The 45,985-nt window shown below is 57.3% G+C and carries 40 protein-coding genes, 1 tRNA gene and 2 rRNA genes (2 of these 43 running past the window's edge); 29 read left to right on the top strand and 14 right to left on the bottom strand.

Annotated features, from left to right (window positions below; all coding sequences use genetic code 11):
- From ACR3EM_RS11285 to ACR3EM_RS11275, 3 genes are all read left to right on the top strand, one after another.
- Positions 1–2,711: ribosomal RNA gene (locus ACR3EM_RS11285) — 23S ribosomal RNA — on the top strand (it extends 135 nt beyond the left edge of the window).
- A 171-nt stretch (positions 2,712–2,882) separates the two neighbouring features.
- A 5S ribosomal RNA gene (gene rrf, locus ACR3EM_RS11280) occupies positions 2,883–2,997 on the top strand.
- Between the two features lie 130 nt (positions 2,998–3,127).
- A tRNA-Met gene (locus tag ACR3EM_RS11275) sits at positions 3,128–3,204 on the top strand.
- A 578-nt stretch (positions 3,205–3,782) separates the two neighbouring features.
- Here ACR3EM_RS11275 and ACR3EM_RS11270 read toward each other — a convergent pair.
- Positions 3,783–4,436, bottom strand: a complete 654-nt coding sequence (locus ACR3EM_RS11270; RefSeq protein ID WP_480470787.1) for a GntR family transcriptional regulator — start codon at positions 4,434–4,436, stop codon at positions 3,783–3,785.
- 141 nt (positions 4,437–4,577) lie between these two features.
- On the opposite strand from ACR3EM_RS11270, the gene ACR3EM_RS11265 reads away from it, so the two are divergent.
- The 12 genes from ACR3EM_RS11265 (at position 4,578) to ACR3EM_RS11210 (ending at position 18,721) form a co-directional block, all read left to right on the top strand.
- On the top strand, positions 4,578–5,726 hold the full coding sequence (locus ACR3EM_RS11265) for a Gfo/Idh/MocA family protein (RefSeq protein ID WP_480470786.1): 1,149 nt from the start codon (positions 4,578–4,580) through the stop codon (positions 5,724–5,726).
- A 97-nt stretch (positions 5,727–5,823) separates the two neighbouring features.
- Complete coding sequence (gene dctP, locus ACR3EM_RS11260) at positions 5,824–6,834, top strand: TRAP transporter substrate-binding protein DctP (protein ID WP_480470785.1); 1,011 nt, start codon at positions 5,824–5,826, stop codon at positions 6,832–6,834.
- Between the two features lie 30 nt (positions 6,835–6,864).
- Complete coding sequence (locus ACR3EM_RS11255; RefSeq protein ID WP_480470784.1) at positions 6,865–7,440, top strand: TRAP transporter small permease; 576 nt, start codon at positions 6,865–6,867, stop codon at positions 7,438–7,440.
- A complete protein-coding gene (locus ACR3EM_RS11250) occupies positions 7,437–8,732 on the top strand; it encodes a TRAP transporter large permease (protein ID WP_170328647.1) in 1,296 nt (431 codons plus the stop codon). Before ACR3EM_RS11255 ends, ACR3EM_RS11250 begins: the two co-directional genes overlap by 4 nt.
- The gene (locus ACR3EM_RS11245; protein ID WP_480470783.1) at positions 8,732–10,624 is read left to right on the top strand and encodes a bifunctional sugar phosphate isomerase/epimerase/4-hydroxyphenylpyruvate dioxygenase family protein; all 1,893 of its coding nucleotides are present in this window, start codon (positions 8,732–8,734) and stop codon (positions 10,622–10,624) included. Before ACR3EM_RS11250 ends, ACR3EM_RS11245 begins: the two co-directional genes overlap by 1 nt.
- A complete protein-coding gene (locus tag ACR3EM_RS11240; protein ID WP_480470782.1) occupies positions 10,621–11,457 on the top strand; it encodes a citryl-CoA lyase in 837 nt (278 codons plus the stop codon). The genes ACR3EM_RS11245 and ACR3EM_RS11240 overlap by 4 nt, the downstream gene beginning before the upstream one ends.
- Positions 11,447–12,634, top strand: coding sequence for a Gfo/Idh/MocA family protein (locus ACR3EM_RS11235; RefSeq protein ID WP_480470781.1), 1,188 nt, complete (start codon positions 11,447–11,449; stop codon positions 12,632–12,634). Before ACR3EM_RS11240 ends, ACR3EM_RS11235 begins: the two co-directional genes overlap by 11 nt.
- Positions 12,624–13,298: a hypothetical protein gene (locus tag ACR3EM_RS11230; RefSeq protein ID WP_480470780.1), complete on the top strand. Its 675-nt coding sequence runs from the start codon at positions 12,624–12,626 to the stop codon at positions 13,296–13,298. Before ACR3EM_RS11235 ends, ACR3EM_RS11230 begins: the two co-directional genes overlap by 11 nt.
- Positions 13,291–14,481, top strand: coding sequence for a Gfo/Idh/MocA family protein (locus tag ACR3EM_RS11225; RefSeq protein WP_480470779.1), 1,191 nt, complete (start codon positions 13,291–13,293; stop codon positions 14,479–14,481). Before ACR3EM_RS11230 ends, ACR3EM_RS11225 begins: the two co-directional genes overlap by 8 nt.
- A 154-nt stretch (positions 14,482–14,635) precedes the next feature.
- A complete protein-coding gene (locus ACR3EM_RS11220) occupies positions 14,636–15,550 on the top strand; it encodes a sugar phosphate isomerase/epimerase family protein (RefSeq protein WP_480470778.1) in 915 nt (304 codons plus the stop codon).
- Positions 15,531–16,940: an aldehyde dehydrogenase family protein gene (locus tag ACR3EM_RS11215; protein WP_480470777.1), complete on the top strand. Its 1,410-nt coding sequence runs from the start codon at positions 15,531–15,533 to the stop codon at positions 16,938–16,940. The genes ACR3EM_RS11220 and ACR3EM_RS11215 overlap by 20 nt, the downstream gene beginning before the upstream one ends.
- Complete coding sequence (locus tag ACR3EM_RS11210) at positions 16,940–18,721, top strand: thiamine pyrophosphate-binding protein (protein ID WP_480470776.1); 1,782 nt, start codon at positions 16,940–16,942, stop codon at positions 18,719–18,721. The genes ACR3EM_RS11215 and ACR3EM_RS11210 overlap by 1 nt, the downstream gene beginning before the upstream one ends.
- Before the next feature lie 1,114 nt (positions 18,722–19,835).
- Here ACR3EM_RS11210 and ACR3EM_RS11205 read toward each other — a convergent pair.
- On the bottom strand, positions 19,836–20,885 hold the full coding sequence (locus tag ACR3EM_RS11205; protein WP_480470775.1) for a LacI family DNA-binding transcriptional regulator: 1,050 nt from the start codon (positions 20,883–20,885) through the stop codon (positions 19,836–19,838).
- Between the two features lie 155 nt (positions 20,886–21,040).
- Between ACR3EM_RS11205 and ACR3EM_RS11200 the strand changes: the two genes are divergently transcribed.
- From ACR3EM_RS11200 to ACR3EM_RS11150, 11 genes are all read left to right on the top strand, one after another.
- Positions 21,041–21,232: a hypothetical protein gene (locus ACR3EM_RS11200; protein ID WP_480470774.1), complete on the top strand. Its 192-nt coding sequence runs from the start codon at positions 21,041–21,043 to the stop codon at positions 21,230–21,232.
- A 31-nt stretch (positions 21,233–21,263) separates the two neighbouring features.
- Entirely contained in the window at positions 21,264–22,409 is a 1,146-nt protein-coding gene (locus tag ACR3EM_RS11195) for a TRAP transporter substrate-binding protein (protein ID WP_480470773.1), read from the top strand.
- A gap of 107 nt (positions 22,410–22,516) precedes the next feature.
- Complete coding sequence (locus ACR3EM_RS11190; RefSeq protein ID WP_170694801.1) at positions 22,517–23,032, top strand: TRAP transporter small permease; 516 nt, start codon at positions 22,517–22,519, stop codon at positions 23,030–23,032.
- Positions 23,033–23,047: 15 nt separating this feature from the next.
- Positions 23,048–24,379 (top strand): TRAP transporter large permease, encoded by a 1,332-nt coding sequence (locus ACR3EM_RS11185; protein WP_480470772.1) that lies wholly within the window; start codon positions 23,048–23,050, stop codon positions 24,377–24,379.
- A gap of 36 nt (positions 24,380–24,415) precedes the next feature.
- A complete protein-coding gene (gene hisD, locus ACR3EM_RS11180) occupies positions 24,416–25,723 on the top strand; it encodes a histidinol dehydrogenase (RefSeq protein WP_480470771.1) in 1,308 nt (435 codons plus the stop codon).
- 8 nt (positions 25,724–25,731) lie between these two features.
- Positions 25,732–26,469, top strand: a complete 738-nt coding sequence (locus ACR3EM_RS11175; protein WP_480470770.1) for an SDR family NAD(P)-dependent oxidoreductase — start codon at positions 25,732–25,734, stop codon at positions 26,467–26,469.
- Positions 26,466–27,428, top strand: coding sequence for an alcohol dehydrogenase catalytic domain-containing protein (locus tag ACR3EM_RS11170; protein ID WP_480470769.1), 963 nt, complete (start codon positions 26,466–26,468; stop codon positions 27,426–27,428). Before ACR3EM_RS11175 ends, ACR3EM_RS11170 begins: the two co-directional genes overlap by 4 nt.
- A gap of 18 nt (positions 27,429–27,446) precedes the next feature.
- Positions 27,447–27,752, top strand: a complete 306-nt coding sequence (locus ACR3EM_RS11165; RefSeq protein ID WP_170392543.1) for a UxaA family hydrolase — start codon at positions 27,447–27,449, stop codon at positions 27,750–27,752.
- A gap of 12 nt (positions 27,753–27,764) precedes the next feature.
- On the top strand, positions 27,765–28,943 hold the full coding sequence (locus ACR3EM_RS11160) for a UxaA family hydrolase (RefSeq protein WP_480470768.1): 1,179 nt from the start codon (positions 27,765–27,767) through the stop codon (positions 28,941–28,943).
- Between the two features lie 60 nt (positions 28,944–29,003).
- On the top strand, positions 29,004–30,038 hold the full coding sequence (locus ACR3EM_RS11155; protein WP_480470767.1) for an Ldh family oxidoreductase: 1,035 nt from the start codon (positions 29,004–29,006) through the stop codon (positions 30,036–30,038).
- Positions 30,039–30,112: 74 nt separating this feature from the next.
- Positions 30,113–30,529 (top strand): universal stress protein, encoded by a 417-nt coding sequence (locus ACR3EM_RS11150; protein WP_480470766.1) that lies wholly within the window; start codon positions 30,113–30,115, stop codon positions 30,527–30,529.
- A gap of 46 nt (positions 30,530–30,575) precedes the next feature.
- Here the strand turns inward: ACR3EM_RS11150 and ACR3EM_RS11145 are convergent, their stop codons facing one another.
- From ACR3EM_RS11145 to ACR3EM_RS11135, 3 genes are read right to left on the bottom strand one after another with little or no spacing between them, the layout of a single operon-like run.
- A complete protein-coding gene (locus tag ACR3EM_RS11145) occupies positions 30,576–31,307 on the bottom strand; it encodes an amino acid ABC transporter ATP-binding protein (protein WP_480470765.1) in 732 nt (243 codons plus the stop codon).
- Positions 31,307–32,140: an amino acid ABC transporter permease gene (locus ACR3EM_RS11140; RefSeq protein ID WP_480470764.1), complete on the bottom strand. Its 834-nt coding sequence runs from the start codon at positions 32,138–32,140 to the stop codon at positions 31,307–31,309. The genes ACR3EM_RS11145 and ACR3EM_RS11140 overlap by 1 nt, the downstream gene beginning before the upstream one ends.
- Position 32,141: 1 nt before the next feature.
- Positions 32,142–32,957 (bottom strand): ABC transporter substrate-binding protein, encoded by an 816-nt coding sequence (locus tag ACR3EM_RS11135; protein WP_480470763.1) that lies wholly within the window; start codon positions 32,955–32,957, stop codon positions 32,142–32,144.
- Positions 32,958–33,256: 299 nt separating this feature from the next.
- Between ACR3EM_RS11135 and ACR3EM_RS11130 the strand changes: the two genes are divergently transcribed.
- Positions 33,257–35,665: an autotransporter domain-containing protein gene (locus ACR3EM_RS11130; RefSeq protein WP_480470762.1), complete on the top strand. Its 2,409-nt coding sequence runs from the start codon at positions 33,257–33,259 to the stop codon at positions 35,663–35,665.
- A gap of 98 nt (positions 35,666–35,763) precedes the next feature.
- Here the strand turns inward: ACR3EM_RS11130 and ACR3EM_RS11125 are convergent, their stop codons facing one another.
- Positions 35,764–37,155: an aminotransferase family protein gene (locus tag ACR3EM_RS11125; RefSeq protein WP_480470761.1), complete on the bottom strand. Its 1,392-nt coding sequence runs from the start codon at positions 37,153–37,155 to the stop codon at positions 35,764–35,766.
- Positions 37,156–37,374: 219 nt separating this feature from the next.
- Here ACR3EM_RS11125 and ACR3EM_RS11120 point away from each other — a divergent pair, with 219 nt between their 5' ends.
- Positions 37,375–39,003, top strand: coding sequence for an acyl-CoA synthetase (locus ACR3EM_RS11120; protein ID WP_480470760.1), 1,629 nt, complete (start codon positions 37,375–37,377; stop codon positions 39,001–39,003).
- On the opposite strand, the gene ACR3EM_RS11115 is transcribed toward ACR3EM_RS11120, so the two are convergent.
- The 6 genes from ACR3EM_RS11115 to ACR3EM_RS11090 all read right to left on the bottom strand — a co-directional run bounded on the left by ACR3EM_RS11115 (position 39,000) and on the right by ACR3EM_RS11090 (position 43,512).
- Positions 39,000–39,332: a DOPA 4,5-dioxygenase family protein gene (locus tag ACR3EM_RS11115; RefSeq protein WP_480470759.1), complete on the bottom strand. Its 333-nt coding sequence runs from the start codon at positions 39,330–39,332 to the stop codon at positions 39,000–39,002. The two genes, ACR3EM_RS11120 and ACR3EM_RS11115, sit on opposite strands and share 4 nt — an antisense overlap.
- A gap of 87 nt (positions 39,333–39,419) precedes the next feature.
- Positions 39,420–40,058 carry a maleylacetoacetate isomerase gene (gene maiA, locus ACR3EM_RS11110; protein ID WP_480470758.1) on the bottom strand — a complete coding sequence of 213 codons (639 nt, stop codon included), beginning with the start codon at positions 40,056–40,058 and terminating at the stop codon, positions 39,420–39,422.
- Positions 40,059–40,065: 7 nt separating this feature from the next.
- The gene (locus ACR3EM_RS11105) at positions 40,066–40,608 is read right to left on the bottom strand and encodes a VOC family protein (RefSeq protein ID WP_480470757.1); all 543 of its coding nucleotides are present in this window, start codon (positions 40,606–40,608) and stop codon (positions 40,066–40,068) included.
- 5 nt (positions 40,609–40,613) lie between these two features.
- Complete coding sequence (locus ACR3EM_RS11100; RefSeq protein ID WP_480470756.1) at positions 40,614–40,811, bottom strand: DUF2783 domain-containing protein; 198 nt, start codon at positions 40,809–40,811, stop codon at positions 40,614–40,616.
- A gap of 5 nt (positions 40,812–40,816) precedes the next feature.
- The gene (locus tag ACR3EM_RS11095; RefSeq protein ID WP_480470755.1) at positions 40,817–42,427 is read right to left on the bottom strand and encodes an FAD-dependent oxidoreductase; all 1,611 of its coding nucleotides are present in this window, start codon (positions 42,425–42,427) and stop codon (positions 40,817–40,819) included.
- 134 nt (positions 42,428–42,561) lie between these two features.
- Positions 42,562–43,512, bottom strand: a complete 951-nt coding sequence (locus ACR3EM_RS11090; RefSeq protein ID WP_480470754.1) for an MBL fold metallo-hydrolase — start codon at positions 43,510–43,512, stop codon at positions 42,562–42,564.
- Positions 43,513–43,564: 52 nt separating this feature from the next.
- Here ACR3EM_RS11090 and ACR3EM_RS11085 point away from each other — a divergent pair, with 52 nt between their 5' ends.
- Complete coding sequence (locus tag ACR3EM_RS11085) at positions 43,565–44,128, top strand: DUF2585 domain-containing protein (RefSeq protein WP_480470753.1); 564 nt, start codon at positions 43,565–43,567, stop codon at positions 44,126–44,128.
- 20 nt (positions 44,129–44,148) lie between these two features.
- Here ACR3EM_RS11085 and fahA read toward each other — a convergent pair whose 3' ends face one another.
- Together fahA and ACR3EM_RS11075 are read right to left on the bottom strand one after the other, a co-directional pair.
- Complete coding sequence (gene fahA / locus ACR3EM_RS11080) at positions 44,149–45,408, bottom strand: fumarylacetoacetase (RefSeq protein WP_480470752.1); 1,260 nt, start codon at positions 45,406–45,408, stop codon at positions 44,149–44,151.
- Positions 45,409–45,430: 22 nt separating this feature from the next.
- Positions 45,431–45,985, bottom strand: partial view of a LysE family translocator gene (locus tag ACR3EM_RS11075; protein ID WP_480470751.1) — the 3' portion only. 69 nt of this gene lie beyond the right edge of the window; only the last 555 of its 624 coding nucleotides appear in the window; its start codon lies beyond the right edge, outside the window; it ends in the stop codon at positions 45,431–45,433.

Genomic DNA, 45,985 nt, shown 5'->3' with positions numbered 1-45,985 from the left:
AAAGCTTCATATTGTTATCCCCTCACAACCTAGTTGTGAGTAGATACTCAATATGGGGTTTAAACAGGTACTTAAGACCTGAATACATAGGGTTTTAAGAGCAAACCCGGGGAACTGAAACATCTAAGTACCCGGAGGAAAGGAAATCAATTGATACTCCCCTAGTAGCGGCGAGCGAACGGGGACCAGCCGAGCCGGATAAGTGACTAGAACACGTTGGGAAGCGTGGCCATAGCGGGTGACAGCCCCGTATAGGAAGCTTTGACGGACGTATTAAGTAGGGCGGAACACGTGAAATTCTGTCTGAAGATCGGAGGACCACCTTCGAAGGCTAAGTACTCCTTGCTGACCGATAGCGAACCAGTACCGTGAGGGAAAGGTGAAAAGCACCCCGACGAGGGGAGTGAAACAGTACCTGAAACCGAACGCCTACAATCAGTCGGAGGCTCCTTGCGAGCTGACGGCGTACCTTTTGTATAATGGGTCATCGACTTGGTCTCACGAGCAAGCTTAAGCCGTTAGGTGTAGGCGTAGCGAAAGCGAGTCTTAATAGGGCGCATGAGTTCGTGGGATCAGACCCGAAACCGAGTGATCTAGGCATGGCCAGGTTGAAGGTAAGGTAACACTTACTGGAGGACCGAACCCACATCCGTTGAAAAGGATCGGGATGAGCTGTGCCTAGGGGTGAAAGGCCAATCAAACTCGGAGATAGCTGGTTCTCTGCGAAATCTATTTAGGTAGAGCGTCATCCGAATACCCCGGGGGGTAGAGCACTGGATGGGTAATGGGGCCCCACAGGCTTACTGATCCTAACCAAACTCCGAATACCCGGGAGTACTAGATGGCAGACACACTGCGGATGCTAACGTCCGTAGTGGAGAGGAAACAACCCTGACCTACGACTAAGGCCCCCAATTCATGGCTAAGTGGGAAAGCAGGTGGGACGACCAAAACAACCAGGAGGTTGGCTTAGAAGCAGCCATCCTTTAAAGATAGCGTAACAGCTCACTGGTCTAAATAAGTTGTCCTGCGGCGAAGATGTAACGGGGCTCAAGCCATGAGCCGAAGTCTAGGGATGCGTAAGCATCGGTAGCAGAGCGTAGTGTGACATAGTCTCATTCCTCCTTCATGCCTTCGGGCAGATTGGAGGAGAGAGGCTTTCGATGAAGCGGGCGCGTGAGCGATCCCGTGGAGAGATCACTAGTGAGAATGATGACATGAGTAGCGACAAAGAGTGTGAGAGACACTCTCGCCGAAAGTCCAAGGGTTCCTGCTTAAAGCTAATCTGAGCAGGGTAAGCCGGCCCCTAAGCCGAGGCCGAAAGGCGTAGGCGATGGGAACTAGGTTAATATTCCTAGGCCAGGAGGATGTGACGGATCACAGGTGTAGTTCAATCTTATCGGATTGATTGGGCTGCTGAGTGGTTCCTGGAAATAGCCCTCCATCAGACCGTACCCTAAACCGACACAGGTGGACTGGTAGAGCATACCAAGGCGCTTGAGAGAACGATGTTGAAGGAACTCGGCAAAATACCTCCGTAAGTTCGCGAGAAGGAGGCCCGGTTCCTAGGCAACTAGGGGCTGGGGGCACAAACCAGGGGGTGGCGACTGTTTATTAAAAACACAGGGCTCTGCGAAGTCGCAAGACGACGTATAGGGTCTGACGCCTGCCCGGTGCCTGAAGGTTAAAAGGAGAGGTGAGAGCCTTGAATTGAAGCCCAGGTAAACGGCGGCCGTAACTATAACGGTCCTAAGGTAGCGAAATTCCTTGTCGGGTAAGTTCCGACCTGCACGAATGGCGTAACGACTTCCCCGCTGTCTCCAACATCGACTCAGCGAAATTGAATTGCCTGTCAAGATGCAGGCTTCCCGCGGTTAGACGGAAAGACCCCGTGCACCTTTACTACAGCTTCGCACTGGCATCAGGATTGTGATGTGCAGGATAGGTGGTAGGCTTTGAAGCGGAAACGCAAGTATCCGTGGAGCCTCCCTTGAGATACCACCCTTCGCACTCTTGATGTCTAACCGCGGTCCGTTATCCGGATCCGGGACCCTGCGTGGCGGGTAGTTTGACTGGGGCGGTCGCCTCCTAAAGCGTAACGGAGGCGCGCGAAGGTTGGCTCAGAGCGGTCGGAAATCGCTCGTTGAGTGCAATGGCAGAAGCCAGCCTGACTGCAAGACTGACAAGTCGAGCAGAGTCGAAAGACGGCCATAGTGATCCGGTGGTCCCGAGTGGAAGGGCCATCGCTCAACGGATAAAAGGTACGCCGGGGATAACAGGCTGATACTGCCCAAGAGTCCATATCGACGGCAGTGTTTGGCACCTCGATGTCGGCTCATCTCATCCTGGGGCTGGAGCAGGTCCCAAGGGTACGGCTGTTCGCCGTTTAAAGAGGTACGTGAGCTGGGTTTAGAACGTCGTGAGACAGTTCGGTCCCTATCTGCCGTGGGTGTAGGAGACTTGAGAGGAGTTGCCCCTAGTACGAGAGGACCGGGGTGAACGATCCACTGGTGGACCAGTTGTCGTGCCAACGGCAGTGCTGGGTAGCTATGATCGGACAGGATAACCGCTGAAGGCATCTAAGCGGGAAGCCCCCCTCAAAACAAGGTCTCCCTGAGGGCCGTGGAAGACCACCACGTCAATAGGCCGGAGATGTAAGCGCAGTAATGCGTTCAGTTGACCGGTACTAATCGCCCGATAGGCTTGATTTGATCCAGTAACAGAAAGACAAATCACCAAAAGCATACACTGACCTTGAGTTGGACAACGTTGATCTGATTAACAACCGTGCGGTAACGCGCCTTTATCTGTGATAAAGACGCTGCCTGCCGCATGGTCGCTTTCTTGCACAGCAAGAAAGTCGACCGAGGGCTTTTCCTCGGTTTGGTGGTCATAGCGCAAGTGAAACACCCGGTCCCATCCCGAACCCGGAAGTTAAGCACTGCCGCGCCAATGGTACTTGGGCTTAAGCCCCGGGAGAGTAGGTCACCGCCAAACCTAGCAAAAGCCCACAAACAAACTTCTCTCTAAACGATCAGCAGAACACGACCCGGTCTCAACTAGCCAAATAGGCGGTAGACCAACGCAGGGCTTCAAGTAGCGTAAGCGATAGGCCAACGCAAAGTGTCGCGGGATGGAGCAGCCCGGTAGCTCGTCAGGCTCATAACCTGAAGGTCGTAGGTTCAAATCCTACTCCCGCAACCAACTTAATTTCCGAAGCGCCAATAGATGCTAAATCTGGGGCGCTTTCGTCGTTTTTGGGACCTTCGATGACTTCCATATTCCGAAGTATCGTAAGCGTTGCATCCGACCCCTGACAATTGACCTCCCGATTGCGAAGGCAACGTTCTATATTGGCGCAGTGCGCCAATACGGCGAACGACAATCGTCGATTTCGGTTTCTAGCTCTTGCGAAATGACCTGCGCGATAGCTTAAAAGGTTGAGTGCGAAATTGGGGTATGATCGTGTGCTTTCCTACTGCAACGACAGTGAGTTTCTAAATGCTGGATGGATACAAAACACAGCAGCATTTGCCAGGCGCTTTATGTTGGCGAGGAGCAATTCTGTTTGATAGTAAGCGTTGCATCTGACCCCTTAAATAGCCCCTGATCAGCCATTTGCTTCCATGGCATATTGCCAAAAACGAGAGGCGGCAGCATGGGGCAATTCCCACAATCATTCGAAGTCTATGGCTTCACCATCGAAGTGCATGCGGGCGAACGCCGCGTCAGGCCCCGCGTCGCTGATCCAGGTGATGGTGATAGGCAGAAACAACAGCGAGCTACATAGCCTCAAGCGTATGTGAGAGACCGTTTCGAATGTGATCTTTCAACAGCTTCTTAGCGGTGCTCGCGTCTCTGGCCAGCGCGGCGTCGAACATGCCCTTGTGCTCCTTGACCGCCTCTTCGCCGCGATAGGTCAGCACGAGCATCTGATACCGTAGGTATTTGTCGTAGATGATCGAGTGCAGAGACAGAAGGTTCTTGGAGTTGCAGGCTGCGATCATCGCCTGATGAAACTCCCAATCATACCGTTTCCAGGTCTCCTTTTCGGAATCATCTCCTCTGAGAAGCTGCTGTTCCATCAGGTGCAGTTTGTGGTGTGCGGCAACCAGATTGCCTTCCCAATCCGTGTCGCCGTTGGCAATGGACAACTCCAATGCGTGGCATTCCAACAGGACGCGCAACTCTGAAATCTCGGTCAGATCTTCTCGTGAAACCGGCGTGACCAGGAAACCCCGTTGCTCGGGAGCTTCGACAAATCCGTCGCTAGCGAGCCTGTTCAGCGTTTCACGAAGTGTCGAAAGGCTTGCCGAGTAGCGTTCCTTCAAGGCGTCCAGCTTCAGTTTGGAGCCGGGCTGCAGCTCCCCGAAGATGATGTCCCGCTTGATGCGCTGATACGTGCTTGCACCTATCGTGGACGGCTGTTTCGCCATGCGTTTCACCCGATATTCTCCGTTTCCTCGTTCAATTAACATTTTTTAGAGACATCAGCAATCCAAACTGCTGTATGGTAAAAATAAAAATATCATACATTATTGCGGAATCGCGAAAACCCCAATACGGTCGTGGCCAAGTTGGGCGATGCCGCTCAGTCGTATACATCGGGTTCGGGAATTCCAGACCCTCCGGAAGGAAGCAAAGTGTCTAAGAACTTTCGCATTGCCATTGTCGGCATTGGCCTTGTTGGACGCCGCCACGCAGATGCTATCCGAGCGTTGCGCCATGTTGATCTTGTCGCGGTCGTTGATCCCAGTGACGAAGGCCGTGCTTACGCCGTTGAGCACGGGGTCGCATGTTACGAGACCCTCGAAGAAATGTTTGCAAATCAAACTCCGGACGGAGCTGTGCTTGCGACGCCCACGACGCTTCATGTTGATCAGGGCCTAACCTGTGTTCGACATGACTGTCCCGTTCTTGTCGAAAAACCGATTGCCGTGGAAGCCGCCGCTGCACTGGAGCTTGTTCAAGCAGCGGAGAAGGCCAATGTGCCGCTGATGGTTGGACATCATCGTCGACACAATCCTCTGATCAGGTCGGCTAAGGAAGCCATTGTTGATGGGAAGATTGGAGATGTGCGCGCTGTCCATGCGAGTTGCTGGTTCTATAAGCCAGACGAGTATTTTGACGCTGCGCCTTGGCGGAAGAAACCCGGTGCAGGTCCCATCTCGGTCAATCTCGTCCATGATGTGGATCTGCTGCGGTACCTGGCCGGAGAAGTCGCGACCGTACAGGCTCAGTCGGCTGCATCGCAACGCGGTTATGACAACGAAGATGTTGCAGGTGCGCTTTTGACGTTCGAAAGCGGGGCGATTGGGACCATAAGTGTGTCCGACAGCATCGTTGCTCCATGGAGCTGGGAGATGACGTCTCAGGAATATCCAATCTATCCTTCAACCACCGAGAGTAGCTACATGATCGGTGGCTCTCATGGGTCGTTGTCTGTCCCCGATCTTCGGCTGTGGAGTTACCAGAGAGAGCAAAGGGATTGGTGGACGCCAATCTCATCAACTGCGCTGAAGAAGGGTGCCTCTGACCCCTTGGTCAATCAACTCAGGCACTTTGTTGAAGTAGCTCGGCACGAAGCAGAGCCGATTGTGTCTGGATGGGAAGGTTTCAGAACGCTTCAAGTTATTGAAGCTATTCAGAATTCCTGCAGAACAGGTGAAACGATCAGGATCGAAAACTTGCAAAAAACACCAAAGGTGAACATAACTGCAGTGTAAAATATCAGATATTTTGTAAAAAATCTTGCAAAATGTCCAAAATAGGTCAAAACTCAGAATCGGAAAAATGCATCATGATGTCTCAGGGAGGAGCAAAGTGATTACCAAACTTACCCGCCGGGCTGCTGTATCAGCCCTTGTTGCAACCGGTGTTCTGCTCAGCGCAACAAGTGGTGCGCTGGCGGAAGACAAAGTGCAACTTCGCCTCGCAACATCAGGATCGGAGACCGACCAGCGCTCGGTCGCTATGGCCGAGGTTTTCGCGCCCATGGTCGCTGATTTCGCAAGCTACGAGCCCAGCTATAATGGAACCATCTTCGCCCAAGGCACCGAGTTGGACGCCATCAGCCGGGGTAACCTGGAAATGTCGATCACCTCGGCGCAGGAACTGGCACAGTTCTTCCCCGAGTTTTCGATCTTTACCGCAGGCTATGTCCATCAGGACGCCGCGCATCAGGTGGCTGTCTTCAACGATCCCTTGATGGATGCCTTCAAGCAAAAGGCCGAAGAAGAATTGGGCGTCAAACTGCTGTCGGTCATGTATCTGGGCCGTCGTCAGGTGAACCTGCGCCAGCCCAAGGATGAACTGACCGTCAGCACTCCGGCTGATCTGGAGGGTGTGAACCTGCGGATGCCGGGCACAGATGCGTGGCAATTCCTTGGCAAAGCGCTGGGTGCCGCTCCGACACCAATGGCGTTCTCAGAGGTTTACACAGCTCTGTCGACCGGTGCCGTTGACGGTCAGGACAACCCGTTGCCGACTGTGGTCGATGCCAAATTCTACGAAGTGACCAATCAGATCGTCCTGACATCGCATCTTGTTGACCTGAACTATATCGCCATCGGCAAAGAGGTTTGGGACGGTCTGACACCGGAACAGCAAGCCAAGGTTCAGGAAGCTGCCGACGCAGCGGCTGAAGCTGGTCGTCAGAAGCAGCTTCAGAAAGAAGAGGACCTTGTCAGCTTCCTGAAAGAGCAGGGCATGGAGGTCTACGAGCCCGACCTCGCGGCGTTCCGCGATCAGGTACAGTCGATGTATCTGGAAAGCGAGTTCGCCGGGTCATGGCCGGACGGTGTTCTGGAGCAGATCAACGCTCTGGGCAACTAAGCTCATCTACACAAGGGAGGGAGAACCACAATGAAAGGCTTCATAAAGGGGTTCTCCCGGCTGACCGAAGCGATTGCCGGTGGTATGCTGGCGGCAATCTTCCTAATCTTCCTTCTGCAAATTCTTCTGCGGTACTTTTTTACCCCCGCCGGTTGGACGCTTGAACTGATCGGCATCCTCTGGGTCTGGGTGATCTTTTTTAGCTGCGCGTTCATCGTGCGCGAGAGAGATCACGTAAAGTTCGACATCATCTACCTTTCGGTGCCGGTGCGCGTTCGCCAGGTCTTTGCGATGCTGGCAGCCGCGGCAATTGTGGTCGGGATGCTCTACAGTTTCCTGCCAACGTGGGACTACATCGACTGGATGAAAATCCGCAAAACATCGACCGTGCGCAATCCGTTCTCGGGTGAGAAGATACCGCTGCGCACTGTGTTCTCAATTTATGCGGTGTTCATGCTGGTCGTGGCCGCACGGTATGGCTGGCTGTTCTTCGACATCATGCGGAACGGCCCGCCCAAAACCGAACTTGAAATGGTCGTGGGATTTAACGTGGTCGACGATCACCCCCGGGTCGACGGTGAAGACGACGAGGACGCAGACAAATGAGTTTTGAACTTCTTTCCTGCCTGCTCGCTCTTTTTCTTCTGGCAGGCATAGGGACACCTATCGGCTATTCCATCCTCTTGGCCTCATTGGTGTACCTTGGTACCGCCGGATTGGACGTCGCTCTCGCAGGCGAGAAGATCCTGCAAGGGTTCTACAAAAGCACGATCCTGCTTGCGGTTCCTTTGTTCATCGTCGCCGCGAACATCATGAATGCGGGGTCGATCACCGACCGCTTGCTGAACTTCTGCGTCGCTGCTGTCGGTCGTTTCAAAGGCGGCCTCGGGCACGTCAATGTGGTGGCGTCGCTGATCTTTTCCGGTATGTCCGGCTCGGCTGTCGCGGATGCGGCAGGGATCGGCAAGATCATCATTGAGATGATGACCAAGGATGGCCGCTATAGCCGAGGCTATGCGGCGGCGATCACGGCGGCCTCGGCGACGATCGGCCCGATCATTCCGCCCTCGATCCCGATGGTTCTGTATGCGCTGGTTTCAAAGGCGTCTATCGGGTCGCTGTTTTTGGCAGGCATTTTGCCGGGTCTGATCATGGGTGTCGTCCTGATGGCGATGAACTATTATCTGGCCGGAAAGCGGAACTTTGCCTTGGAAGAACCAGTTCCGCTGCGCGAGTTGCCTGCTAAAACCGCCAACGCGTTCCCAGCACTGCTGATGCCCGCAATCCTTCTGTACGGCATATATGGTGGCGTCACTACTCCGACTGAGGCTGCAGCCGTGGCTGCATTCTACGCCCTGCTTCTGGCAGCGTTGTTCTACCGCGCACTGACCTTCCGTGGCCTTTATCAAGTGTTCGTCGACAGCGCGCGCTCTTCCGCCGCCGTCGGGGTTGTCATTGGCGGCGCGTTCATTCTGAACTTCATCGTCATTCAGGAGCAAATTCCTCAGTCGATCTCGGCACTGCTGGAGGGTTCTGATGTCAGCCCGATTGTGTTCCTGATCCTCGTAAACCTGCTGATCCTCGCGCTGGGATGCGTGTTAGACGCAACAACGATCATCTTGGTGATCGTGCCCCTGTTCATTCCAACCTGCGAAGCGCTTGGAATTGATCTGGTGCATTTCGGAGTGCTGGTCGTCGTGAACTCGATGATCGGTCTGATCACGCCGCCCTATGGCATTCTACTCTTTGTGATCAACGCCGTGACGGACATTCCGCTGCGTGAAATCATCTCGGAAATCTGGGCCTTCCTCGCGGTTCTCATCTTCGCCTTGGTGATCATGATGCTGATGCCGGATCTGGTCCTGTGGTTGCCGCGTATGTTTGGATATCAGGGATAATGTGCCTGTCGGTTTCGACAACGTCGATCCCCGGTGATCTGGCCGAAAAACTAAGTGCTATCGCTGACGCAGGGTTCGGAGGTGTCGAACTACATGAACCGGATTTGACCGCTTTTGACGGGCCACCGTCGCAAATTCGGAGCATTGCATCAGATTTCGGCCTGAAGATTTGCCTGCTACAACCCTTCCATAACCTTGAAGGCCAGGCCGACGCCGGTCGGGAGCGCGCCTTTGATCGGCTGAAGCGCAAACTCGACCTGATGAACGAGTTGGGAACGGAATTGCTGTTAATCGGGTCTGCCTTCGAGGTCGATGTCGCCGCGACCGAAGAACAGGTAATCGCGGATCTTGGCGAGGCGGCCCAAATCGCTAAAGAAATGGGGATGCGTCTGGCCTATATGGGCTTGCCATGGTCGGATCTTATTCACTCGGATGAGCAGGCGTTAGGCGTCGTTGAAGCCATCGACAGCCCTCATTTGGGGTTGGCCTTAAATTCCTTCTTCTCGCTTGCCGACGGGTCCAAACCCGCCCGCCTTCGGGACATCCCCGGCGAGCGGCTGTTCCATGTGCAACTGTCCGATGCACCCCGACTTGAGATGGATATTCGAAGGCTCAAACGGCACTTTGGGCTTCTGCCGGGGCTTGGATCGTTGAACCTTGCTGGCTTTGTACGCGTGTTGTCCCGCGCCGGGTACAAGGGGCCTTGGTCCATTGCGCGCGTCAATGAAGCAGCTCCTCAACCCGGTGGTCGAACACTTGCCAGAGACAGCTACAGGTCGCTGGTGAACCTCCTGGATGAGGTATCCCGGACCGAGCCGGGAACCGATTTCGGCATCCCGGACCTGCCGGAACGCGTCTATGCGTCAGGCTTCGAATTCGTCGAATTTACAGCCGACGAAACAAGCGGCGCGCAGCTGGCCGATATGCTGTCAGCGATGTGCTTTCGAATGGAGCGAAAGCACGTCACCAAGTCCGTCGAGCTGTGGCGGCAGGGCGCGATAAACATTGTTGTGAATACCGAAAAGGAAGGCTTTGCCCATTCGGCGTTCCTGGGTCACGGCCCCTCTGTTTGTGACATGGGGTTGCGTGTCAAAGATGCGGATCAAACTGTTCAGCGGGCGACCGCGTTGGGCGCGCCGAATTTCTCACAACCGGTGGGGACCGGGGAACTGGACATCCCAGCCATCCGTGGTGTTGGCGGCAATGTTGTTCACTTCATCGATGAGAAATCCGATCTGCATCGGGTGTGGGACATCGAGTTCGAGCCGGTTGCGAAAACCAAAGCGACCCAGCCTGCCGGTCTGCGCCGTATCGATCATCTGGCACAGACGATGCGTCACGATGAGATGCAAAGCTGGCTGCTCTACTACATTTCGACGTTTGAGATGGCAAAATCCCCTATCGTGAACGTCGCCGACCCGTCCGGTGTCGTGCAAAGCCAGGCTATCGAAAGTCCCGAAGGCGAAGTGCGCCTGAACCTGAACGGGGCCGTTGGGCGCCGAACTCTGGCAGCCTCATTCCTTGAAGATGGCTTTGGGGCCGGTGTTCAGCACATTGCCTTCCAGTCGGATGATATTTTTGAAACCTCAGCCCAGTTGCTCAAGTCCGGCTTTCCCAGTCTGGCGATCCCGGAAAACTACTACGCTGATCTGCAAGCGACTTTCGGATTGGATGACGACATGATCGCCCAACTGCGCCGAGGCAACGTTCTTTACGACAGGGCGGCGGGTACCGAGTATTTTCAGATATATAGCCGCCCCATCTTTAATGGCTTCTTCTTCGAAATTGTTGAGCGCCGCATGGGCTATGCCGGTTATGGTGCGCGTAACGCGCCCATTCGCCTTGCTGCGCAAAGCAAAACCCAGCCGGTGAAAGAGGTGCAAAAGCAATGACCGTGCTGGATGAAAACATGACAAGCGATGAGCGCGCTGTTCGCCATTGGTGGCGTACCTCAATCATCGACATGAAACCCGGACAGATCGCATTTCGCGGCAACGCCATAGAGGACCTGATCGGGAACGTATCTTTCCCGCAGATGATCTGGCTTATGGTGCGGGGAGATCTGCCCAACGACGCGCAAGCGCGCCTGTTCGAGGCCGCTTTGGTCGCAGGTGTGGATCACGGCCCACAGGCTCCCTCAATCGCGGCGGCGCGTATGGCCGCCACCTGCGGGGTAGGTCTCAATAATGCGATGGCGACTGCGGTGAACATGCTGGGCGACGTGCACGGCGGGGCAGGAGAGCAGTGTGCAGAGCTGTACTATGATATCGCAGTCCGTATGGATGCGGGAGGTTCGCTGAACGACGCTGTTCGGGATGGCTTGGACAGTTGGCGCGAGACCTACGGCAAGATTGTATCGGGCTTTGGTCACAGGTTTCACAAGCCCGTCGATCCACGCGCACCACGATTGATGCAACTTGTTCGAGATGCGGCGGCAGAAGGCACAGTTTCTGGCCGGTTTGCCGATATCGGAGAAGAGGTTCAGGCCGAGCTTGGCCGTCAACGCGGCGGTCGGCCGATCACCATGAATATCGATGGCGCGACAGCTGTGATCTTCTGCGAACTCGGCTTTCCCGCCCCCTTGTCGCGAGGGCTGTTCTGCCTGTCCCGCTCGGTTGGAATTCTCGCCCATGCCTGGGAGCAGATGGGGCAGGGCGGTCGGAACAAAGGGCCCATGCCCCCGAATTACTTACCCCTCTACGAAGACAGGAATGATGACACGTGAGACATCGAAATCCTTCCGGGTCGGCCTTATCGGCTGTGGTCGTATCAGCGATATCTATCTAAAAACACTATCCAAATTCTCAAACGTCGAGGTCGTGGCTTGCGCAAGCCTTGATCCTTCGGAAAGCCGCGCCAAAGCAGATCAATACGGCATCGCCAAGGCCTGCACGCCAGATGAAGTATTTGATGATCCGACAATTGACTGCGCTTTGAATCTGACAATTCCAGCGGCGCATGCGGAAATCAGCCTGCGCGCCTTAAACGCAGGCAAGCACGTCTATTCCGAAAAGCCGCTGGTTATGAATCGAACGGATGGCAAGGCGATCCTGCACATAGCCGCTGAAAAGGGCCTACTGGTCGGCTGCGCACCCGACACATTTCTGGGCGGTCGCTGGCAGACCGTTCGGCGCTTGATCGACGATGGTGCCATTGGCAAACCGACAGGGGTTTTTGCCCATGTCGGCACCCACGGGACGGAACGTCACCATCAAAACCCGGATTTCTACTATAAGGCGGGTGGTGGGCCATTGCTGGACCTTGGGCCGTACTACCTGACCGCCATGATCTGCTGCCTTGGTCCTGTTGACCGGGTCGCCGGAATGGCGCGACGCACATTCGACAAACGAATGATCGAAAACGGCCCTCGCAACGGCGAATGGATGGATGTCGAAGTCGACACGCACTCCCTAAGCCTGCTTCAGTTCTCTTCCGGAGCTATAGGGTCAATGACCATGAGCTTCGACATTTGGGACAGCGAAACTCCGCGGTTCGAGATCTACGGTGAAAACGGCACCATCAGCATCCCTGACCCTGACCCGGTTCACGGAGCCAACATCTTTCAGGGCGATGTCTGGCTTAAAACGCGCGAAACCTCGCGCTGGTCTCATCAGCCCCGCCCAATCGGTCGCGACGCGTGGCAGGTGGTCGAAAACAAACACGGGTTCAACGAAGATAGCCGCGGCCTCGGCCTATTGGATCTGGCCCTGGCGGCACAGGGAGGACGCCAGCCCCGTGCAAGTGGAGCGCTGGCTTATCATGTGTTCGAGGTCATGGACGCAATTGAACGGGCTCCGAGATTCGGTGCCTACCAGACAATAGAAAGCCGTTGCGAAGCACCCGAGCCTTTGCCGACCGATTTCCTGAGAGATGAGAGGAAGGAGTTGGCGCGTGCCGATTGAGACACTCGACTTTGCCCAGCCATTCTTTCGCGTCCAACATATCACCGATGAAGACAGAATATCTGTCGAAGGTCGCGCAATTGTTCTGAACCTAGGGGAGCGGGATATCTCGGTCGAGGATCAGGCCGTTGCGCCGCTTTCGTCTGTCATTGTGCAAGATAACTCTCTCAAAGGCGTGGAACGTGCTGTGGTTGTTCACGATTTCGACGCCCATGCCGATGACAACGAACTGTTCGCAATGGTGAAAGATACGTGGCCATCTGCTTTTGATGTCCGCCAAGAGGAGCGATTGCGCGGTGTCAGCCACTACATGTCGCCAAAGGTCTTCGTTGGTAACGTTGGACTGACCATGTACCACTCGGGCTCGGTGCCGCTGAATGTCGGTTTGCACAAAGATCATCCGTTCTGCCCGGTACCGGGGTTTCGCGAAGTGCACACGCAAATCGTAGGCTTTGGAAAAATGCAGCAATGCCGCGAGCGGGATGTAGAGACCCTTTATCTCGAAGAATTCATGGCCCCGGGCACCACGCACAAGCCGATGTATGACGCCGAAGGCAACTATCCCTGGCATCAATACGAGACAATTACCCCCAGCATTTTCATGGCGGTGGAAATGCTGCCGGAAGGCGTACGGGTCCCGGAAATGGAGGTTCAGAATGGCTGAGAGACTTTTACTCGAAGACCTGAGCTTAGACGGCCCTTTCCCCCGCTTGTCCCGCCGTTTGCGGCTGGGCGTTGTCGGTGGTGGACGTATCTCCGTCACGCAAGCAACGGCTGCGCGGATGACTGACCGATGGGAAGTCGCCGCAGGCGCGCTCAGTTCTGACGCCGAGCGCAGCAAGGCGCGCGGGGCTGAGTGGTTCTTGCCTGCAGACAGGTGCTATGCGTCGTTCGACGAGATGGCAAAGACTGAGGCCGTACGCCCGGATGGTGTGGATGCCGTCATGATCACCACCCCGAACCACGTTCATTTTGACGCTGCCAAGGTGTTTTTGGAGGCGGGTATTGATGTGCTGTGCGACAAGCCGCTGACCAATGAAGTCGCCGAGGCCAAAGGGCTTGAGGAGATCACCGCGCGTACGGGACAGGTCTTTGCCGTCGGTTATGCGATGTCGTGTTTTCCGGTCATCCGGCAGGCCAAGCAAATTGTGGCGGAAGGCGGCATCGGTCAAATCAACCAAATCCATGTCGAGTTCATGCAAGACTGGATGACGCCCGAAGATGTGGCTGATGCGCCCCATGTCAAATGGCGGCTGGACCCAAAGATTTCTGGCCCGACCAGTTGTGTCGGCGATATCGGCACCCATGCCGCGCATCTCGCCAGTTTTGTCGCGGGTCTGCCGATGACCGATCTACGGGCTGAATTCCATGTTTGCGGCGCGCCAAAGCCTTTGGAAGACACAGTTTTCATGTTCACCCGCTATCAAGGCGATGTTCCGGGAACCCTGATGGCGACACGCCTTGCCCCAGGAAATCGGGGTGGGTTGCGATTGCGCATTTTCGGGAGCGAAGGGGGCCTCGAGTGGGACCTGGAGAATTCGGAACAGCTGAAGTTCAATCGGTTTGGTGAGCCGGATCGTATCATCAGCCGAGGTCACGGGCATGGCATCGGCCCCGGCGCGGAACGCCTGATCCGCACTGCGCGCGGCTTCCCCGAAGGAATTATTGAAGCCTGGGCCAACCTCTATACAGAATTTGCCATGGCAGTGGCTGCGCGTCGGGATGGTGTCATCATTCCGGGAGATTGGCTTACCTATCCCAGTGTCAATCAAGGCGCAGACGGTGTCCGGTTCATTGATGCTTCTGTGCGCTCTCACCAATCCGGAGGCGGGTGGGTCACTCTCTAAAGCTTTGCCAACACAAAGGTTAGACACGCCCGGGCAACGTCCCGGGCGTTTCAATTTCCTGCCTAGTATTAAAAGTTGATATTTTAAAAAATATCAGATATTTTTTACTACGTGTGATGAATTTGAGATTCGCAGACACGTGGAGCTGTCGTTCATGGTGAAACCTGAAGAGGCTGGCGCAAGCCCCTCTCTCTATTCCTTGGCGCATCTGACGCTGATTGGCTGTACGCCGCCCGAGCTGGTCTATATCGCCGCGCGGGCCGGTTACGATGCCGTTAGCCCCCGGTTCATTCCGATGCATGTGCCCGGCGAATTCACGCAGTCCCCGATCGACAAGGCGCAGGTGCAGGCGATCAAGACGGCTCTTTCTACAACTGGCCTTAAAGTCCTTGATGTTGAGATTGCGCGCATCACCGAAGATGTCGACCCGCGCAGTTTTGAGCGTTCTCTGGAGATCGGCGGAGAACTGGGTGCCAAACGTATGATCATGAGCGCGTGGACCAACACCCGCGATGATCGTGACTTTCTGATCGACGTCTATTCCGAGACCTGCGAGCTGGCAGCGCCCTATGGGTTGACGGTCGATCTGGAATTCCCAAGCTTTTCCCGCCTGCGCACTTTGGATGAGGCGCTGGATATTGTCCGCGCCTCTGATCAGCCGAATGGCGGTATTCTGGTCGATACGCTTTATCTGCACCTCAGCCGCGTCGATCTGGGAGAGCTTTTGCACGTCCCCTCGGAGTTGTTTCACTTCCTGCATATCTCTGATTGCCTGCCCGGCATCGCTGATACGCGCGAGGGCATGATCCAGTTGGCCCGCGATGCGCGGCTCTACCCCGGTGAAGGCTGGATTGATTTCACCGGCATCATCGAACGGATGCCGCCCGTCGACTACTCCATTGAATTGCCCAACCAAAGCCGCGTTGCCGAGTTGGGATATGAAGAACACGCGCGTCGCTGTCTCAGCCACGCCAAGCGAACATTCGGTGAGGCGCGGTCACAGCGCCGCACGCCTGATGCTGCATTTCTAAAACACCAAGAGGATCACCATGGGCAAAGAGCTCACTGAGAACGACCGCAACATGGCGGGTGATATGCTGGCGCGCGCCCGCGCTGCCATGGCCGAAATCGAGGATTGGGATCAGGACAGGCTGGACCGTCTGTCCCAGGCCATTGCGTGGTATGCGGGGAACGAGAAAACATTCACACGTCTGGCCCAGCAAGGCGTGGACGAAAGCGGTATCGGGGATCGGGAAGGGCGTCCCGCGAAGCGATTCAAGATTCACATGGTGTTGCGTGATGTCCTGCGCACGCCCTCGACAGGGATCGTCGAGGTTGATGAGGACAAGGGGCTGGTGAAATATGCCAAACCTGCTGGTGTGATCGCGTCCCTGATCCCCATGACCAATCCGGCGATGACGCCACCGGTGACCGGTGTCTCCGCCGCCAACGCCCGAAATGCGGTCATCTTCAGCCCGCACCCTCGCACCGCTCACACGACTTACGAAATGGTCGAGGTCATGCGTGCAGCTTGTCGTGCTGCCGGAGCCCCCGAGGATCTGTTTCAATCCATTCGCAAACCGTCGATCCCGTTGACGCAACATCTAATGGAGATCTGCGACCTGACTTTGGCGACGGGCGGCAAGCCGATGGTCAAAGCGGCCTATAGTTCAGGGCGACCGGCCTATGGCGTCGGCGCGGGCAATTCCTCCATCGTCATCGACGAGACAGCCGACTTGGACATCGCCGCTCAGAACACACGAATTTCAAAGACCTCTGATTTTGGGTCGGGTTGCTCGGCCGACGGCAACATCATCATCCAGCGCTCGGTTTACGACGATATGGTCAAGGCGCTTCAAGCCGAAGGCGGCTACCTGTGTTCGGATGAAGAGAAGGCCATGCTCGAAGCGGCCATGTGGGACGACAAAGGCAACCGCACCTTCCCGACCATCGCCTGTCCGCCGCAGCAAACAGCCAAGGTCGCCGGTTTTAGCATCCCAGAAGATCGCAAGTTTCTGATGGTTGAAAATCAGGGGCAAATCGGGCCGCAGTACAAGTTCTCCAAGGAGAAACTGACCACGCTGATGGCGCTTTATCACTTCGAGACGTTCGATGACGCGCTGGAAATGGTCAGCCAGATCTACAACACCGGCGGTAAGGGCCATTCTTGCGGGATTTATAGCCACAACGACGATCACATCGATCGGTTGGCGCGTCTGGCTCCGGTTAGCCGTATGATGGTACGACAGCCGCAATCGAAGGCCAATGCTGGCGCGTGGACCAATGGCATGCCCATGACCAGCAGCCTGGGCTGTGGCATCTGGGGCGGCAACATCACCAACGAAAACGTCACCATGAAACACATGATGAACTACACCTGGGTCAGCCGTCCGATACCCGAGGATCGCCCCTCGGAGCCGGACCTGTTCGGTGAATTCTACGGACAGGAGGTCGCGTGATGGACGGAGCGAAACTGGAAGGCAAAACCGTTGCTGAACATATCGTCGACTTTCTCGAACGCCGTGAGGTGAAACATGTGTTCGGCCTTTGTGGCCACACGAACATCGCGGTTCTCGCTGCACTGGCCGAAAGCCCGATTGATTTCGTTACTGTGCGGCATGAACAGATCGCCAGCCACGCGGCGGACGCTTATGCCCGCGTGACGGGCAAGGCCTCGGTGGTGCTGTCCCATCTCTCCCCGGGACTGACCAATTGCGCCACCGGGGTCGCTAATGCTGCGTTGGACTGTATCCCCATGGTCGTGATCGCTGGGGACATACCTACGCATTATTATGGCAAACACCCGCATCAGGAAGTGAACCTTCATGCAGACGCCGCCCAGTGGGAGATCTATCGCCCCTTCGTAAAACGCGCCTGGCGGGTGGATCGCGCAGACCTGATGGCCGAAATTCTGGAAAAGGCGTTTCATCTCGCTGAAAGCGGACAGCCCGGGCCGGTTCTGGTCAATGTCCCCATGGATATCTTCTCTGAAGTGATCCCCGCGGACAGCTTCGACCGTATCCGCGACAACACGCGCGCGCTCAAGAAACCGTCGATTGACGATGAAACAGCGCGTGAAATCATTGAGGCCCTGGCGCAGGCCGAAAACCCGGTCGCCTATGTCGGCGGTGGTATCCTTCTAGCTCAAGCCAGCGAGGAGTTGCGCGCGTTCGTTGAACATATGGGGCTGCCCGTTGCTCATTCTCTGATGGGCAAGGGCGCGTTGCGGGACGACCATCCGCTTGTGCTGGGAATGACTGGCTTTTGGGGTACAGAACTGGTCAATCAGTCCTGTCTGAATGCGGACTATATCTTTGCCGTGGGAACGCGGTTCAAAGAGGCCGATTGTTCCAGCTGGTATCCTGGCTATACGTTCAACATCCCCGGGTCCAAGGTCATTCATATCGACATTGAACCGCAGGAGATCGGTCGGAACTATCCCACCGAGATCGGCGTCGTCGCGGACGCCAAAGTTGCCTTGCGCGTTCTCAATCGGGTTGCCCGCGAGATGTATCCAGAGGGCTTTAAACGCCCCACGCTGGAGCAGAAGATTTCTGACTTCCGGACAGACTTCAAAGCGCGCAACGTGGAAATGGCGACTTCATCAGCCTTTCCAATGATGCCCGAGCGTATTCTGGCAGATACCCGGAAGGCTCTGCCCGAGGACGCCATCATCACCACGGACGTAGGGTGGAACAAGAACGGCGTCGGACAGCAATTCGATATCCTGACGCCGGGTTCGATCCTGACTCCGGGCGGGTTCGCGACGATGGGCTTTGGCCCTCCGGGCGCGATAGGCGCGAAGCTGGCAGCACCTGATCGCGTTGTACTCAGCTTGGTCGGCGATGGTGGCTTCGGTCAAAACCCGTCGATGTTGGCAACGGCGGTCGAACTTGATCTGGGCATTATCTGGCTGGTCATGAACAACAACGCCTTCGGCACTATCGCAGGTCTGCAAAAGGCACACTACGGTCTGACCTACGGGACTACATTCCCCGGATCAGCCGCAGCGCCGGCAAACGGACCGGGCTATGCTGAGATCGCGCGTGCCTACGGCGCGGAAGGGCACAGACTCAGCGCTGCCGACGAGCTGTTACCCGCATTGGAGGCGGCAATCGCAAGCGGCAAGCCAACCGTGCTCGATGTGCCAATGATCAACAACCCGACACCAACGACTGGGCATTGGAACATTCTCGACATCTATTCGCCAGACCGCGATGTTTCGCACGTTGCAACATAAGGCGATGGAGAGAGTGTGATCCGTATGCGCAAACGGCTTTTGCCTACATCTGTGAAACAGAAGGGCAATTGCCGCTACGCGATGGATCCAGTTTGATGGAGCCTTTGAGTCGCAAATGGTAAAACTTGCGCGTCGTGTTCTTATGTAGCTATTTGAAATCAAATTCTTAGTTGTTGGTGATTGACAAGGCTATGTATCGCTCGACGACCGTTGTAAGGCGACATATAGCTCTGCCACCAGCGACAGAGCTTTTCTATTTTCGCCTCATTTCCATCGTCCAAACTGATTTCATTGATCCTTACTTCCTTTTGGAAGATCGGGGTTGATTTGCAGGTCAGGCACCCGGGGTGCCTGTGCCTGCTGATCTGCCACGTGGCGGAGGTGGTTGGGGGAGAGGCAATGCCATTCGACAATATTGGTGCGGCCGAGGACGCGGTTTTGCTTAATAGATTTGCCCGAGGGAGAAGGCAGCGCTTTCCCCCTGACGGCTCGGGGCGTTTGACTCGTTCAAATCTCACTGGTTCACGAAACAGAAGTGGTGAAGCAGGTTACTGGACGTAAACGGTAGGCATCTGGTGCGGGCTTGAAATGTATGTCGAATTGACAGCAGGCTAAAGCACGGCGCTGTACTTTCATCCCTAATGCTCACGTCGTACCAGCGAAAAAGAGGCGAGTGCATCGCCGCCGCGTGTGACACGTCCGGTCCCAGGGTAACTCAGATGGGTCGCCGAGAAGACAGTCTGGTTGTCGGCCAGCTGGCCAAGCAACTTTATTTGGGTTGTGATGACCTTTTCTGGATCGGATTCCAGCGCAAAGCGTACCGATGAATCTGCGAACCGAAGTGGTCCCGAGATGATGGTGTCACCAACAATCGCAGCCCATTGCCATTCTGGACCTTAACCTTACGCGCTGACAGATGCCACTTTTGCGTTTGTTGTGAACATGATGCATGCTGGCAAAGGGCATAAGATCAAACCGAAGACAATTGAGCTGCGACGCAGCCAAAGCGATGGGCTTGAAGGCTGGTTTGATTGCCCAGTCACGCGGAATGCACCACGCGCCCGCCCAGTCTTTGACAAAGCTGATCCGGATAGGGCTTTGGTGGTGCTCGGCCTCAGACCTGACGGACGGGGCCCAGTGATTGGCGTAGCCGGATTTCTGTTGGCAGTTCGACGCTTTGACTGCTCAACCCGTCCCGCAGGACCTGAATGAGCATTCCAGCGGCGCGACGGCCCATTTCTCGATGCGGAACGTGGACGGTCGTGAGGGCAGGCTCGGCAAGCATCGCGATTTCGATGTCGTCAAAGCCGGTGATCGAGATATCTTTTGGCACCTCCAGACCCATTTCCCGGGCCGCGCGCAGCGCTCCTACGGCAAGAACATCATTGACGCACATCACGGCAGTTGTGTGTGGAACAGCTGTCATGACCTCGCGAAACGCGATTTCGCCCGTTTCGATTCCATAAGGCGTTTCAACAAGGAACAATGCGTCTGGGTCCTGTCCAGCTTCAAGCTTGGCGTCTCGGATTCCGTCCACGCGTCCTCGGGCACGATCGTTCGAGCCGATCGGTGCCGAGATGCAGGCAATATGTTGGTGACCCTGTGCGATGACCTGCCGTGCAAGGGCAGACATGGCCTTGCGGTTGTCAAAGCCGATGGCCGGGCGTGTCTCATCTGGATTGAAAGACCACGCGATCAGGGTTGGAACGCGTCGCTTTTCCAGAAAGGAATAAATCTCGGGCTCGCGATCATATCCGATCAGCAAAAGCCCGTCAGCGCCCCGCGCAACCAACGCACGCACCTGTTTTTCTTCGAGCTCCGCATCATAAGCAGACGACGCGACCAGCAGAGTTTTTCCGTGCCGCACCAGTTCTTCCTGAAACGCCTGCAGCCCGCGTGCAAACACGGCGTTTTCCATTGTCGGTATCACAGCGGCGATTGTATTCGTCTGCCGTGCCGCAAGGGCCTGCGCTCCGAAATTCGGCGCGTATCCAAGCTCGCGAACCGCCGCCAGAACTCGTTCGCGGGTGTTTTTGCCAACCCGTTCGGGGGTGTTCAGACAACGCGACACCGTTGCGGTGGACACATCCGCAAGTCGTGCAACATCGGCAAGAGTCGGAACTGTGTTTTCGTTCCCGGATTGAGGCATGGCTTTTCTGGTCATTCAGGGCGGCAGTTAGCGTAAGTCGAGTTCGAGCAAAAGGACGAAGTTAACGCCAAGCTTAGCACATGTTTGATGTAAGCGCTTGCATAGAAAAATGTAAGCGCTTACATTCGAGGCGACTCAGTGCGAAAAACTGCATGGGTTGGGGAGGACGCATGCCATATTTGATAGCAGGGATATTGCTGCTCGCGTTTGTTGCGAACGTGGTGATCGGAGCGGTCACGAAGGCGCCTCTGGTCAATAATGTCTGGGAGATGCTGATTTTGTTTGCGGCGGCCATCGCCTTTTCCGTCGGCATTCTCCGCAGCGAAGCAAAAGAAATTTCGGAGGAAAAACCAAAGGAATAAATCCGAAAAAGTCCAAACGGGAGGAGAACACATGGACAAGACCAAACAGGAGCTGGCCTCGGCCGAGCGTCGGAATTTTCTAAAACTTGCAGGCACTGGCTCATTCACGGCGGCTATGGTTGCAGGCGCAGCCGGTACACTGTGGTCCAGCGAGGCCGCAGCTCAGACAGCCGCTGAGGAACGAGATCGGGAAAACGCGGCAGAATTCAAGATGACGCTGGCGACCGCCTATGTGCTGGGCGCGTCTCGTAGCTATCCGATCATGCAGCTGGACCTGAAAGAAAACATCCAGAACATGACCAATGGCAAGGTCTATGTGAAACTGGCCCCCGGTGGTCAGCTCGGCGCCGGTGGCGCACTGGCGCAGGCGGTGCAGGGAGGCACAATCCAGGCCGCGCAGCACTCGCTGTCGAACTTCGCACCCTTCGCGAGCGTGGTTGATCTGATCAACCTTCCGTATTTCTGCGGTTCGAACCAGCGGTTCACGAACCTGACCTCATCCGAAGCGTGGAAGGCGGAAGTTGACCCCAAGATTGCGGCATCTGGTTTCAAAGCTCTGATGTATATCGTGATCGACCCGCGCGTCGTCGCGGTTCGCAAGGGTGGCAACGCGATCATCACGCCGGGAGATATGTCCGGTGTCAAATTCCGCGTGCCCGGATCGAAAATGCTGCAGCAGTATTACGGCATGGTCGGCGCAAACCCGACGCCTGTGGCCTGGGGTGAAACTCCATCGGCCATCCGGCAAGGTGTTGCAGATGCACTTGACCCCTCGGTGGGCGCACTGCACGTCTTTGGTTTTGGTGAGATCCTCAGCCATGTGACCTTCACTCAGGCTGTGCCGGATAGTCAGGTCTATTCGATCAACCTCGAATGGTTCGACAGCCTGCCGATGGACGTCAAGGAAGGCATTGAGTTTGCGGGCGAAGTCACCCAGCAACAGAACCTGTCGAAAGTGCCTTCGGCCCGTGCCTATGCCATGTCTCAATTGATCGCGAACGGCGTGGAGTTCCACTCGCTCAGCGAAGATCAATTGGGCGAATGGAAAGAGGCCGGCGGCTATCAGCGCAGTGAATGGGACAGCTTCAAGACCGAGCTGGCCGGATCGATGGATGCGTTCGCCAAGCTGGAAGAAGCCGCAAACACGCGTGCGAAATACTACGTGCACGACGCCTGATCGCGTCTCTCCCCGGGCCGGCGCTTCTGGCGTCGGCTCACCTAATGTTTGCTCACCGAAAAACCCACTAGAAAACGTCGCCCCCGCGCGACGGTAGTGAGGATGCCATGTCTCAGCTCTTTCGAGCGATTGATAAAAATGCCGAACGTTGGCTGCTTCTTGTCTTCTACGTCATGCTTGTCGGCACGATGTTCATAGAAGTGGTCCGGCGCGAGGTCTTTGCCTACTCGTCCATCTGGGGCGAAGAAATCGTCCGGTATGCGTTTATCTATCTCGCATGGATCGGTGCCGCTGCAGCGGTGAAGGAACGCGGTCACATCCGCATTGACGTTCTGATGCATTACGTCCCGCGCACGGTCAAAACGCTGCTCTACATCTTCGGCGACATTGTCATGTTCATCGTGGCGCTCGTCGCGATCTACTGGTCGTGGGAGACCGTCCACGTGTCCTGGAAATTCGGGTCTGTCACGCATGGTCTGCGGATCAGCCAGGTCTTTTTCCTCATGGCGGTGCCGTTTGGTTTCGCGCTGGTCATCTTCCGGCTGGTGCAATCCTTCCTCCGCGATATTGCCGACCTTCGAGCGGGCCGTCCCGTCTACGAAGGCGACAAGCTGTTCGATTAAGGGAGGGCCTGATCCATGATGTGGCAACAACTCGGTGGTCAAACACTTGAACTTGGGTGGGATTTCTACGCCTCCGTTATTCTCTTTGTCGTCCTTGTCGCGCTTGCTGTACCGGTCTGGGCTGCGATTGGCGCAGCATCGATCACCATGCTGCTCATGTCCGGTGCGCTACCGCTCAGCCTTGTGGGTGAGAAGCTGTTCTCGGGCATTGATGCTTTTGCGCTGACAGCCGTGCCGCTGTTTATCCTGACCGGGGATGTTCTGGTCCGAACGGGGCTCAGTCGCAAGTTTCTGGACGTGGCCGAGGCGCTGACCTGCTGGGCCAAGGGCGGGTTCGGTTCGGCCACCGTTCTGGTCTGCGGCATGTTCGCGGCGATTTCCGGATCGGATGCAGCGGGTGCGGCAGCCGTTGGGCGCATGACTATCGACCGGTTGGTGGAGAGTGGTTACCCCCGTCCCTATGCCTGCGCCTTGGTCGCGGCGGGGGCATGTACTGGGATTCTTATCCCACCCTCCATCGCCTATATCATCATCGGCCTTGTGCTGGGCATAGCCGTCTCGACCTTATTCCTTGCAGCACTGATCCCGGGCCTTTTGATCCTGACGGCCATCCTGCTCACCAACGTCGTGATGAACCGGTTCAATCTCTGGGAAGGTGGCGGCATGATGACCGCAGCCGAATGGCGCGCGAATCTGTGGAGGACGGTCAAGTCCGGTTGGTACGCCTTCCTCGTCCCCGGGATCATCTTCTATGGCATCTTTTCGGGAAAACTGACCCCGACCGAAGCTGGCGCCGTGGCGGTTGTTGTGACCATTGTCATCGGGTTCATCCTGGGCACGCTGAAACTGTCCGATTTCCCGGCCATGCTGGTCAGCTCGGCCAAGGTCAACGGCGTGATCCTTCCGATCATCGCCTTCTCGATCCCTCTAGCCGAAGCGCTTGCGATCATTGGCGTACCGCAGGGATTTGTCGGGGCTCTGACCTCCGTCAGCTCCAACGAGTATGTGCTGATCGCCATGATGGTTCTCATCCTGATCATCGCGGGCTGCGTTATGGAAACAACGCCCAACATCGTGATCCTGGCTCCGATCCTCTACCCGCTGGCGCAAGAGATCGAGATGAATCAGATCCAGTTCTGCATCATGATGATCACGGCTCTGGGGGTTGGGTTCATTACTCCGCCATTGGGGCTGAACCTGTTTGTGGTGTCGGGGATCACGGGGGAATCGATCCTCAAGATCGCTTACCGCGCTATCCCCTTTGTTTTCTTCATGCTGATCGTGACGTTGATGATCGCCTACATCCCGGCGTTCTCCACCTCACTTTTGCCTGATGTCTATCGATAAGCCGCCGAAAGACGCGGTAGGAAAAGGACTCGATACATGACCCGTGAATACCTGAAGAAAGCCACGCTGACCGCGCGCAGCGGAGCGTCGGATGTCAGTGAAATCGTTCAGGGAATCCTGAGTGACATTGAAGCAGGTGGCGATGCCAAGGCGTTGGAATACGCCGCCAAATTCGACAACTACGACGGCAATGTCATTCTCAGCGATGCCGAAATTCAGGCCGCCATCGATGCTGTCCCGGAAAAGCTGAAACGCGACATTGAATTCAGCCACAGCAACGTCAAACGCTTTGCCGAGGCGCAAAAGGCGTCCATGACCGACATCGCAGTTGAAGTCGTGCCGGGGCTGACCGCGGGCCAGAAGATGATCCCGGTCGATGCCGCTGGCTGTTATGTGCCGGGCGGTCGCTATAGCCATATCGCTAGTGCGATCATGACGGTGACCACGGCAAAGGTGGCGGGATGTAAGCACATCGTTGCGTGCTCACCGCCGCGTCCGGATGTCGGCATCACGCCTGCGATCGTCTACGCCGCGCATATCTGTGGTGCTGACAAGATCATGGCCATGGGTGGCGTGCAGGGGGTTGCGGCGATGACCTTCGGGTTGTTCGGGCTTCCCAAGGCCAATATCCTCGTGGGTCCCGGCAACCAGTTCGTGGCCGAGGCAAAGCGTATCCTATTCGGGCGTGTCGGCATCGACATGATCGCGGGTCCGACCGACAGTCTTGTCCTTTCGGATGCCACCGCTGATCCGATGGTTGTCGCAACCGACCTCGTTGGGCAGGCCGAACACGGGTATAACTCGCCGGTCTGGCTGGTCACAGACAATCGCGACCTCGCCGAAGAGGTCATGCGTCTGGTGCCCGTCCTGATTGAGGACCTGCCCGAGGTGAACCGGGAAAACGCAACCGCTGCATGGCGTGATTATGCCGAAGTCATCCTGTGCGCGGATCGTGAAGAAATGGCCGCGACATCGGATCAATACGCACCGGAACATCTGACGGTGATGGCAGATGATCTTGATTGGTGGCTGGATCGACTGACCTGCTACGGGTCGCTCTTTTTGGGCGAAGAGACCACGGTTGCCTTTGGCGACAAGGCCTCGGGCACCAATCACGTGCTGCCAACAAGCCGAGCGGCCACTTACACAGGCGGTCTCAGCGTGCACAAATACATGAAGATCGTAACGTGGCAGCGATCGACCGTTGATGCGATGAAACCGATCGCGCAGGCGACCGCCCGTATCTCACGCCTTGAAGGTATGGAGGGGCATGCGCGGACTGCGGATATTCGATTGGCCAAGTTCTTCCCCGATGAGAACTTTGACCTGACAGCCGAAGACTGACGCCTCCCGTGACCTATCATCCTGATCTCACTGGACATACCGCGCTTGTGACCGGGGCCAGTTCCGGCCTTGGGCGCAGAGCTGCAGACGTGCTGGCGCGCGCTGGTGCAAAGGTCGTGGGCGTGGCTCGGCGTGCAGAAGCGTTGGCCGAACTGGATCAGGTTCATGCGCTGCCATGGGATCTTTCTGATCGTGATCGGTTGGCCGAGTTGGCCGATGCCGCGTCACAACCCTTCGGGCCCCCGGATATTCTGGTACATGCCGCTGGGATCAACACGCGTGAGACTGCGGATGATGTCTCACCCAAAGGGTGGGACATCACGATCGGGTTGAACCTTGCCGTTCCTTTCTTTTTGTCGCAGCACCTTGTGCCTGAAATGAAGACCAAGGGTTGGGGGCGGATCGTCAATTTCGCTTCGCTTCAATCCAGCAGAGCCTTTCCCGGAGGGCTTAGCTATGGCGCGTCGAAGGGTGGTATAGCGCAACTGACACGGGCGATGGCCGAGGCCTGGTCTTCAAGCGGGATATGCGTAAACGCCATTGGCCCGGGGTTCTTTCGGACCGAACTGACCGCTGCGGTTTTTGATGATCCTGAACGCGCCGCCCGAAACGCAGCGCAAACCTGTATCGGGCGCAACGGTGAGCCTGAAGACCTCGACGGCCCGTTGCTATTCTTTTGCTCTGATGCATGCGCCTACGTGACCGGACAGGTTCTGATGGTCGATGGAGGGTTCACAGCGAAATGAAAGCTCTGGTCTACACCGATGTCGAAACGCTGGAATACCGCAATTTCGCGGACCCGGAGCCCGGCACCGATGAGGTTCTCGTCCGCATCGATAGCGTCGGCATTTGCGGGTCTGACATGCACGCCTATCTGGGCCATGATGACCGCCGCCCGGCACCGCTGATCCTCGGCCATGAAGGGGCTGGAGTGACTGCTGATGGTCGCCGCGTAACCATCAATCCGCTGGTCAACGACCCCGACAGCGCGGCCAGCCGGTCCGGACGCGAGAACCTTTGCCCCGCGCGACAGATCATCTCGATGCCGCCGCGTGAGGGCGCTTTTGCGGAATACGTCGCCATACCGGATCGCAATCTGATCGAGGTGCCCGCGCATATCACGCTCGAGCAGGCAGCACTGGCCGAACCGATTGCAGTCAGCTGGCATGCGGTGCGGCTTGGGCTTGCGGCCCTGCACCCGGCAGATGAACGGCGCGCCCATGTGATTGGTGGCGGAGCCATCGGGCTCGCGGCGGCGCTGGCGCTCACCGCGATGGGCATCGAACGCGTCACCTTATCCGAACCCAATGCGGTGCGCGCTGACTATCTGCGCAATGTTTGCGGGATCGACGTGGTAGACACCCCGGATCAGGACATCCCACTGGTGATTGACGCGGTGGGGTTTGCAGCGACCCGCGCGGTCGCGTCGGCGCTCGTCAGCCCTGGCGGTGTGATCCTACACATTGGCCTCGGCAGTTCCGAAGGTGGCCTGGATATCCGGCGCATCACGCTGCAGGAAATCACGCTGATCGGCACCTATACCTATACCGCACAGGATTTCCGCGACACTTGCAGCGCCATGTTCGATGGCCGCCTCGGGGCGCTTGATTGGGTTGAAACCCGCGACCTGTCCGACGGCGCCGCCGCCTTTGCAGACATTCGCGCAGGCAAGACGCTTGCGCCGAAAACCATCCTTAAACCATAGCGAAAACCGGAGACGTTGATGTCAAATCCAGCCCCAAATGAAATACCGCACCTTCTGGTGCATGAAGAGGAAGACAATGTTGGTGTTGTGGTCGTCGAAGGCCTGACCGCAGGCACTGACATGCTGTGTTGTATCACCCACGACAATTCGACCTTTCGCCTGACTGCAGGTGCGGATGTACCGATTGGCCACAAGATCGCGCTCACGGACCTCAAGAACGGAGATACGGCGATCAAGTATGGTGAGGATATCGGCAAGATCATCGCTGACATCCCCCGAGGTGGGCATGTCCACACGCAAAACTGCAAGACCAAGCGCTGGTAAGGGGCTAATATCATGAGCAAATATTCGAACATGACTGTCATGGGCTACCGGCGCGAAAATGGCCGCGTCGGCGTGCGCAACCACGTGCTGATCCTGCCCGTCGATGACATTTCCAACGCCGCTTGCGAGGCGGTGGCCAACAACGTCAAAGGCACGCTGGCAATCCCGCATGCTTATGGCCGACTTCAGTTTGGCGAAGACCTCGAGCTGCATTTCCGCACCATGATCGGCACCGGGGCCAACCCAAATGTGCATTCGGTGGTGGTGATCGGCATTGAGCCGGGCTGGACCAAGCGCATCGCTGATGGCATCCGCGAGACGGGCAAAGAAGTGGCTGAGTTTTCGATCGAACAGAATGGTGACTTCGAAACCATCCGGCGCGCTTCATGGGCGGCCAAGGACTTTGTCCACAAGGCCACCGAGGTTCAGCGCGAGGAATGTTCGATCAACGAGCTGTGGATCTCGACCAAATGCGGTGAGAGCGACACCACAACAGGTCTTGGTTCCTGTCCGACCGTCGGCAACATGTATGACAAGCTGCTGCCCGAAGGGATCACCGGGTTCTTCGGCGAAACTTCCGAGATCACCGGGGCGGAGCACATCTGCCAAAAGCGCGCCATCAACGAAGAGGTGGGCGAGCGCTGGTACAAGATGTGGAAAGCCTATCAGGACGACGTGATCTTTGCACATCAGACCGATGACCTGAGCGACAGCCAGCCGACCAAAGGCAACATCGAAGGTGGACTGACCACCATCGAGGAAAAGGCGCTTGGTAACCTCGAAAAGATCGGCCGGACCTCGCAGTATATCGACATCTTGGAACCCGCCGAGCAGCCAAACTCGGGTAAAGGGCTCTACTTCATGGACAGCTCTTCAGCGGCGGCGGAATGCGTGACACTGATGGCCGCAGGCGGTGCGGTGATCCACACTTTCCCAACCGGGCAAGGCAACGTGGTGGGCAATCCCATCGTACCGGTCATCAAGATCACTGCGAACCCACGCACGGTGCGCACCATGGGTGAGCACGTGGATGTCGATGTCTCGGGCATCCTGCGCCGTGAGCAAACCATTGATGAGGCCGGAGACGCGCTGATCGATATGATCCGCCGGACTGCGAATGGTCGCAACACAGCGGCAGAAGCACTGGGGCATCGGGAATTCTCGATGACCAAGCTGTACCGCAGTGCGTAAAAACCCCGAGGCGGCCAGATGCATTTGCAATGGCCGCCTCTCGTTTGAACCGGGGCTTAAATGGCTGACACGATCCACCTGACGCTCGCGGAGGCGGTCGCTCTGTTGACTACCGTCTTCGAAAGAGCCGGCGTATCCAGCGCTGTCGCCTCCAGCGTTTCGCGGGCTCTTGTGGCTGCGGAAAGCGAGGGGCAGGTTGGGCATGGTTTCAGTCGCGTGGCAGACTATGTGGCGCAGGTAAACAGCGGAAAAATCAAAGCGGATGCTGCACCGGTTGTGAAACAGTACGCACCTGCTGCGCTGCACGTGAAAGCCGACCATGGGTTTGCTTATCCTGCATTGGAGGCTGCGCTGAAGGCAGGTGTTCCCATAGCGCGTGAGATGGGCATTGTAGTCATGACCATCGGCAACTCGCATCACTGCGGAGCCTTGTCGGTACAGGTCGAGCGGATTGCAGATGCCGGTCTGATCGGCCTGATGTTTGCCAATACTCCCAAGGCTATCGCGCCTTGGGGAGCCAAAGAGGCCATCTTCGGCACCAACCCGATTGCCTTCGCGACACCCGTTGCCGATGGCCCGCCGCTGGTTATCGACCTGTCGCTGTCCGTTGTCGCACGCGGAAAGGTCATGGCTGCAAGGAAAGCGGGAAAACCGATACCGGAAGGCTGGGCGCTGGATTCTTCAGGGCATTCGACGACCGATCCTGAGGCCGCTTTGGGCGGTACGATGTTGCCTATCGGTGATGCCAAAGGTACGGCGCTGGCGCTTATGGTCGAGATACTTGCAGCGGCGTTGACGGGCAGCGCCTTTAGTCAAAATGCAGGCTCGTTCTTTCAAGCGGAAGGCGATGCGCCGGATGTCGGTCAAACTCTCATCGCCATCAACCCGGGTATCCGCTCTGATTTCGGGATGCGTGTAGCAGCTTTGCTTGATCAAATAGCCTCGTTGGAAGGCGCGCGTCTTCCGGGAGAGCGCCGTCGCCAAGCCATCGCTTCGGCAAGGAAAGATGGTTTGAGCATTCCCTCACATCTCTATGGGCAGGTCTGTCAATTCGCCGGCTCGGGCAACACGCCACCGTTAGAGGTCCGAAATTGAGCTTTTCGACGGTCACAATAGAACTGAGCGCTTCACCCCTGGACGCCACATCAACCTGATAAGGAGTGCGTTACATGTACAAATCCATCTTGATCCCCGTGGCGATCGACCATGAAGAACTGGTCGCCGAGAAGATTGCCACCGCCCGCAATATGCTGGCCCCGGGTGGAAAGATCACGCTACTGACCGTGCTGGAACAAATTCCCGGATTTACGGCGGAGTTCGTGACTGTGAAGTCCGAAAATCATCTGACCAACAAAATCATGAGGAAACTCAGATCCCTCGCCACAGATGCCGTTGATATCGATTGCCAGGTCGAGACCGGGAAACCCGGTATCCGTATCACTGAGGTCGCGCGTGAAATCGGCGCCGACCTGATTATTGTCGGCGCGCATCATCCTTCGGCGCTGGACTATTTTCTGGGTTCGACAGCCTCACGTGTATCTCGCCGGGCAACATGTTCCGTTCTGATCCAGCGTCCGCTGGGCTGACACTTCGGTGAGCGTCGCAGAGTTGACGATTGTCGCTGCTGTGCGGTTATTTTAACGCGCGCGCCAAAAAGGCTTTGGTCGTCGCATGCGCCGGGTTGTCGAACAGAACCGCCGGAGGACCTTCTTCGATGATCTGCCCGCCATCCAGGAAACAGACTTTGTCCGCCGCTTCGCGGGCGAAACCCATTTCATGAGTGGCCATGACCATCGTCATGCCCTGACGCTTCAGCATCAGCAAAACATCCAGCACTTCACCTACAAGCTGGGGATCAAGGGCCGAGGTGATCTCATCGAACAGCATGACCTCGGGTTTCATGGCCAGCGCTCGGACGATGGCGACACGCTGTTGTTGTCCGCCTGACAGCTGATCGGGATAGTTGTTCATGCGATCGGCCAGCCCAAACCGTGTAAAAAGCGCTTCGACCTCCGGCAGCAGCTCGGCGCGTGAGAGGCTGCGAACCCGGCGCGGGGCGAGCAGGACGTTTTCCAGCGCCGTCATATGGGGGAAGAGGTTGAAGCTCTGGAACACGATGCCGATCCGGGAGCGGACGGATTGCGGGTTCAGGCCGGGGATCGAGATATCCTCGCCGTCCAGAAAGATCGCTCCATCCTCGATCGGCTCAAGCAGATTGATGCAGCGCAGCAGGGTCGATTTACCAGACCCGGACGCGCCGATCAGGCAGACCATCTGGCCCTCTTCAACAGTCAGATCGATCCCGTCACACACCGTGCGGTCGCCGAAGCGTTTGACAACGCCGCTCAGTTCCAGTTTGGGCATCAGCGTCTCTCTCGCATCTGGCGGGCCATCAGATGATCGGCATAGCGTGTGGCCGGGATTGTCACGATCAGAAAGATGATCGCCGCTCCAACATAGGGGGTGAAATTGGCCAGCAGGGATTTGAATACGCCGGCCTGACGAAAAATCTCGACCGGGCCGATGAAACTGAGCAACGAGACGTCTTTTTGCAGCGCGATCAGCATGTTCATCTGCGAGGGCACAACGTTACGGATGGCCTGCGGCAACACCACGTCGCGCATCACCTGCCGTTCTGACAAGCCCAGCGAAAGGGCGGCTGCGCGCTGGCTATGATGAACGCTATCGATACCAGAGCGGAAGATCTCGGCCACATAGGCTGAATAGGTCAGGATCAGCGCTAGCGAGCCCCAGATATATGGAGAGTTCCACGGGCGCGGCAGGCCCAGCCCCGGAATGCCGAAGCCGATCAGATAGACTGTTAAGATGACAGGCACGCCGCGGAAAATGTCGGTAAACGCCGCGCCAAAGATGCGCAGCGGAAACAGGGCGGGTGACTTTGCGTCCCGTGCCAATGCGATCAGCAGGCCAAGCACCGCGATAGCGGGCGCGGACCAGGCAAAGATCATCACGTTGATCCGAAACGCCTCAAGCAGTTTCGGGAAGGTTTTGACCAGCATCTCTCCGTTAAAAAAGCTCTGCTGAACCTTCGACCAGCCCGGCGCCAGCGGCACCAGAAAATATATCGCGGCCACAACCGTGACCGTGCTTATCGTGGCGATCACCAACGACCGGCGTCGCTGTTGCGCCTCATAGCGTTCGCGGCGGGTCATCCCGCCCGCCTTTTGGTTGCTCATGTTACTTGATCAGCGGAACACCGGTCGAGTCCTGCAGCCATTCGGCCTCGATCGCGGCCAGTTTGCCGCTTTCGGTCAGCGCTGCCAGAGCTTGATTAACGCAGGTTTTCAAGGGGTTGCCTTCCTCCATCAGCATTCCGAACTGATCGGGATTGTCGCTTTCATCCGCTGGAAACTGCCCGATGACCTTCGAACCCTCAATCATCACTGCGCTGAGAAACAGCGCCGTTGGCAGATCAAACAGCGCTGCGTCGATCTGGTTGGCCGACATTGCTGCATTGACGTCAGCGTTGTCCCCGTAAAGCAGCGGGTCGCTATCCGGCTGAATGATACTGGCCAGCTTGGGAACCGCAGTGGTCGACCCGACGGCACCCCATTGCAATCCCTTCAGCGCGTCGAGCGTTGGGGCCGTGGCTGTCGCGTTCGGGCTGACCAAAACCGCCATCGGCGCGGTGTAGTAGGGGGCCGAGAAATCAACGACCTGATCGCGTTCGGGCGTGATCGAGTATTGCTGCATGTTGACGTCAAATTCTTTGGCACCCGGCTGAATGGCCTCGTCAAACGAAGACCTGACCCATACGACATCCTCGGCGGCGAACCCCATCTCTTCGGCAACGGCATAGGCAACGGCCGCTTCAAAGCCTTGGCCGGATTCAGGGGCGTCGTCGATCACCCATGGGTAATAGGCCGGGTTGCCCGTTGCGATGGTGAACTTACCTTCTGTCAGGGTCTTGCCAGCGGCGCAGTGCCCATCCGCGAAGGCCGCGGTTGAGAGGCACAGGACCGAACCTGCCGCGATTGAGAGCATCTTGGACATCAGTGGAAACTCCTGCTGGATTGCTTTGCCGCTACGGTAATTCTGCCCGCGCACGCTGTCTAGAACGTGTTGCGGTGCTCCGCATCGGTTCGACAGAGCTTTTTTGGAAACAATCGCCCTGCGGTGTGATCAATGTGCAATATAACGGCTGCGAAGTGCATCCAAAGCGCTGCCTTAATTGCGCCTTACTTCGACTATGGGTAGAAATCTGAACAAAGTATTAATCAGTGATTTTGTAGAGGTATGGGAATATGGGTCGATGCGCATCAAAGCGCACGCGGGCAGCGCGTGGTGGTCGTTTGGTCAGATTGAAAGGCCAGATCGTAAGTGTCGCGCCATCATCGGCATTTGCATTTGTTGCGGGCGTTGCGCTATCGGTTTCACCGTTGAAGGCTGAAGAGGTCTCGACAGCCGTCGATATCCCGATTGTTTTTAACTTGGACGAAGACAACACGATTACTGAAACTGGATCTGTGAATCTTTCCATCGGCGGGGACGCTGTAATCTTGAATCCTGACTATTCCAGCACATTCACCAACAACGGGTTGGTTCGGGGGCCGGCACCGCTTGCCGCGATCGGAAATGGTGTGCGGGTTCTTGGTCAGCTTTTGTCGACTGGTCAGGTTATCAACAATGGCGAGATTGATGTCGCTGTAGATACTCCGGACAATGCGCTTGCACGCGGTATCCAGTTCACTCAGAATGTTGGTGGGCGCGTTCTGAATACAGGCCGCATTGCAGCCAGTTCGACGGTTGCCACGGGGACCGGGGCAGCCTTGGTTTCTGGTATACAATTCGATGGAATGATCCTTTCCGGTGCGGCCATTGAGAACTCTGGAGAAGTGATTTCGATCGCAAACGGTTCCTCAACAGTAGAACTGAATGTGTTGGGGCTGGCTTTCGACGGTGATGTTGCGACAAACCTGATCAACAGCGGCACAATTCGCGCCGAAGGAACAAATGGCGGTATAGGCAACGCCCGCGGCATTCAGATCTTACTGGGCGTGCCTCTGACTGGTGACATCAACAATTCAGGGCTCATCCAAGCGACGATCGAAAATGCAGAAGACGCCTCGGCTGTTGGTGCGATCGTTCAGGGCTTGATGACCGGAGATTTCAACAACAGCGGTCAGGCGATTGCCGAGGCTCAGGGGGCCGCGTCAGCGACGGCCATTGGCTACAACCTGACTGCTGATCTGGATGGCAACTTTGTCAACAGTGGCGAAATCAACGCCCGTGCAGAAGGCGCTTCTGATGCGAACGCTTTGGGCGTTGACATATCGGGCCGCGTGGATGGAGACATTCAAAACACTGGTTCGGTGACAGCTACGGTTGTGGTCGGATCCGGTGCTGCCACCAACAGGGCCTCAGGCATTCAGGTTGGCGACATGCAGGGCCATTTCTCGAACGGCGGCGAAATCTCGGCAACGGCTTTGGGTACAGGTTCGGCTGATGCTTTCGGACTGCGCTTTGACAATTTTGATGGGGTGATTGCTGATGTGGGCCGGATCTCAGCGACCTCCGAGAATGGCCAAGCCTATGCGATTTTCCTCGGTACCGGTACCGGTACGCTGAACGTCGACAGCCGAGACGATGTAACCGGCCTGATCCGGGTTCAGGATCATAACGTCAATCTGGATGCGCAAGGCGGAAGCACTGTGTTCTTCTTCGAAGACGCAGCGCCGGGGTCAGGTGCATTTGTCACCACCGTTTCGGACGGGCGGTCGGCCTGGTTCGTCGAAGATGAAGGCGGTTCCGCTCCTGTCTACGCGGTAGTCGACGGCGCAGATATCGTGACCTCGGGCGACATCATCGCCTATTACGGTTCGGTCGTGGGGCGCACGGCTGAAGCGTTACGCTATGATCTGCCCGAACAGCCCGCACGCGGTCTAGCGTTTGCAAGCAGCGCCAGTGGCTTCCGCCCCTTCGCGATGATTGACGCTGAACTCCGACGGTTTGAGAGCACCCCCGGCATCAATACCGATCTGGAGGTGTTCAACGGTGTGGCGGGGTATTCCGGTCAGGCCGAGAACGGTTTGTCGATGGCATTTGGACTGGGTGTATTCCGATCAGATGGCGACACCAATACCACCGATTTCGATACCACCGGTATCTACCTGGACGCTGCATTCGGCCGCCAGTTCGGGGCATTCACTGTGGAAGGCGGTCTGGGGTTTGGATGGTTGTCCACCGATCGGTCGCGTCAGGTCTCGGGTAGTTCCGATGCCGAAGCTGATTTTGACAGCACCTTGTTCACCGCGCATATCGGTGCCAAGCGCAGCTTTGACATCAGTGATACGTTTGGTCTGTTTGGGTTCGGCGACGTCCGCTATACGCGTCAAAAGGATGACAGCTATTCCGAAACCGGATCGATTGCGAATGCTTCAGTTGGTGAAACGACTACTGAAGTAATTGAAGCGCGCCTTGGCGTTGAGGTCGAGAAAACTCTGGCAGATGGCGGCCTTCTGATCGGTAAACTCAGCGGCGTCGTGCGGCGCGATCTTGGGGATACTGATGCCGATGTGACCGTCTTTTCCGACACACAGACCCTGTCCTTTGCTGCGACCGATTTCACCGGCGCAAGTGTTCTTGTTGGATATGAACATGATCTGCAAGAAAACATGCGCCTTGAGGTCACGGCAGAGCATGAGATCGGCAATGAAGCACAAGGTCCGAATTTCCTGGCCGGAATAAGGTGGAATTTCTGATCTGCGCCAGATTGGAAACGGCTTAATCCCGCTGCCGGTACAATAAAAAAACCCGCCGTTGACCGGCGGGTTTTTCGTATCTGCGTCAAAGGTTTGGCTTAGCCGAAGACCCGCCCCAGCGCACCGTCCACAGCATCAGTGATCTGATCAATATCGTCCGGTGTCGCAATCAGCGCGGGCGAGAAGCACAACGTGTTGTTCTTGCCGGGGACCGAGCGGTTGGTGACGCCGATGATCACACCCTGCGCCATGCAGTCAGCAACAACCGCCTGAGCCAGTTTCTCATCCACCGGTTCGCGGGACGCACGATCCGAGACCAGTTCGGCTCCAAGGAACAGACCCTTGCCGCGCACGTCGCCGACGACCTTGTGCTTTTCCATCAGCGCCTGAAGATTGCCCATCATGCGATCACCCATGGCCGAACAATTGCCCAGCAGGTTTTCGTCTTCGATGATGCGCATGTTCTCGATCGCCGCCGCCGGTCCCGCGGTGCAGCCACCGAAGGTCGAGATATCGCGGAAATAGTTCATCGGGTCCGCTGCATCGTCCTTGAACATCTCGAAGACGTCTTCGGTTGTCACCAGGCAGGCAATCGCCGCATAGCCCGAAGCCACGCCTTTTGCCATCGTGACGAAATCGGGTTTCACGCCATATTGCTGATAGCCGAACCAAGTGCCGGTCCGGCCCACGCCGCACACGACCTCGTCGATATGCAGCAGGATGTCATATTTCTTGCAGATTTCCTGCACACGCTGCCAGTAACCCTCGGGCGCTTCGATGACACCGCCGCCTGCGGTTACCGGCTCAAGGCACAGTGCGCCCACGGTATCAGGGCCTTCGCGCAGGATGACTTCTTCGATCTGATCGGCAGCCCATTCACCGAAATTCTCTTCGGGTGCGCCGTTCAGCTCATGCTTGCGGTATTCCATACAATGCGGCACGCGCACGAAATCGGGCGCGAAGGGGCCATATTGCGCGTTGCGCTCGTCCTGACCACCAGCAGACATCGCTGCGAGGGTCGAGCCATGATAGTCACGGTCGCGATACAGGATCTTGGTCTTCTTGCCGCCATAGCGCTTATGCGCGATCTGACGGATCATCTTGAACGCCTTCTCATTCGCTTCCGAGCCGGAGTTCGTATAGTAGACGCGGCTCATGCCTGGCATCTTGCTGATCAGCTTTTCAGCAAAGATCGACCCGGGGATCGAGCCCGCGGAATTGGCGAAATAGCACAGCTTCATCAACTGGTCATAAACGGCCTTGCAGATGGATTCGCGGCCGTAGCCGACATTCACCGTCCAGACCCCGCCCGAGACTGCGTCCAGATGTTCTTTGCCGTTCTGATCCCAGACGCGCATGCCTTTGCCTTCGACAATGATGCGCGGATCGTTGGTTTCAAAGGGTTTGTGCTGGATCAGGTGGTGCCAGATATGCGCGCGGTCAGCTTCGACGACGCGAGAGAGATCGTTTTCGTTGAACGTGCCGTCCATGACATGTCCTTTCAGGGTGAGGCGCGCAGGAATCAAACTCCCGGACGGGCGCGCGATGACGTGATGCTGCAGATCAGCGCGAATGAGACCCGCACAGTAGGGCCAGATTAACTCATAGAATAGCGCCAGTGTACCAAAATCGCGTATTTTTACGGGTTTGTTTTGGCGTAAGCTTTGTGCTCAATACGCCAAATCTGTCGCGTTTGGGAGGAGCACCGGATGAGCGCAGCCAACATCTATGAACAGCATCTGGACAAAGGTCCGGCGAATTTCACTCCGCTGTCTCCGCTGAGCTATATCGAGAGGACAGCGGCGGTTTATCCGGATTATCCAGCCGTTGTTTACGGGGACCGGAGGTATACTTGGGCACAGACCTATGCCCGCTGTCGCCAGATGGCCAGCGCACTGGCAGCCCGAGGGGTCGGGCAGGGCGACACGGTTTCGATCATCGCCGCCAATATCCCCGAACTTTACGAGGCGCATTTTGGTGTGCCCATGGCAGGTGCCGTCCTCAACGCGATCAACACGCGGCTGGATGCACCGATCATCGCTTTCATCCTGAACCATGCCGAGGCCAAGGTTCTGCTGGTCGACCCCGAGTTTTCGGGTGTTGTGAAACAGGCGCTGACGGAGGTCGACCATGACGTGCTTGTCATCGACATCGAAGACTCCAGCTTTGACAGCGGTGAGCGGCTGGGTGATCTGACCTATGAGGGACTGCTGGCTGAGGGCGATCCTGAATTCAACTGGTCTCTGCCCTCAGACGAATGGGACGCGATCACGTTGAACTATACCTCGGGCACCACCGGCAACCCCAAGGGCGTGGTCTATCACCATCGCGGCGCGGCGCTGAACGCGACCTCGAACATCCTGACTTGGGGCATGCCGCAGCATTCGGTCTATCTGTGGACCCTGCCGATGTTCCATTGCAACGGCTGGTGCTTCCCCTGGACGATGGCGGCCAATGCGGGCACGTCCATCTGTCTGCGCGCGGTGCGGGATGAGCCTATCTATCGCGCCTTCCGTGAAGAAGGAGTGACCCATTTCTGCGGCGCGCCAATCGTGCTGAACATGCTGGCCAACGCGCCGGATCATCTCAAGGATTTCAGCCAGCAGATCAAGGTGATGACCGCAGGTGCCCCACCGCCCGCCAAGGTGATCGAGGCGATGGAGGGGATGGGGGTCGAAGTCACCCATGTCTATGGCCTGACCGAGACCTACGGGCCTTCTGTTGTCTGCGCCTGGAAAGACGAATGGAACGACAAGGAGGCCAAGGATCGCGCCGCGCTGAAGGTTCGTCAGGGCGTCAAGTACGTGGCGCTCTCGGGTCTTATGGTCGCCGATCCCGAGACGCTTGAGCCCGTGCCCTCGGATGGTGAGACCATGGGCGAGATCTTCATGCAGGGCAACATCGTCATGAAGGGCTACCTCAAGAACGCCGATGCCACCGATAAGGCCTTCAACGGGGGATGGTTTGCCTCGGGCGATCTGGGTGTGATGCACCCGGATGGCTATATCGCGCTGAAGGATCGGTCCAAGGACATCATCATCTCAGGTGGCGAGAATATCTCATCTGTCGAGGTTGAGGATGTACTCTACAAGCACCCGGCTGTGATGGAGGCTGCGGTTGTGGCCCGTCCGGACGAAAAATGGGGCGAAACACCCTGTGCCTTTGTCGAGCTAAAACCACAGGCAGAGGCGAGTGAGGCTGACATCATCGCCTTCTGCCGTGACCACATGGCCCATTTCAAAGCCCCCAAGACTGTTGTCTTCGGGGCGCTGCCAAAAACCTCGACCGGGAAGATTCAGAAGTTCATCCTGCGCGATCACGCACGCGCGTTAAGTTAGTCAAAGATCGACAGATCAAGCTCCAGCATCTCGCCCATCCAAATGGCGCGATCCCGGTGATCTGCCAGGTGGTCACCGGTCTCGGGGTGGGTGAAGATGGTCAGGCCCTGACGGTTCAGGATCAGCCAGGGAAAGACCTGATCGAAGGCCTCGGCTGGAAAGCCCAGCTGGCAACTCCAGCGCGGATGTGGCCCGACATTACGCGCATGCATGCGGCCCATCTGCACGGCAGGGAACAGGCGCGCGGCCTCTTCGCAGACCTGCTGCGCGGTGTCTTGCGTGCCGGCGTCGAAATAGACATGGGCGTGATAGCCGGTGATCTCGGGCATGGTGGTCTCCGTATGTCGTTACAGGGCAACCTAAGGATCAGCTAAACCCTTTGGCACCTGCATTGCCACACAGACCCTGTGCACCGGTCAGATGGGGGCGTGCAAGTCCGGATGCGCGGCGGCAAAGGCCGGGTGATCCGAGCAAACAGCCTCGACCGCCAACAGGCGCGGCATATCGGACAGATCGACCTCCCAACGGCGGGCATTGTAGAGCTGCGGGATTAGGCAGATATCGGCCAGACCGGGTGTGTCGCCAGTGCAGAATGGGCTCTGATCGAATTTACCCAGCAACGCCTCGAACGCCAGCAGGCCGGGGCGAATGAAATGGCGCATCCAGTCGCCGGGCATATCACCTGTACCATCGCTCAACTGTGTGGCGTGGCGCGCAACTGACAGGTTGCAGACCGGGTGGATATCCACCGCGATGCTATGTGCTAGCGCCCGCGCCGCCGCCCGCCGGGCTGGATCCTGCGGCAGCAGACCCAGCTGCCGGGTCTCGTCCAGATAGTCGAGGATCGCCAGAGACTGCGTCAGGCGCACCCCGTCGATGTCCAACACGGGGACCAAGCCTTGCGGATTGCGCGCCAGATGATCCGGCGCGCGATGCGCACCACCAACCAGATCTATCACCACCGGGCGATAGGCGATGCCCGCCAGATTCAGCGCGATCCGCAGCCGGTAACTGGCAGAGGAACGCCAGTAGTCATAAAGAACAACTTCGGTCATTCCCCGATCAGTCCTTGCTCAGTTCCTTGGCGTGCAGCCAGTCGGCGTGCTGAGGCGCCTTCTTGGTGCGCGACCATTCTTCCAGCATGTCCCATTTCACCGAATCCAGCCGGGCCAGCATCGCCTCTTCCTCGGGGTCGGGGCAAGCCAGTTCGACGCGGTGCCCGTTGGGATCGAAGAAATAGATCGAATGAAAGATCGAATGGTCGGTGACGCCCAGAACTTCAACCCCATTGGCCTCAAGATGGTCCCTGAAGGCGATCAGTTCATCGCGGTCTTTCACCTTGAACGCGATATGCTGTACCCATTTGGGCGTATTCGGATCACGGCCCATTTCAGGCTTTGTCGGCAACTCGAAAAACGCCAGCACATTGCCGTTTCCGGCGTCTAGAAACAGGTGCATGTAAGGGTCGGGTTCATGGGTGGAGGGCACATGGTCTTCGGCAATAGCCAGAATGAAATCCATGTTCAGCATCTTGCCGTACCATTCTACGGTCTCTTTCGCGTCCTTGCAGCGATAGGCGACGTGGTGGATCTGTTCGATTTTCATGACGCTTACTCCTGTTTCAACGCAGCGGCGTCCAGCGCCTGCTTAAGCACGGCGTTGTCGCCAATATGGTTTGCCAGCACCAGCACCAGCCGCGCATTCAGCGCGTCGCTGTCGGCTTGGTCCAGCCCTTCATGCGCCGCCAGCAGGTCGGCATAGAAATCATCCGCACGGGTCAGGTTGGGTGAGAGGATCAGATCGGCCATATCGCTTACTCCTTGCCTGTGGCGCGGCGGACCGCGTGCCGGAATGCGTTTTCTTCGTAGGTGTCGCGGCGCGCAGCCACATGCTGATCGGGCCGGATCAGATAGACCGCGCTGGTGGCATCGCCCAGATAGCGATGTTTCAACGTCAGAGTGGGATCATCCTTGATCGACAGAGCCAGACGTTTGACGGTGATCCCATCTACCTCGATCTCATCCGGGGCGTCCGCGTCGATGGTCAGCAGAGTGAACTCTCCGGCCAGCTTGGGCAGCAGGAAGCCATCGCCCAAAGGCGCATCGGGGCAGGGGGCACCCGGTCGGGTCTGTGCTGGTCCGTTCAGTGCGTCGGCAGAGTTCAGAGGTGACCCGTCATAGACACAAGGCACGCTCAGGCGGCCGGAATTCACCAGGGGCCGCGCGAAATCGTAATGTTCGCTCAAGTCCAGCACGGCGTCGCGGAAAATCCGGGACATCTGTGATTTCGGCGTAATGAAATCGGTGGACCGGGTCGAGTTCAGGATGTTCTCATCCGCGCCCTGAATACGTTCGGAATCATAGCTGTCGAGTAGTGTTTCAGGGGCCTCGCCGTCAATCACCAATTTTAGCTTCCAGCACAGGTTGTCCGTATCCTGTAGGCCCGAATTGGCACCACGCGCGCCGAATGGGCTGACCTGATGCGCGCTGTCACCTGCAAAGATCACGCGGCCATGGCGGAATTGTTCCATCCGGCGGCATTGGAATGTGTAGATACTGACCCATTCCAGTTCGAACTGGACATCCTCGCCCAGCATCGCCTTGAGACGCGGGATCACGTTTTCGGGGCGCTTTTCGCGCTCCTTGTCAATATCCCAGCCCAGCTGAAGATCGATGCGCCAGACGCCATCGGGTTGCTTGTGCAGCAGCGCGGACTGGCCCTTGTTGAACGGAGGGTCGAACCAGAACCAACGCTCCGAGGGGAAGTCGGCCTCCATGATCACATCGGCGATCAGGAAGTTGTCTTCGAACACGCGACCGACGAAATCCTTTCCCAGCATCGCCCGCATGGGTGAGCCCGCGCCATCGCAGGCGATGACCCAATCGGCCTCGATGGTGTAGGAGCCTTCCGGGGTTTCCACCTCAAGCTTGACGTGATCGGGATGGGTACCCACTGCCTCGACCTTGTTGCGGCCGCGGATTTCGATGGGCGCGCCTTGCGCTTGCAATTCGCGCACGCGGTCGACGAGGAACTGCTCGAAATAGTATTGCTGCAGGTTGATGAAGGCGGGTCGCTGATCGCCGCTGTCGGGTTGCAGGTCGAACTCATAGACCTGGCGTTCGTCGAAGAACACCTTGCCCTTGTTCCACAGCACACCCTTGTCGACCATCGGCTGGCCACAGCCCAGACGGTCGAGAATTTCCAGCGGTCGTTTGGCGAAACAGATGGCGCGGCTGCCGAAGCTGACCTTGTCATTATCGTCCAGCACCAGCACCTCTACCCCTTGCTGGGCCAGATCGATCGCGGCGGCCAGACCCACCGGACCGGCCCCGACAACGATGACCTTGTGGCGCACGGGCGCGGGCGCGGATTGGTCCGGGCTGGCCTCGTAGGCGTAAAGTGGAACTTCGAAAATCTTGTTCACGGTCTCTCTCCCAGTTCTGGTGCAGCGGGCACACCTCATCTGTTCTCCGGCGGGATAGCGCCGGAGGGTTGGTCTTAGCGTTTCACTGTCAAATCCGGGCCGCCACGATCTGGATCAAATCCGGCCCGGAATTCTTAGCCCTGCAGGGCCTCCCACATCTCGAGATCGCGTTGGGCGGTCCAGATGCAGGGTGTGTCGATGCCGCGCGCCTCGTCATAGGCGCGGGCGACGTTAAAGGGCAGACAATGTTCGTAGATCGCGTAGTCGGCGAACTTTGGATCGCATTCGGCACGCACGGCGTCCCAGGCTTCTTTCAGGGAACCACCGCGTGCCGCAACTTTGGCTGCCGGCCGATAGGTGCTTTCGACAAAATCGCGGGTGTTTTCGATCGCCGCATTGACCATGTCTTTACCGACCAGAGCGTCGCCACGTCCCGGAGCGATGGCGTCCACGTCAAACCACTTGATCTCATCCAGCGTATCGCCCCAGTCGCTGAAATGTCCGTCGCCGCAATAGCAGGCCGAGTGGTATTCGACGATATCGCCGGTGAACATGACGTTCTGATCGGGCACATGGATCACGATATCGCCCGCCGTATGGGCGCGACCCAGATGCATCAGGTCGATCCGGCGGTTGCCCAGATAAACCGTCATCGTGTCGCTGAAGGTGGTGGTGGGCCATGTCAGGCCGGGGATGCTCTCATGCCCCTCGAACAGGCGCGGGAAGCGTTGGAATTCACTGTCCCAGTCCTCCTGACCACGCTCGACCACCATGGAACGGGCCATGTCGGACATCAGGATCTGTTGTGCGCCAAAAGCGCTGGCGCCCAGCACGCGGACGGCGTGGTAATGGGTCAGCGCCACGTGGGTGATCGGTTTGTCGGTCACCGAGCGCACGCATTCGATCACCTTGTTGGCCAGACGCGGTGTTGCCTGTGCCTCGACAATCATCACGCTGTCGTCGCCGATGATCACGCCCGAATTGGGGTCGCCTTCAGCGGTGAAGGCATAAAGCCCTTCGCCCACCTGGGTGAACGAGATTTTCTTTTCCGACATGTCCCCCTGGGACGCAAATGCCTTGGCCATATCAGTGATTTCCCTTCTAGACAGCGACTGGCTTTGATGATGTTGTCGCCATATGTTTGAACGTCGATTTTTGCCTTATTGGGCAACCGCTTGTGTTGTCATTGCCTGCGCCATCATCCTGCTGTGGATGGGGCGCGAACCGATTTGCAAATGTGGTTATGTCAAGCTGTGGCATGGTGAAACCTTCAGTTCCGAAAGCTCGCAGCACCTGACCGATTGGTACACGCCCAGCCATATCATTCATGGTTTTCTGTTTTACGGTCTTTTGTGGCTGGTGGCGCGCCGCCTTGCCGTTGGCTGGCGGTTGTTCATCGCCACCTTGATAGAAGTCGCGTGGGAGATTTCCGAGAACACCAATGCCGTGATCGAACATTACCGCACGGTCACGATCTCGCTGGACTATTACGGCGACAGTGTCGTCAACTCGATCGCCGATATTGGCGCGATGATGCTGGGCTTCTGGTTGGCCCGTCGCCTGCCGATCTGGATGACCGTCACCATCGCGCTGGGGTTCGAGATCCTGACCACCACGCTGATCCGCGATGGCCTGACGCTGAACGTGCTGATGCTGCTCTATCCGATCGAGGCCGTTAAGGACTGGCAGAGCGCGCTCTGAATATGTGGGCCGAACCTGCATCAATCTCTGGCGAACGGATTTTCGAGCGCGGGCAGAACGGTGCCCGTACAGTCACCGAAGCCGATGGTATAGCCATCGCCTTTGGCGGCAGCGGTCAGGGTCAGAGTATCCCCGTCCTCGATGAAGTTGCGGGTTTCGCCAGTGTCGAGCGTCAATGGCTCCTTGCCGCCCCAGCTCAGTTCCAGCAATGAGCCGCGCTCCGGTTTGGTCGGGCCCGAGATGGTGCCTGACCCCAACAGATCGCCAGTATTCATCGGACAACCCGAAGTCGTATGATGCGCCAGTTGTTGTGCCGCCGAGTAATACATCTGGTTGTAGTTGGTGCTTGCGATGGTCGTCGGCCCCTGACCTTCGGGGGCCATGGTGATCGATAGGTCAATGTCATAGAGCATCGGACCGCAGTCTTTCAGGTGATCCAGCAACTCAAACTCGCGCGCGGGCGTATCGCAGCGGAAGGGTTCGAGCGCCGCTTTGGTCACGATCCATGGGCTGATCGAGGTTGCCGTCGCCTTGGCCTGAAACGGTCCAAGCGGCTGGTATTCCCAGGCCTGAATATCGCGTGCCGACCAGTCGTTCAGCAGTACATAGCCGAAGATGTTGTCATCCGCCTCCTGCACTGAAATCGGGCCATCCGAGGGCGTGCCCACGATTGCGCCCATCTCCAGCTCGATATCAAAGCGGCGGGAGGGCAGGAAAGCAGGCAGCTCCTGATCGGGGGATTTTAGCTGACCCCACGGGCGGCGGATATCGGTGCCCGAAACGACAACGGAAGACGCGCGCCCGTTATAGCCGATGGGGATGTGCAGCCAGTTGGGGGGCAGCGCATTTTCGGGGCCGCGGAACATTGTGCCGACATTGAAGGCGTGGTTCCGACCCGCGTAGAAGTCGGTATATTCGCTGACGGCAAAAGGCATGTGCATCTCGGCATCGCTCTGCGGGATCAGCAGCGCCTCGATCTTATGTTGCTCGTCCCGGCCGTCGGCCAGAAGCGCCGTGAGGCGCTCGCGCAGGGCGGCCCAGACGGCGGGGCCTTCCTCCATCAGCGGGTTCCAGAAGGGCAGGTCGAACAGTGGCTCGTCGGACAATGTGATGAGCCCGTCGGCCTCGGCAGCAGTCACGTCGAAAATCATGTCGCCGATGGCGACGCCGCAACGGGCTTCGGTGGTTTCGGTCGAGAACACGCCATAAGGCAGGTTGTTTAGCGGAAACGGGTGGTCGGCGGAGTTGGCCGATGCGACCCAGGATTTCATCAAAGGCATGTGACGTCCTTATGTCTTTCAGTTACGAGGCAGCGCGCAGGGATTTGATGCCCAGCAGAACCGCCGCCAAAATCATGAAGCTGCCCCCGATCCGGTCGAGCCAGAGCCGTGCAGGCCCCTGCAGCCGCCGCGCCAGCCAACTGGCGCTGGCGCCATAGGCCATCAGGAACAACCCGTCCATGATCAGGTAGGTGGCCGAGAGGATGGCAAATTGCGGCCAGAAGGGCAGCGCGCCATCAATGAATAGCGGAAACAGAGCAGCAAAGAAGACCACCGCCTTGGGGTTTGCGGCAGAGGTGATAAACCCTTGCATCCACAGCGTCTTGCGGCTGGTGCGCGGGGCTTCGCCGGTGGCGGCGGTGCGGGCTTTCAGGATTTGCTTGACGCCGAGAAACACCAGATAGGCCACGCCCAGCCACTTGATCACTGCCAACGCGGTCCCCGATGTGGCGATCAGGGCGGCCAGACCCAGCCCTGCAGCCAGCATCTGCAGGAAATTGGCCGTCAGATCTCCGGCAGCCGTGAACACTCCCCTTCGCAACCCGTTGGTTGCCGAGTTCGACAGCATCAGCAATTG

It is taken from the genome of Ruegeria sp. AH3 (assembly GCF_056536265.1).
This window is presented reverse-complemented; position numbering and strand designations above follow the sequence as displayed.

Excerpts from the sequence above, each read along its gene's own strand:
- ACR3EM_RS11250 (WP_170328647.1), top strand. The coding sequence starts at position 7,437 with ATGAGTTTTGAACTTCTTTCCTGCCTGCTCGCTCTTTTTCTTCTGGCA.
- hisD (WP_480470771.1), top strand. The coding sequence starts at position 24,416 with ATGACCCGTGAATACCTGAAGAAAGCCACGCTGACCGCGCGCAGCGGA.
- ACR3EM_RS11170 (WP_480470769.1), top strand. The coding sequence starts at position 26,466 with ATGAAAGCTCTGGTCTACACCGATGTCGAAACGCTGGAATACCGCAAT.
- ACR3EM_RS11115 (WP_480470759.1), bottom strand. The coding sequence starts at position 39,332 with ATGCCCGAGATCACCGGCTATCACGCCCATGTCTATTTCGACGCCGGC.
- ACR3EM_RS11245 (WP_480470783.1), top strand. The coding sequence starts at position 8,732 with ATGTGCCTGTCGGTTTCGACAACGTCGATCCCCGGTGATCTGGCCGAA.
- ACR3EM_RS11225 (WP_480470779.1), top strand. The coding sequence starts at position 13,291 with ATGGCTGAGAGACTTTTACTCGAAGACCTGAGCTTAGACGGCCCTTTC.
- ACR3EM_RS11185 (WP_480470772.1), top strand. The coding sequence starts at position 23,048 with ATGATGTGGCAACAACTCGGTGGTCAAACACTTGAACTTGGGTGGGAT.
- ACR3EM_RS11155 (WP_480470767.1), top strand. The coding sequence starts at position 29,004 with ATGGCTGACACGATCCACCTGACGCTCGCGGAGGCGGTCGCTCTGTTG.
- ACR3EM_RS11210 (WP_480470776.1), top strand. The coding sequence starts at position 16,940 with ATGGACGGAGCGAAACTGGAAGGCAAAACCGTTGCTGAACATATCGTC.
- ACR3EM_RS11270 (WP_480470787.1), bottom strand. The coding sequence starts at position 4,436 with ATGGCGAAACAGCCGTCCACGATAGGTGCAAGCACGTATCAGCGCATC.
- ACR3EM_RS11135 (WP_480470763.1), bottom strand. The coding sequence starts at position 32,957 with ATGTCCAAGATGCTCTCAATCGCGGCAGGTTCGGTCCTGTGCCTCTCA.
- maiA (WP_480470758.1), bottom strand. The coding sequence starts at position 40,058 with ATGACCGAAGTTGTTCTTTATGACTACTGGCGTTCCTCTGCCAGTTAC.
- ACR3EM_RS11120 (WP_480470760.1), top strand. The coding sequence starts at position 37,375 with ATGAGCGCAGCCAACATCTATGAACAGCATCTGGACAAAGGTCCGGCG.
- ACR3EM_RS11150 (WP_480470766.1), top strand. The coding sequence starts at position 30,113 with ATGTACAAATCCATCTTGATCCCCGTGGCGATCGACCATGAAGAACTG.
- ACR3EM_RS11105 (WP_480470757.1), bottom strand. The coding sequence starts at position 40,608 with ATGAAAATCGAACAGATCCACCACGTCGCCTATCGCTGCAAGGACGCG.
- ACR3EM_RS11145 (WP_480470765.1), bottom strand. The coding sequence starts at position 31,307 with ATGCCCAAACTGGAACTGAGCGGCGTTGTCAAACGCTTCGGCGACCGC.
- ACR3EM_RS11235 (WP_480470781.1), top strand. The coding sequence starts at position 11,447 with ATGACACGTGAGACATCGAAATCCTTCCGGGTCGGCCTTATCGGCTGT.
- ACR3EM_RS11085 (WP_480470753.1), top strand. The coding sequence starts at position 43,565 with ATGTTTGAACGTCGATTTTTGCCTTATTGGGCAACCGCTTGTGTTGTC.
- ACR3EM_RS11165 (WP_170392543.1), top strand. The coding sequence starts at position 27,447 with ATGTCAAATCCAGCCCCAAATGAAATACCGCACCTTCTGGTGCATGAA.
- ACR3EM_RS11240 (WP_480470782.1), top strand. The coding sequence starts at position 10,621 with ATGACCGTGCTGGATGAAAACATGACAAGCGATGAGCGCGCTGTTCGC.
- ACR3EM_RS11160 (WP_480470768.1), top strand. The coding sequence starts at position 27,765 with ATGAGCAAATATTCGAACATGACTGTCATGGGCTACCGGCGCGAAAAT.
- ACR3EM_RS11090 (WP_480470754.1), bottom strand. The coding sequence starts at position 43,512 with ATGGCCAAGGCATTTGCGTCCCAGGGGGACATGTCGGAAAAGAAAATC.
- ACR3EM_RS11100 (WP_480470756.1), bottom strand. The coding sequence starts at position 40,811 with ATGGCCGATCTGATCCTCTCACCCAACCTGACCCGTGCGGATGATTTC.
- ACR3EM_RS11200 (WP_480470774.1), top strand. The coding sequence starts at position 21,041 with ATGCCATATTTGATAGCAGGGATATTGCTGCTCGCGTTTGTTGCGAAC.
- ACR3EM_RS11215 (WP_480470777.1), top strand. The coding sequence starts at position 15,531 with ATGGGCAAAGAGCTCACTGAGAACGACCGCAACATGGCGGGTGATATG.
- ACR3EM_RS11195 (WP_480470773.1), top strand. The coding sequence starts at position 21,264 with ATGGACAAGACCAAACAGGAGCTGGCCTCGGCCGAGCGTCGGAATTTT.
- ACR3EM_RS11220 (WP_480470778.1), top strand. The coding sequence starts at position 14,636 with ATGGTGAAACCTGAAGAGGCTGGCGCAAGCCCCTCTCTCTATTCCTTG.
- ACR3EM_RS11125 (WP_480470761.1), bottom strand. The coding sequence starts at position 37,155 with ATGGACGGCACGTTCAACGAAAACGATCTCTCTCGCGTCGTCGAAGCT.
- ACR3EM_RS11205 (WP_480470775.1), bottom strand. The coding sequence starts at position 20,885 with ATGACCAGAAAAGCCATGCCTCAATCCGGGAACGAAAACACAGTTCCG.
- ACR3EM_RS11255 (WP_480470784.1), top strand. The coding sequence starts at position 6,865 with ATGAAAGGCTTCATAAAGGGGTTCTCCCGGCTGACCGAAGCGATTGCC.
- ACR3EM_RS11190 (WP_170694801.1), top strand. The coding sequence starts at position 22,517 with ATGTCTCAGCTCTTTCGAGCGATTGATAAAAATGCCGAACGTTGGCTG.
- ACR3EM_RS11140 (WP_480470764.1), bottom strand. The coding sequence starts at position 32,140 with ATGAGCAACCAAAAGGCGGGCGGGATGACCCGCCGCGAACGCTATGAG.
- fahA (WP_480470752.1), bottom strand. The coding sequence starts at position 45,408 with ATGCCTTTGATGAAATCCTGGGTCGCATCGGCCAACTCCGCCGACCAC.